The sequence below is a fragment of the Pseudoalteromonas sp. S3178 genome (genome assembly GCF_005886985.1).
GTDB lineage: Bacteria > Pseudomonadota > Gammaproteobacteria > Enterobacterales > Alteromonadaceae > Pseudoalteromonas > Pseudoalteromonas carrageenovora.
Genome location: NZ_PNCW01000060.1, coordinates 1 through 57671 on the forward strand (window position 1 = coordinate 1; position 57671 = coordinate 57671).

50 protein-coding genes and 1 pseudogene (1 of these 51 running past the window's edge) are annotated in these 57671 nt (G+C 38.6%); 36 read left to right on the forward strand and 15 right to left on the reverse strand.

Annotated features, from left to right (window positions below; translation table 11 throughout):
* Positions 1-352 precede the first annotated feature (352 nt).
* Positions 353-988 (forward strand): methyltransferase family protein, encoded by a 636-nt coding sequence (locus CWC11_RS15735; protein ID WP_138683462.1) that lies wholly within the window; start codon positions 353-355, stop codon positions 986-988.
* A 70-nt stretch (positions 989-1058) separates the two neighbouring features.
* Here the strand turns inward: CWC11_RS15735 and CWC11_RS15740 are convergent, their stop codons facing one another.
* From CWC11_RS15740 to CWC11_RS15750, 3 genes are read right to left on the reverse strand one after another with little or no spacing between them, the layout of a single operon-like run.
* Positions 1059-3074 carry an EAL domain-containing protein gene (locus CWC11_RS15740; RefSeq protein ID WP_138683463.1) on the reverse strand — a complete coding sequence of 672 codons (2016 nt, stop codon included), beginning with the start codon at positions 3072-3074 and terminating at the stop codon, positions 1059-1061.
* A 4-nt stretch (positions 3075-3078) separates the two neighbouring features.
* Positions 3079-3606 carry a YfiR family protein gene (locus tag CWC11_RS15745; RefSeq protein WP_138683464.1) on the reverse strand — a complete coding sequence of 176 codons (528 nt, stop codon included), beginning with the start codon at positions 3604-3606 and terminating at the stop codon, positions 3079-3081.
* Between the two features lie 9 nt (positions 3607-3615).
* A complete protein-coding gene (locus CWC11_RS15750) occupies positions 3616-5676 on the reverse strand; it encodes a TonB-dependent receptor plug domain-containing protein (RefSeq protein WP_138683465.1) in 2061 nt (686 codons plus the stop codon).
* A gap of 386 nt (positions 5677-6062) precedes the next feature.
* Between CWC11_RS15750 and CWC11_RS15755 the strand changes: the two genes are divergently transcribed.
* The 3 genes from CWC11_RS15755 (at position 6063) to CWC11_RS15765 (ending at position 8711) form a co-directional block, all read left to right on the forward strand.
* A complete protein-coding gene (locus CWC11_RS15755; RefSeq protein WP_138683466.1) occupies positions 6063-7079 on the forward strand; it encodes a Kelch repeat-containing protein in 1017 nt (338 codons plus the stop codon).
* A complete protein-coding gene (locus CWC11_RS15760) occupies positions 7076-7792 on the forward strand; it encodes an SIR2 family NAD-dependent protein deacylase (protein WP_138683467.1) in 717 nt (238 codons plus the stop codon). The genes CWC11_RS15755 and CWC11_RS15760 overlap by 4 nt, the downstream gene beginning before the upstream one ends.
* Before the next feature lie 121 nt (positions 7793-7913).
* Positions 7914-8711, forward strand: a complete 798-nt coding sequence (locus tag CWC11_RS15765; RefSeq protein WP_138683468.1) for a response regulator — start codon at positions 7914-7916, stop codon at positions 8709-8711.
* Positions 8712-8778: 67 nt separating this feature from the next.
* Here CWC11_RS15765 and CWC11_RS15770 read toward each other — a convergent pair whose 3' ends face one another.
* Complete coding sequence (locus CWC11_RS15770; protein WP_138683469.1) at positions 8779-9381, reverse strand: LysE/ArgO family amino acid transporter; 603 nt, start codon at positions 9379-9381, stop codon at positions 8779-8781.
* A gap of 105 nt (positions 9382-9486) precedes the next feature.
* On the opposite strand from CWC11_RS15770, the gene CWC11_RS15775 reads away from it, so the two are divergent.
* Complete coding sequence (locus CWC11_RS15775) at positions 9487-10386, forward strand: LysR family transcriptional regulator ArgP (RefSeq protein WP_138683470.1); 900 nt, start codon at positions 9487-9489, stop codon at positions 10384-10386.
* A gap of 15 nt (positions 10387-10401) precedes the next feature.
* On the opposite strand, the pseudogene CWC11_RS15780 reads toward CWC11_RS15775, so the two are convergent.
* Positions 10402-11722 (reverse strand): annotated as a pseudogene (locus tag CWC11_RS15780) (M20/M25/M40 family metallo-hydrolase).
* Between the two features lie 94 nt (positions 11723-11816).
* On the opposite strand from CWC11_RS15780, the gene CWC11_RS15785 reads away from it, so the two are divergent.
* A complete protein-coding gene (locus CWC11_RS15785) occupies positions 11817-12959 on the forward strand; it encodes a hypothetical protein (RefSeq protein ID WP_138683471.1) in 1143 nt (380 codons plus the stop codon).
* A 95-nt stretch (positions 12960-13054) separates the two neighbouring features.
* On the opposite strand, the gene CWC11_RS15790 is transcribed toward CWC11_RS15785, so the two are convergent.
* Positions 13055-13735 carry an SDR family oxidoreductase gene (locus tag CWC11_RS15790; RefSeq protein WP_138683472.1) on the reverse strand — a complete coding sequence of 227 codons (681 nt, stop codon included), beginning with the start codon at positions 13733-13735 and terminating at the stop codon, positions 13055-13057.
* A gap of 228 nt (positions 13736-13963) precedes the next feature.
* Positions 13964-14644, reverse strand: a complete 681-nt coding sequence (locus CWC11_RS15795) for an SDR family oxidoreductase (RefSeq protein ID WP_138683473.1) — start codon at positions 14642-14644, stop codon at positions 13964-13966.
* Between the two features lie 281 nt (positions 14645-14925).
* Here CWC11_RS15795 and CWC11_RS15800 point away from each other — a divergent pair, with 281 nt between their 5' ends.
* Positions 14926-15780, forward strand: a complete 855-nt coding sequence (locus tag CWC11_RS15800; RefSeq protein ID WP_138683474.1) for a mechanosensitive ion channel family protein — start codon at positions 14926-14928, stop codon at positions 15778-15780.
* Positions 15781-15860: 80 nt separating this feature from the next.
* On the opposite strand, the gene astB is transcribed toward CWC11_RS15800, so the two are convergent.
* From astB to CWC11_RS15815, 3 genes are all read right to left on the reverse strand, one after another.
* Positions 15861-17207, reverse strand: coding sequence for an N-succinylarginine dihydrolase (gene astB, locus CWC11_RS15805; RefSeq protein ID WP_138683475.1), 1347 nt, complete (start codon positions 17205-17207; stop codon positions 15861-15863).
* Positions 17208-17619: 412 nt separating this feature from the next.
* Entirely contained in the window at positions 17620-18723 is a 1104-nt protein-coding gene (locus tag CWC11_RS15810) for an L-dopachrome tautomerase-related protein (protein WP_138683476.1), read from the reverse strand.
* 2 nt (positions 18724-18725) lie between these two features.
* On the reverse strand, positions 18726-19736 hold the full coding sequence (locus tag CWC11_RS15815) for a zinc-binding alcohol dehydrogenase family protein (RefSeq protein ID WP_138683477.1): 1011 nt from the start codon (positions 19734-19736) through the stop codon (positions 18726-18728).
* 110 nt (positions 19737-19846) lie between these two features.
* Here CWC11_RS15815 and CWC11_RS15820 point away from each other — a divergent pair, with 110 nt between their 5' ends.
* Positions 19847-20746 (forward strand): LysR family transcriptional regulator, encoded by a 900-nt coding sequence (locus tag CWC11_RS15820; protein WP_249330755.1) that lies wholly within the window; start codon positions 19847-19849, stop codon positions 20744-20746.
* Between the two features lie 3 nt (positions 20747-20749).
* On the opposite strand, the gene CWC11_RS15825 is transcribed toward CWC11_RS15820, so the two are convergent.
* Positions 20750-21208, reverse strand: coding sequence for a MarR family winged helix-turn-helix transcriptional regulator (locus CWC11_RS15825; RefSeq protein ID WP_138683479.1), 459 nt, complete (start codon positions 21206-21208; stop codon positions 20750-20752).
* 136 nt (positions 21209-21344) lie between these two features.
* Here CWC11_RS15825 and CWC11_RS15830 point away from each other — a divergent pair, with 136 nt between their 5' ends.
* From CWC11_RS15830 to CWC11_RS15850, 5 genes are all read left to right on the forward strand, one after another.
* Complete coding sequence (locus CWC11_RS15830; protein WP_138683480.1) at positions 21345-21773, forward strand: organic hydroperoxide resistance protein; 429 nt, start codon at positions 21345-21347, stop codon at positions 21771-21773.
* A 174-nt stretch (positions 21774-21947) separates the two neighbouring features.
* Positions 21948-22301, forward strand: coding sequence for a metalloregulator ArsR/SmtB family transcription factor (locus CWC11_RS15835; protein ID WP_138683481.1), 354 nt, complete (start codon positions 21948-21950; stop codon positions 22299-22301).
* 38 nt (positions 22302-22339) lie between these two features.
* A complete protein-coding gene (locus CWC11_RS15840; protein ID WP_138683482.1) occupies positions 22340-23350 on the forward strand; it encodes an ArsJ-associated glyceraldehyde-3-phosphate dehydrogenase in 1011 nt (336 codons plus the stop codon).
* Positions 23351-23379: 29 nt separating this feature from the next.
* A complete protein-coding gene (gene arsJ / locus CWC11_RS15845; RefSeq protein ID WP_138683483.1) occupies positions 23380-24603 on the forward strand; it encodes an organoarsenical effux MFS transporter ArsJ in 1224 nt (407 codons plus the stop codon).
* A 97-nt stretch (positions 24604-24700) separates the two neighbouring features.
* Positions 24701-26821, forward strand: coding sequence for a methyl-accepting chemotaxis protein (locus tag CWC11_RS15850; RefSeq protein ID WP_138683484.1), 2121 nt, complete (start codon positions 24701-24703; stop codon positions 26819-26821).
* An 86-nt stretch (positions 26822-26907) separates the two neighbouring features.
* On the opposite strand, the gene CWC11_RS15855 is transcribed toward CWC11_RS15850, so the two are convergent.
* Positions 26908-27495, reverse strand: coding sequence for a TetR/AcrR family transcriptional regulator (locus CWC11_RS15855; RefSeq protein WP_138683485.1), 588 nt, complete (start codon positions 27493-27495; stop codon positions 26908-26910).
* A 311-nt stretch (positions 27496-27806) separates the two neighbouring features.
* On the opposite strand from CWC11_RS15855, the gene CWC11_RS15860 reads away from it, so the two are divergent.
* On the forward strand, positions 27807-28349 hold the full coding sequence (locus tag CWC11_RS15860) for a carboxymuconolactone decarboxylase family protein (protein ID WP_138683486.1): 543 nt from the start codon (positions 27807-27809) through the stop codon (positions 28347-28349).
* A gap of 60 nt (positions 28350-28409) precedes the next feature.
* Here CWC11_RS15860 and CWC11_RS15865 read toward each other — a convergent pair whose 3' ends face one another.
* Positions 28410-28940: a hypothetical protein gene (locus CWC11_RS15865; RefSeq protein WP_138683487.1), complete on the reverse strand. Its 531-nt coding sequence runs from the start codon at positions 28938-28940 to the stop codon at positions 28410-28412.
* Between the two features lie 53 nt (positions 28941-28993).
* Between CWC11_RS15865 and CWC11_RS15870 the strand changes: the two genes are divergently transcribed.
* Positions 28994-29371, forward strand: coding sequence for a DUF1294 domain-containing protein (locus tag CWC11_RS15870; protein ID WP_138683488.1), 378 nt, complete (start codon positions 28994-28996; stop codon positions 29369-29371).
* Positions 29372-29425: 54 nt separating this feature from the next.
* Here the strand turns inward: CWC11_RS15870 and CWC11_RS15875 are convergent, their stop codons facing one another.
* The gene (locus CWC11_RS15875) at positions 29426-29782 is read right to left on the reverse strand and encodes a PEGA domain-containing protein (RefSeq protein ID WP_058547856.1); all 357 of its coding nucleotides are present in this window, start codon (positions 29780-29782) and stop codon (positions 29426-29428) included.
* 179 nt (positions 29783-29961) lie between these two features.
* Positions 29962-31935, reverse strand: coding sequence for a serine/threonine protein kinase (locus tag CWC11_RS15880; RefSeq protein ID WP_138683489.1), 1974 nt, complete (start codon positions 31933-31935; stop codon positions 29962-29964).
* 493 nt (positions 31936-32428) lie between these two features.
* Here CWC11_RS15880 and tagH point away from each other — a divergent pair, with 493 nt between their 5' ends.
* The 21 genes from tagH to CWC11_RS15985 form a co-directional block, all read left to right on the forward strand.
* On the forward strand, positions 32429-33739 hold the full coding sequence (gene tagH / locus CWC11_RS15885) for a type VI secretion system-associated FHA domain protein TagH (RefSeq protein ID WP_138683490.1): 1311 nt from the start codon (positions 32429-32431) through the stop codon (positions 33737-33739).
* Positions 33740-33754: 15 nt separating this feature from the next.
* Complete coding sequence (tssJ, locus tag CWC11_RS15890; protein ID WP_058547853.1) at positions 33755-34219, forward strand: type VI secretion system lipoprotein TssJ; 465 nt, start codon at positions 33755-33757, stop codon at positions 34217-34219.
* 15 nt (positions 34220-34234) lie between these two features.
* The gene (gene tssK, locus CWC11_RS15895) at positions 34235-35563 is read left to right on the forward strand and encodes a type VI secretion system baseplate subunit TssK (protein WP_138683491.1); all 1329 of its coding nucleotides are present in this window, start codon (positions 34235-34237) and stop codon (positions 35561-35563) included.
* A gap of 21 nt (positions 35564-35584) precedes the next feature.
* On the forward strand, positions 35585-36865 hold the full coding sequence (gene tssL, locus CWC11_RS15900) for a type VI secretion system protein TssL, long form (protein WP_138683492.1): 1281 nt from the start codon (positions 35585-35587) through the stop codon (positions 36863-36865).
* Positions 36866-36874: 9 nt separating this feature from the next.
* Positions 36875-40387, forward strand: coding sequence for a type VI secretion system membrane subunit TssM (gene tssM, locus CWC11_RS15905; RefSeq protein WP_138683493.1), 3513 nt, complete (start codon positions 36875-36877; stop codon positions 40385-40387).
* Entirely contained in the window at positions 40369-41097 is a 729-nt protein-coding gene (gene tagF, locus CWC11_RS15910) for a type VI secretion system-associated protein TagF (protein WP_138683494.1), read from the forward strand. The genes tssM and tagF overlap by 19 nt, the downstream gene beginning before the upstream one ends.
* Complete coding sequence (locus CWC11_RS15915; RefSeq protein ID WP_138683495.1) at positions 41090-41887, forward strand: PP2C family protein-serine/threonine phosphatase; 798 nt, start codon at positions 41090-41092, stop codon at positions 41885-41887. The genes tagF and CWC11_RS15915 overlap by 8 nt, the downstream gene beginning before the upstream one ends.
* Before the next feature lie 221 nt (positions 41888-42108).
* Entirely contained in the window at positions 42109-43224 is a 1116-nt protein-coding gene (tssA, locus tag CWC11_RS15920) for a type VI secretion system protein TssA (protein WP_058547847.1), read from the forward strand.
* 16 nt (positions 43225-43240) lie between these two features.
* Positions 43241-43744, forward strand: coding sequence for a type VI secretion system contractile sheath small subunit (gene tssB, locus CWC11_RS15925; RefSeq protein WP_058547846.1), 504 nt, complete (start codon positions 43241-43243; stop codon positions 43742-43744).
* On the forward strand, positions 43741-45231 hold the full coding sequence (gene tssC / locus CWC11_RS15930; RefSeq protein WP_058547845.1) for a type VI secretion system contractile sheath large subunit: 1491 nt from the start codon (positions 43741-43743) through the stop codon (positions 45229-45231). Before tssB ends, tssC (CWC11_RS15930) begins: the two co-directional genes overlap by 4 nt.
* A gap of 36 nt (positions 45232-45267) precedes the next feature.
* On the forward strand, positions 45268-46794 hold the full coding sequence (gene tssC, locus CWC11_RS15935) for a type VI secretion system contractile sheath large subunit (protein WP_104643862.1): 1527 nt from the start codon (positions 45268-45270) through the stop codon (positions 46792-46794).
* Positions 46795-46796: 2 nt separating this feature from the next.
* Positions 46797-47564, forward strand: a complete 768-nt coding sequence (locus CWC11_RS15940) for a type VI secretion system accessory protein TagJ (RefSeq protein WP_138683496.1) — start codon at positions 46797-46799, stop codon at positions 47562-47564.
* A 17-nt stretch (positions 47565-47581) separates the two neighbouring features.
* Complete coding sequence (tssE, locus tag CWC11_RS15945; RefSeq protein WP_058547842.1) at positions 47582-48067, forward strand: type VI secretion system baseplate subunit TssE; 486 nt, start codon at positions 47582-47584, stop codon at positions 48065-48067.
* Complete coding sequence (tssF, locus tag CWC11_RS15950; RefSeq protein ID WP_138683497.1) at positions 48064-49890, forward strand: type VI secretion system baseplate subunit TssF; 1827 nt, start codon at positions 48064-48066, stop codon at positions 49888-49890. The genes tssE and tssF overlap by 4 nt, the downstream gene beginning before the upstream one ends.
* Positions 49887-50876 (forward strand): type VI secretion system baseplate subunit TssG, encoded by a 990-nt coding sequence (tssG, locus tag CWC11_RS15955; protein ID WP_138683498.1) that lies wholly within the window; start codon positions 49887-49889, stop codon positions 50874-50876. The genes tssF and tssG overlap by 4 nt, the downstream gene beginning before the upstream one ends.
* 22 nt (positions 50877-50898) lie before the next feature.
* Complete coding sequence (gene tssH, locus CWC11_RS15960) at positions 50899-53502, forward strand: type VI secretion system ATPase TssH (RefSeq protein WP_138683499.1); 2604 nt, start codon at positions 50899-50901, stop codon at positions 53500-53502.
* Positions 53503-53752: 250 nt separating this feature from the next.
* Entirely contained in the window at positions 53753-54232 is a 480-nt protein-coding gene (locus tag CWC11_RS15965; RefSeq protein WP_024594574.1) for an Hcp family type VI secretion system effector, read from the forward strand.
* A gap of 73 nt (positions 54233-54305) precedes the next feature.
* Complete coding sequence (locus CWC11_RS15970) at positions 54306-56183, forward strand: type VI secretion system Vgr family protein (RefSeq protein WP_138683500.1); 1878 nt, start codon at positions 54306-54308, stop codon at positions 56181-56183.
* Between the two features lie 7 nt (positions 56184-56190).
* A complete protein-coding gene (locus tag CWC11_RS15975; protein WP_058547837.1) occupies positions 56191-56547 on the forward strand; it encodes a hypothetical protein in 357 nt (118 codons plus the stop codon).
* 36 nt (positions 56548-56583) lie between these two features.
* Positions 56584-56874: a PAAR domain-containing protein gene (locus CWC11_RS15980; protein WP_024595244.1), complete on the forward strand. Its 291-nt coding sequence runs from the start codon at positions 56584-56586 to the stop codon at positions 56872-56874.
* A 2-nt stretch (positions 56875-56876) separates the two neighbouring features.
* On the forward strand, positions 56877-57671 hold the 5' portion of the coding sequence (locus CWC11_RS15985) for a hypothetical protein (RefSeq protein WP_138683501.1). 234 nt of this gene lie beyond the right edge of the window; the window shows 795 of its 1029 coding nt (coding positions 1-795); it begins with the start codon at positions 56877-56879; its stop codon lies beyond the right edge, outside the window.

Below are 57671 nucleotides of genomic sequence, written 5' to 3' on the forward strand. Positions count from 1 at the left end.
ATAAGAGAAACCCGTTACAGCAATGTGACGGGTTTTTTGCTGTCTGGGGTTTAGTAAATAGCAAGAGCTCATGCTGGACTCAGTAGTGGCAGTTTTTTCATGCCCTATGCCACATGGCATTTGTATCCCTATAACCAAATGAAACACCTTAAAGGCAGCTCAATGCATAGTAACAGCCTGCTACTTCATTGTGCTCTACGATATTAGCGTAAAGAAGAACCTAAAAGTGCGAGTGTAAGCAGTGTATTTAATAAATTTATCACAAACTAATTACTTCTCTTGTTTGTATGGCGTATGAATACTAATATGGCTTATAATTTTAGTATTAATTATCAATGAGAGTCCAACCTCAATGAATCAACCGCTTTTTTTAGATGACTCTGCATCACTTATCGAATTTACACGAATATACCTAGCACTTTTTTATACTTTCGTTGCAGGCTTTTATACCTTCAGAATTATTTATAAGAATCGTTCAACCCCAAAAGGGGTCATTTTTCCTGGCGAGCAATTTTGCGCTAGTTGGTGGAACCATATGGTGTTTAAGTTTTTTAGAGCGGCTATATGGTTTGTTTGTGTGCTTCGCGTGTTTATTCCTGAGGTTGATAGCTATCTAGGTTTGCTAAATGTGTTGAATGGCTGGCCTGGTGTTATGTTTGGAAATATTTTACTAACGGCTGGTTTTGTACTGACAATGTTTGTTCATTTTCATATGGCCTCGCTTTGGCGATCAGGAGTAGATCCTCGCGGCCCAAGTGAACTCAAAACAAATGGCCTGTATGAATTTTCAAGAAACCCAATGTACTTAGGTGTTGTAGCCGCACAAATCGGTTTCTTTTTAGCTTTACCAAGTGTGTTTAGCCTAATTTGCTTAGTTGTTGGCATGATTGCGGTATACAGACAAACTTTAGTTGAAGAAGCTCATCTTGAGCAGCACTTCTCTGGGGAATATAAAGAGTATAAACAATTAGTACCGCGTTGGTTGTGAGTTATTGTTTAACTAGCTAAATGTTACAAAGTAAATAACCTGAACTTAGCAATTTGAGTTCAGGTTACCTCTAACCAATACTTTTCGTGATATATTGTTCTATAAACTCTTTTTTTGTAATTGCTTTTGAAAAAATATAGCCTTGAATGTAATCGCAGCTAAGGTGTTTCAATAGTTCATATTGCCTACTTGTTTCCACCCCTTCAGCCACTACCATAACATCTAGGTTATGTGCCATTGTAATAATGGCTTTCACTAGCGCAATACTGTTGTCGTTAGATTCAATATCTTGAATAAATGAACGGTCTATTTTTAAAATATCTATATCTAGTCGTTGTAAGTAAGCAAGAGATGAGTAGCCAACACCAAAATCATCAATCGCTATATCTATGTTAATGGCACTTAAACGTTTTAGTTGGCGTTGTATTGAAGAATCGGGGTCCATTAAGGTGTTTTCTGTTACTTCAATAAGTATGGTGTTGTTAGGTAGTTGAGATTCTTTACTTGCGGTTATCCAGTCATCTACCCACTGCCCGGCACGGTCTATTTCTAAAGGTGATGTGTTTACACTGACTTGTACTGCGTTTTTACTCAGCTTGTTAAATTCGACAGTATCTTTAATCGCCTGAGATTTAACCCAGTGACCAATATGTCCTATTAAGCCGTCTTTCTCTGCTACAGGTATAAATTCATTCGGGCCAATTAAACCACGCTTTGGGTGGTTCCATCTAATCAGTGCTTCAGCTTTAGGTACTGATAAACCATCAATAGAGAATATTGGTTGATAGAATAGCTCAAATTGTTTTTTATCCAGTGCTACTCTAATTTCCTCTATAAGTAGGCGCCTTTGCGTTGCTCTTTCTTCAATTTCATAAGAGAAGAACTCATAGCGGTTACGGCCTTTATTTTTGGATAAATACATTGCTTGATCGGCTCGTTTTACAAGCTCTTCAACAGTTTGCCCATCAGCAGGGTAAAATGTTAAGCCTATACTGGCTGTGACATAAACCGTTTCATTTTTTATCTTTATACTTTCCATTAGGCTACTTTTGACTGTTTCAGCAATTTTTGATGCTTGATTAGCGTCGCTAACGCCTTCTAAAATCAAAGTAAATTCATCTCCGCCCAATCGAGCAACAGTATCTTTACTGGTTATGCAGTTTTGTAACCGGATTGCGACTTTGTGCAATAGTAAGTCACCGTAGTCATGGCCAAGGCTGTCGTTAACTTCTTTAAAACCATCTAAATCTATAAAGATAAGTGCAAAAGTCATATCTTTTACGCTTATTAAGCTTTGTATTTTTTCGTAAAAATAACGTCTATTAGGCAGATCTGTTAAGCCATCTTGATAAGCATATTGATGTAATTGAATATTAGCGCTTTCAAGTTCATTAGTTCTAAGTTTAACTTGGTTTTCTAATGCGTTTTCTCGTTGTTCGATATTGGATAGCATATCGTTAAAACAGGCCGTAAGCTGGCCTACTTCATCTTTTGATAGTTGTTTAGCACGCAAGCTATAGTCGTGTGATGTAGTAATTTTATCTGCTGTTTGTGCTAGGTAAAGTATAGGATTTAAAAAGCGACGTCTTAATAATAAAGATAAAACTAAGCTTACAGCGAAGGTAAATGCCATCAAAACAATTAAAAATTTGCTATAAAAAGAAATTTTGTTTTGAATATAGCTATCGTTAGCTCTTATTTTTAATAAACCATAGTTATTGGTTTCAAACGTAAGGGGAGTGTTTACTTCGATACTATGATCAAGCTCTTGCTTGGTTGAGAGTGCGACAGCAAGTTGAACATCGCTTTGGTTATACACCGTTATACTTACTACGTCAGAGCGCATTAGAATAGGGTTTATTAGCTCTTGTACTGCGTCTAGGTCATCAAACATAAGAGCCGTAGTTATATTTGGTGCTAGCATTTTCGAAAGGGAGTCTAAGCTTTCTATTTGTTCTTCTTTTGCACTATTTATCTCATAAGCACTAAATACAATAGTCACTGTAGCGGTAGAGGCAAGTGCGACGCTCATTAAAATAACTAATAATTTTTTACTGATTGTGTTTAGTGCGAATAAAGTTTTCATTACATTACCTTTGCACAACGCGAGCAAGGCGTAATACTTTTGAGCTCATTGTTATACCTGCATCTTTTAATTGTTTGGGTGCAATTTCAAAACGAACTTTTCCCGCAGAAAGAAAGAACCTAATGTGCCCGCCACCTTCTATAAATGAGTCGGTTTCGCCAATTACCATTATATTTTTTACAGTGGTGATGTTAGCCGTTTGCCACTTTGCAAATGTATTAGAAGTTATAAACACAATATTGCAGTCACGTATTGAGGTGTCATCAAGTGTAATGAGTTTATTATGCAGTGGTAAGTTTTTTATAGTTCTGTTTTTTAAAGCACTATTAGCTACATCGATAAAATATTTGTCGGGGCTGCACACTGTAAACTGCTTTAAGTTATCTAACGGCTGATCCCAGCTTCCAAATCGAGCAAAATTGTATAAGAAGCCTGCCTTTAGCATATATTCTTTTTCCACAGCATTAGCGCCCACACTAAAAAGAATGAGCGTTATCAATATACTATGGATTAAGCTTCTTAATTTACACATCTTATTTGCTTAAAAGGTTGCCGAAACAGTAAATGTTATACATTCATCAATGTAGTTTGGTAGCGTGTATGTTTCGCGCGTATTGTTATATTCAATATGTGAACCTGCAAATAGGTTTTTACCCGAAAGTGCTGTTGCCCACACAGGGCTGATTTGCCAATTCCAAGTAATATCTAGCGTTGTGTAACTGTCTGTATTGTATGCATTAGAGTTCTCTGCGCGCAGGGTTGCAAATACATTATGATCAGTTAAAAAAGTATAATTAGCTTTAGCAAATAGCTGCCTGTTTTTTGAGTCATACCCTATGGCAGGCTCAACTCTAGGTGGTAAGTCGTAGGTGTATTTTGTATAGCTATAACCTAACTCAGTATTTAGGTTATCAAGTGGTTGCCACGAGAGCAGCACATCAAACCCTTTTGTTGTTGTATCTGCAACTGATGCAAAGTCTAAGTCTATGCGAGTTGTTGTTAAAGCTTGAAAAACTTCTGGAATTCTTCCCGCAAGAAACAAATCAAGTATTGGCCCAAATTGCTCATCATGTGCATTCATATCAATTACAGCAACATTTTTTGCATCGGTATAATAAGTCGAAAGATCCACTGACCAGTCATTATCGCTAAATCGATAACCTAATTCGTAAGACAGGTACTTTTCTGATTTTACTTTGTCATTGCCATTTAGGTAGGTCGCAATTCGGTAATTATCTAAGGCTTGAATACCTGAGCTTATAACGGCTAGTTCTTTTATTTTTGTGCCATTAACTCTAAAGTTGTCGTTAAATTCAATTAATGTAGGGGTTCTAACACTTTGAGATACAGCACCCCACGTTAAATGGTTTTGAGTTGGTTTATATATAAACCTTGCTGAAGGTTGGTTTTCCCAACCGGTTAAATCGTTATGATCGGCTTTAGTACCAATAATAAAGTCTAACTTATCTGGGGTTACATTGTATTGCGCTTGAACAAGCACACCAAATTGCGTGAGATCATCAAAGTCTTTATCACTATCTAAAAATAAACTCTCTGCAAATGAAATAGAGTTATACCGGTAGTTTAACCCCCAATCGAGTTGTAAAGATTGATATATAAAATTCATTTGATAATCAATATCTATCGATTCAAAGTCTTCTTTTATATAGTCTTGCGAGCCATTTTGCTTTAGCCAAGATAGCTGTAACATTTGATTTGCATCTGGCGACATTCGGTTTTCGAGTCGAGCCATAATACGTGAGTCAGTGCGTTTTAAATCATCTGAAAACGCAATGTTCTCGTTAGATTCGTCTATTACACCACGGTAGTTTTGGCCAAGTGTAGAGTGAGTTACATCACCTTGTATTAAGCCTGACCATTCATCACTGGGGGTAAAATCGGCTCTAAAGCCTAGTGAATGCTGTTTAGTTGTATCGTTAGGAGGGAGTGAAATGCCTTTTTTAGACTCTTTGGCGTTTTTTAAGTGGCCGTACAAACGATAACTACCCTGATTACTAATGTCACCACCGTAGCGTAAATTTATATCAGCATTAATTTGGTTACCCGTTGTGACATTTGCAAAGCCACCTCGAGTATCAAGGCTGTTTTTGGTAATAATATTAATAACGCCATTATTTGCATCACTTCCCCAAAGCAGCCCGCCCTGACCTCGTATTACTTCAATGCGCTCAATATCATATAAAGGCACATTTAGGGTTTCCCAATATACAGCTGCAAATTTTGGCGTATATAAGCTTTGTCCGTCGATCATTACTAGTAATTTACTGGAAAAGCGAGAAGCAATACCCCTTGATGAAATAGCCCATTGGTTATTATCGAGTTGTCGTACTATTAACCCTGGCACCATTTTTAGCGCTTCAGGGACTGATGTTGCCCCTGAATTAGTGATTTGTTCTTTGCTTAATACATAAATAGATGACGCGGTATCAAAAGCCGATTGTGCTCTTTTCATAGCAGATGTTGCTTGTACATCCATTCCCATAAGGGCGTCGAGGTCTAAGTCTTCATCTTCAAAGGGGCTTGCTACAGCAACGGGGCAAATTAAAAGTAATGGCCATAAAAAGCGTTGTGATAATTTCACCAATATCTCCTGCACAATCAAAACAATCACTGTTTTATAAAATCTTTGGTATTACACAATGTTAACATGCATTAACGCTCTAAAAGTAAAAAATGCGATTAAATGGTAATAAAGCGCTTTTATTTAATTTAGCAGCTTATATTTTTTCTAGTCACGTAAATTATAAGTGAATTTTTAGTTGTTATAGGAACATATTAGTTAGTCTTATGCATAAGCTCTAAAACATAATACGTTAAAGAGGTGCGTTGCCTATGTAAGTTGTTATGCACTATTAAGATATGTATCAAATTTATAAAATGAAGTTTGTAATAGGGGCATCATTACTGGTTCATCAGCGTAAAATAAATTACCCTAAGTGCATTAGCCACCTTTAAATTAATTACCTTATGAGCCTTCTTTTTTCTGTAGTATTAGCAAGCCTTCCTGCCTTACCAGAGCCCGTTGCAAACAATGCCGTAGCTAAGGTTACAGTACAAAACCAAAGCTACTTTTTAAGTTTTATGGGGCTTGGTAAAAACAAACAACATACCGATGTACACAACAAGGTGTTTTCACTTAAATTAGGTGAGGGCGCATGGCAGCAACAAGCGAGCGTGCCTTCAAGTTTGCCTTTTAAAGGGCGCCTAGCGAGTACTGCAGTGGGCTTAGGTGAATACGCCTATATATTTGGTGGTTATACGGTAGATAGCGATCATACTGAAATTTCAAGCCCCGATGTGTACCGTTTTGATATAAAAACCAATACATACAAACACCTTGCAAGTATGCCAGTACCGGTAGATGACAGCGTAGCGATTAGTTACAAAGAGCGCTACATTTACCTCATTAGCGGCTGGCATAATGATGGAAACGTAAATTTAGTACAGGTATACGATACCCAAACCAACACATGGCAACAGGCATCACCTTTTTTAGGCGAGCCCGTATTTGGCCAAGCGGCTGCTATTAGTGGTAACACCATTGTTATATGCGATGGCGTTAAAACCCAAGCAAACCCAGATTCACGCCGCTCTTTTGCAGGTGTTGCGCAGTGTTTAAAAGGCACAATAGATGATAACAATGTGCAAAAAATAGATTGGCGCACTTTACCTCATCCTACAGGTGAATCGCATTACCGCATGGCTGCTACTAGCTACAATGGCAATATTTACATGATGGCCGGTTCTAACAACCCCTATAACTACGATGGTATTGGCTACAATAAAAAGCCAGCACCGGCAAGTAAACACGTGTGGCGTTTTAATATTGAGCAAAATACATGGCAAGTTTTATCACCTTTAGCCGAAGGCAGCATGGATCACCGCGGGCTACTTGAGCACAACGGGGCTTTATATCGTGTTGGCGGTATGAACAACCAACAACAAGTAATAAGCGATGTAACAGGTTATGAGGTAGCACAGTGAATACGCTTTATATTACAGGCGCAGGAGTAAGTGCTGCTAGTGGTATACCTACTTTTAGGGGCGAAGATGGCTTTTGGACTATAGGCAGTAAAAACTATACGCCTATGGAAATGGCCACGCGTGCTATGTATCAAAACAATCCGCGCGAGTTTTTAGCCTGGTATTACAACCGTTTTGCAACGTATCGTAACCATGGCCCTAACGACGTACACCATTGGCTTAGCGATAAAAACTTAATTACCCAAAATATAGATGGGCTTGATGGCAAAGCGGGTAATAAAAATTACATTGCTATACATGGCAGGCTCGATCAAATGACGTTATTTCATGACCAAGGCGAAGCTGTTAAACCGCTTATGACCCCGTGGGATAGCGTAGACGAAAACCGCCTGCATGACTCTCTTTTTGAGCTATTTAATATTCAAAACCAAATGCCTGAGCTAAATCATTCATTTAAGCCTTTTGTTTTATTATTTGACGAATACTACACCGAGCTTTACAGAATATCCGACGCACAGCAGCGTATGCTCAATGCCGATAAAATTGTATTTATGGGCACTTCATTTAGTGTCAATATCACTCAAATGGCAATTGAAATAGCCCGAAATTACGACATTCCTGTTGAAGTGGTTGACCCAGAGCCTGCACATATTTTGCACGCTAACGTCACGTATAAAAAAATGAATGCACTAGATTACATTCAATCTAATTAATAAGTGCTATATTTCAAAGAGATTGATAATGTTTTCTTAAATATTACAATCTCTTTATATAATATTAACGAGTCAAAAATGTTACTATTATCCTGATTATAACAATACTAAAGAGATCTGAATGAGCGACTTAACTGCAATAGCAAACTTGTCAATTTTACTTGTAGAGCCTTCAGAGGTTCAGCAAAAAATAATAATAAAATCGCTTTTAGAAAGTGGTGTAAAACAAGTTGAAACTGCATCTACACAAACACAAGCGCTTAGCTTATTAGCAAGTTATCACCCTGACTTAGTAATAAGCTCTATGTATTTATCTGACGGCACTGCCGATTCACTGTTGCAAGAAATAAGATCAAACCCTACCACTGAGCATCAACCTTTTATGCTTATATCGAGCGAGCGTAATAAAAAATACCTTGAGCAATTACGCCAATCGGGTGTGTTGGCTATATTACCTAAGCCTTTTAGCGCAAAAGCCATCACCCGCGCACTAAAAGCAACGCTCGATATTATAAGTGAAGAAGAAGTAGAGCTTGATCATTTTGATGTAACGCTACTGCGTGTGCTAGTGGTAGACGACAGCCGCTTTGCGCGTAAACACATAATACGCGTACTTGCTGGCATGGGGATTCCTGCGCCTGTAGAGGCCGAAAACGGTAAAGAAGCGATAGAGCAACTTAACGAGCAGTCGTTCGACTTAATTGTTACCGATTACAACATGCCAGAAATGGATGGCCGCGAGCTAACCGAAACAGTACGTGGCTCAAATGCTTACTCACATATTCCTATTTTAATGGTGAGCTCAGAGGCAAACGACACCCACCTAGCTAATATTGCGCAAGCAGGGGTTGATGCCATTTGTGATAAACCGTTTGAACCGGCCACAGTGCGAGAGCTTCTATATAAAATAATGTCTTAGTCAATAAACATGGCTAGCTTAAAAAATAAACAGCGGTAGTTAAACATGTAACTGCCGCTTTTTTAACTTATTGGCTAGGCACGTTATACAACTGAAACGCTACAAAACATAAAATAGCGGCTACGCAGCTATCAAATATGCGCCATCTAAAAGGGGAGCTTAAAACCTTTTTTAATTTTGGCGCAAACAATACTAAGCTACTAAACCAAATAACAGAGGCAACACAAGCGCCAATAGCAAAGTGCATAGGCTCTGGTTGTAGTGCGCCAATACTGCCAAGCAGTAATACGGTATCTAAATAAACATGTGGATTTAGTAAACTTATTGCAAAGGCCGCAAGGGCGGTTTGCCACCAGCTCACTTTTATTACTTGAGTTACTTTTAACCCCGATGTGCCTTTAATTGCGCTGCGCGCAGAGCCAAATGCTAAATAAAGTAACATAGCTATACCGCCCCACGTTAACCACGGTAATAACCCCGGCAGCCATAGCTTTAACTCATTAGCTGCAAATACACCTACAATAATTAAAGTGGCGTCACAAATTATACAAACCGCGGCTAAAACAAAACGGTTAGCGCCCGCCATACATTGGCTTAAAATCCAAATGTTTTGCGCCCCAATGGCAATAATTAAACTCAGCCCCAGCATCACACCCGACAAAAACGACATACTTTAAATCCAAATAAATAAAACCTGCTATTCAATGCCTTGCAGGGTAGGGAGTATTCTGTTACAAATCCAATGAATATATTTATTGTTATATGCGTAAAACTCATGATTGATTATCAATTACTCAATGCGCTTAGCGCCGTTATAAGTGAAGGCGGATTTGAAAAGGCATCTAAAAAGTTATTTATTACGCAATCGGCGGTTAGCCGACGTATTCATCAGCTAGAAGCTAAACTAGGTGAACCCGTATTAATAAGAACCCAGCCACCATCTCCAACAGCACTAGGCAAGCGCTTACTTAATCATTTACAGCAAGTATTACAGCTAGAAGTAGCCCTTAATGTGGGGGCGCTTAACGAGCATACTGATTTAAATACACCACTTAGCGTAAAGCTTGCTGCTAATGCGGATTCGCTTGCAACCTGGCTGCCCGAAGCACTCGCCGTGCTCGATACCGAACTAACCTGCAAGCTCAGGTTTGAAGTAATTTGTGAAGATCAATCAGTCGCACATAAAAGAATGAAAGACGGCGAAGTAATGGTGTGTATTAGCTCATCACCCGAGCCTGTAAATGGCGGACTTGTTAGCCCACTTGGCGCTATACGCTATAAAGCCATTGCGAGTCCTGAATTTATAAAGCAGCATAAAATCAACGACCTTTCGCAGTTAGCGCACTTACCGTGTTTAGTGTACAGCGACCTTGATAAATTACAGCATCAGTTTTTAAACGACATTAACGGCTCAACTCCATTGTTTACCCATATATACCCTTCGTCAGAGGGATTTAAACAAGCCATGATCGCAGGCTTAGGTTACGGGTTATTACCTACATTACAGCTAGGAGATTCGTTAACAAAAGGAGAGTTAGTCGATTTATTCCCAGAATATTATATTGATACGCCTTTGTACTGGCACTATTGGCAAACCGAAAGCCCGCAGCTTAAAACGCTACGCAAATTTGCATTGCAAGTTGCGAGCAAACGGTTAGAGCGTATTAACCCATAAGGACTCAGCTTGTGTTTATAGCTGCCCTAATCTGTATATAAGCAGCGCTGTTTTAGTGGTGTTTTTATTTAGGCTGGTTAAATCGGCGGTTTCGTTTTTAGTGTGCGCGCCACTGCCCATTAGACCTAGCCCATCAAGCGCCATATCAACATGGTTTGCAGCAAACGAAATATCAGCAGCCCCGGCATTACGAGGGTTTGCAGCCACCACTTTGTTATAGCCTAGGTCTTGGCTTGCTTGGCTATACAGTGCAAGCAGCTTTTTATTACCTTCGGTGAGTCCCATTGGTGGGTAGCCGTCTTCAAAAATAAGCTCAGCTTGGCTGCCATTTAAGCTTTTAGCCACTATTTGCTGCATCACTTTTTTAGCGCCTTCTACCTGCTTTGGCGAAAGCGCTCGTAAATCACCCGCTACATGCTACATGCACGGTTTGTGCAATTACGTTACTTTTACCAAATGCCGTGGCTGACGAGTTAGCACTGTTGTACTGTGCATCAGTACCACCCACAATAAGCCCCGGGTTAAAGGTTAAATTAGGTTGCGTGGCAAGTTGCTCTCTAAAGTCATTTAAAATACGCGAGGCCTCGTAAATAGCGCCATAGCCCACACTATCACTAAATATTTGCGATGAATGTGCAGCATTGGCCGTTACATTTAATGTCCAGCCAGTATAACCACGGCGCGCTGCCATCGCGGTTTTAATATTGTTATCGCCATTTTCATAGCCAAGCGCTACATCAGCCCAAATTGCGCCATCAACAATGGCTTGTTTAGATAAGCTAAGTGGGCGACCGCTGCTTTCTTCATCGCCTGTAAGCAGTACTTTAATGCTTACGTTTTCAAGTAAATTAAGGGCTTGCAGGCTTTTAAGTGCGGTAATTATTATAGTGTTACCGCCTTTCATATCGGCTACTCCCGGGCCGCTCGCGGTGTGTTCATCAATTTGTTTGTAGGTAGTAAAGTTATCGTGTTTGGCAAATACGGTATCAAGATGGCCGATCATCAGTATTTTTATTGCATCGGGGTTTTTACTCTCATGAGTTGCTAATACATGCCCTGCACGGTTAAACGCACTGCCATCTAGCCACTCAACCTTAAAACCAATCGCTTTTAGTTGCTCGCTTGCAAGCGCACCCACCTTCTTTACGCCTTCAATATTAAGCGAGCCGCTATTAATATTTACCGCTTGTTCTATTTCTTTAAGCGCTTGCGGCATGTTGTGCTCAACTTGTTTTACTATTTCACGCTCGTTTTTATTAAGCGCCGCGTGGCTTGTAAACGGTAGGGTACTCGCAAGGATAAATATAAGTGCTTGGCTAAATTTTAAAAGTGACATAACAGCCTCATAATTGAAGAAAAGAGTATTTAATATGAAGTAGTATTAGCTTATATTCAATATGAAATATTGCTGAGAGGCTGATTTAAGATTTATGGATAGAAAAAAATTAGATGCTTGGCAAAAAGCCCCTGTAAAAATAGTTAGTGAGGCAATATATCATGCAGCAAAGCAGAATGAAGAAGATAATCTAATAGCATTCCTATTACTGGATGTTGGTGCTGAGATGTTATTTAAAACTTATCTAGGGTTGCCAAAACATATTACAGGCTCAACTACCCCTGAAGATGAACGATATAATATTCTTCGTAAAGGTTTTCATCATGTTATTGAGGGGGTGAAAAATAGCAGGCAAGGTATTAATGTCAAAGAGCTTGCTAGGGTTGAGTTTTTCCACGGGTTGAGGAATAAACTTTATCATCAAGGGAATGGTCTTACTATAAATCGTAGCCACCTAGATGAGTATGTACTTCTTGTTAAATCACTTTTTAAACAGCTGTTGAAGGTTGATATTGAAGAGCAATTATCAACTAATAGCCTGACAAAGGATGAAGTGGATCAAATAGCTAAGTTGAAGGAAGAATTTAATAGTTTATTAGAGTTATCTAAAACTAAAAATAATACTCTGAAATTATTGTGCAGTTTAATTGTCGAAAAAATTGCTCCACAACTACTTTTACCCTCATTTGTCAGAGAGTTTGAAACGTTGAGAGACAGAGCTTTTAGCGAGGAAGGCTTTAGCATAAATCAGGGTGAGATAACTTCTTATAAGACATTACCTAATGATAATAATTTGAGAATGGATATTTTAGGTTGGTTTGAAGAGCTGGTTCTACCCATAATCAAATCATCTCCTTATTTTGATAGCTTACATAAAAAGGTTGAGGTTGGTAATAAGCTCCATATAGATTCACTCTCCAGTCACCTAGGTGTGAAAAATGTTGAAGTGGTTAGGCATGAAGTACCTGCTATATTAAGCATTATTTTTGATGATTTTTTTAGCTTAGATAAATTTTATTTTAATATTGCTGAAATTGTTGTATTTAAAGAAATTGACTTTCAATGGCAGTTGAACTTTATGTGTTTTACTCTAAAAGATTTTTATCCAATGCAGCATAATGAGACCGAATTGGAGTATTGGGTATCTACATTGGATACATGCAATTCACAAAATAGAAAGTTAGATGGCTTTATTAAGCAGGGTAACTATTGGTTGGAGAACAGTTATAGGCTTTGAATATACAAAAAATTTAGCTTCAAATTAAAAATCCGAACTATCAGGTCTAACGCCATTGGCATTAAACCTGATAGCTCAAACTCAACCAATCAACGTTAGTTAGTTGGCATTAAATAAATCTCGCGTACGCTGTTGCGCTGGTTTGCTTCTATTGCAAACAATACCGCGTCGGCTACATCTTGTGGGTCGAGTTTATCGGGTTTAGCTTCATCAAAAAATGGGGTGTTTACCATGCCTGGAGCTATGGTTGTGCAGCGGCCATTCCACTCGCTCATTTCCTCAGCTAAGTTTTGCCCAAACCCGTAAGCAAACCATTTAGTTGCACCGTAAATAGAGCCTTTAATAGGCTTACGGCCAGCAGCTGAGCTGGTTAATATAAAGTGGCCTTTGTTTTGGCGTAAATGGGGCAGGGTTGCTTTTGCCGTCCACAGCAGAGCTTTAATGTTTATGTCTATCATGGCTGACCATTCATCAGGGTCGCCTTTTTCGGTGCCTGCGGTTGAAACGCCCATACCTGCATTGGCAAATGCGGCATCTAGTCGGCCAAACTTTTCAACGCCTTTGGTAACTACGTTTTCAAGCTCGGTAAAGTCGGTGGCATCTGCGGGTACATTCAGTGCGTTATCTTCACCTAATAATTGTACTAATTTAGTTAATTTGTCTTCGCTTCTGGCTGTAAGTACTACTTTGTGGCCGTTATTAACCAGTGTTTTGGCAGTTGCTTCACCTATGCCACTTGAAGCACCTGTAATGAGGACTATTTTTTCTTTCGCCATGATTATTTCTCCTATGTTTACATATTCAAAATGATAAGAACGGTTTAACTAATATGTGCTGTTTACTGTAACAGTACTGGGTTAACAGGGCTTGAATGGAGAAGCCTGTTTATCTTTTGAGGTTGAGTTTGCAGCATTGTGTTTGGTATTTGGACAAGGGGCATAAACACATAACGATTAGACCTTTCTTGGATAGAACCAATTTTAATCCTGAAAGGTCAGGCCCTATTAATTGGTTGGCCTTAGGTGTATTTCTCTGATGTTATTGCGCTGGTTTGCTTCAAGTGCAAAGAGTACGGCGTCGGCCACATCTTGTGGGTATAATTTGTCGGGCCTTGCTTCATCGGTAAATGGGGTATTTACAGCACCTGGGGTTATAGTGGTACAGCGCCCGCCCCATTCACTCATTTCTGCTGCTAGGTTTTGGCCAAAGCCATAAGTAAACCACTTACTTGCACCATATATTGAGCCTTTAACAGCTCTGCGGCCAGTGGCTGAGCTGGTTATAATAAAATGGCCTTTGGTTTTACGTAAATGGGGGAGGGTAAGTTTAGCGCTCCACAGCAGGGCGTTTATGTTTATATCAAGCATAGTTGCCCATTCGTCGGGGTCGCCTTTTTCTATTCCTAATGTGTTTAGCCCTTTACCTGCGTTTGCAAAAGTAGCGTCTAAGCGGCCAAATTTGTTAAGCCCTTTTGTTACTACGTTTTTAAGCTCGTTAAAGTTGGTTGCATCTGCCGGTACGCTGAGTGCGCTATCCTCGCCTAATTCTTTAACTAATTTTGTTAATTTGTCTTCGCTTCTGGCTGTAAGTATGACTTTGTGGCCATGGTTAACCAGCGTTTTGGCGGTTGCTTTGCCAATACCGCTAGAGGCACCTGTAATGAGGATTACTTTTTTGTTCGCCATGGTTATTTCTCCTATGTGAGCCTATTCAAAATGAGGAAAGTATTTACGGTAACTTTGTACTAACACTAACAGTGTGTGGTTAACCTAAATTGAATAGTAACGTTAGAGGAACATAGCTTTTATTTAATGTTTTAATTTAATACAAAAACAATAGGTATAACTAATTTATAGCTATATACTCGCGCGGTTTTTTAGCCATTAGGGTTAAATTGTGGGTTTAGCGCATTTAGCTTTGCTCATTTTTAAATTGTGCTGAGTGTCAGCCGTTTTTTGGAATATGTATGAAAGATAAACTTATTGTGTTTTGGCAAAGCCATTCAGAAACAATCATCACTTTAGGTTACAAAGTGGTGTTAGCTTTGGCTATTTTAGTTGCGAGTGCGCTTATTGCGCGCTCGGTTAAAAAAGCGATTAAAAACTCTAAGTCGCCATTAAAAAAAGTAGACGAAACGCTACTGCCGCTTCTATCGAGCATTGCGGGGTATTTAGTTTACATAATTGCAGGGCTGTTTATATTAGATATTTTTGGCGTTAATACGGCAAGCTTAATAGCGCTAATGGGCGCGGCGGGTTTAGCGATTGGTTTGGCGCTTAAAAACACCTTAAGTAATATTGCCGCTGGCATTATGCTATTAATACTTAGGCCATTTAAAATAGGCGATTTTGTAGATGCGAGCGGTACGCTTGGCACAGTGAACGAAATAAACTTATTTACTACCATTTTTAAAACCACCGACGGCCTTTATATCGCATCGCCTAACGGTAAAGTGTGGGGCGGCAACATTAAAAACTTTACCCGTAACGGCAAAAGGCGCATGGATATAGTGGTGGGGATTTCGTACGCCGACTCTATTGATGTAGGCTTAAATGTACTTAAAGAACTCGCCGAATCAGAAAGCCGGCTACTTGCCGAGCCGGCACCTAAAGTAATGGTTACCTCAATAGGCGAAAGCGCAGTAAATATTCAATTACGTGCTTGGGCTGTAAATGGCGATTACTGGCAAACCGTGTGGGATTTAAATAAACGCGTTAAAGAAGCCATAGAAGGTGCGGGGCTGAGCATTCCGTTTCCGCAGCGAACGCTGCATATATCTGAGTCGATGGCATCGGCAGTAACGGTAAATAAAAACCTATAAACTTTATTAGCATAAGCACAAATAAAAATAGCGAGCCTGGGCTCGCTATTTTTGTATTAGCCTTTGTGTTGGCTGAGGTATTAACCTTCTAATTGAAAGTCGTACACTGAGCCTAAGTTAAGCAGTTGGGTTAGTTCATCCAGTGCTTGGTAGCTTTCAGTAAGTAGGGCTGAATCGGCAAAGTCGCTTGCGCCTAATTTATCGCGGTAGTTACGCTTTGCCCAATCACAAAGCTGAGTGTATTTAGTATCGTTTAAAATAACCTCTGGGTTTACTGCGCTTAGCTCTCGTTGGTTAAGAGCTACACGTAAACGTAGGCAGGCAGGTCCGCCGCCATTTTGCATACTTTGGCGCAGGTCAAAAAACTGCACTTGGTTTACTGGGTTATCGGCTAAAATCATTTCTTCAATGTAGGCGTTTACTGCGCTATTACGTTGGCACTCTTGTGGTGCTACTAATAGCATTGAGCCATCATCTAGGCTTACTAATTGGCTATTAAATAAGTAACTGCTTACTGCATCGCTAATGCTTACTTTATCGGTAGGTACTTCAATTATGTATAGCTGTTTGCTGCCGGTGTAGGCATCACGAATTTCTTGCAGGGCATCTTGTTGGTTTAAAAATGCTTGCTGGTGGCAAAGCAATACGTTTGCGTTACCTACTGCAATTACATCGTTATGAAACACGCCTTGGTCTATAACATCAGGGTTTTGCTGCAGTAAAATTTGGCTCGATTCTTTTAAATTATGTAATCGGCAAATGGCTTCTGAGGCTTCTAGTGTTTGCCTTGCAGGAAACTTAGCCGGTTTTGGTAGTTGGCTGTTAAAGGCACTTGCACCAAATACAAACATTTCTAGGCCTTGCTCGCCGTGGCTGTCGCAAAGTCGGGTATGGTTAGCCGCGCCTTCGTCGCCAAAAAAGCCCTGATCGGGTAAATGAGTGTGGTGTGCAAAATAACTATCGTTATTAAACATGGCTTTTAGTAAGCGGGTAGTTGTAGCAGGCTCTAGCGAGCGATGAAACTTATTGTTTAAATTAGCTGAGGTAAAATGCACTTTGCCATCGAGGGTATCTGGCGAAGGTGAAACAGTAGCGGCATTGGCGGTCCACATTGCAGAGGCCGAATAACACGCGCGCAATAATATAGGGTCTGCTTTAAATGCTTTATGAATAACTTGCGAATCGTTGCCGGTAAATCCTAAGCGACGTAGCACGTTTAAATCGGGGCGTGCGTGGGGCGCAAACACACCTTGTGTTAGGCCTTTGTCGTGCATGGCTTTCATTTTTTCAAGGCCCTGTAACACAGCTTCTTGAGGGTTTGAAAAACTTGCCGCATTATTTAACGAGGCAACGTTACCATACGATAAACCCGCATAGTTGTGAGTAGGGCCAACTAAGCCATCAAAATTTACTTCTAAGGCGTGCATACACGTTCCAATCATATTGTTTTTAGTAACTTAACAATACAACGCAATGGCCGCGCTTGCAAAGCCTATAAATACGAAATTTATCGGCTGTAAACTCGCTCTTTGTCGCACGTGGTATGGGTATTACTCGGATCGTTTACCTGCCATACGCTAATGTCTAAACGCCAAATTAGGTAAAGGGTGTGGTATAAGTTAGCCATGGTATTTTCCTTGAAAGTTTCACTGAACACATCTGTACTGTGGAAGAATTATGCCAACTGTTAATTGAATATTTTATGAATATAAATCAGTAATTTATTAAAACACTAAAAATAACTTTTGAGCGTTTAGCACCACTTTGGGGCTCAAGGGCTTAAAAATTGCACCAAAAAGCCACGCAGCAGGTGCGTGGCTTATGTTTTATACGTGGTAATTAGCGGCCTACTTTACCCTTTACTAGCGGGTCGAACGACAGCACACTAAATTTCCCTTGGCTGGCATTTTTACCGTCATTTAATACTGGCGAGCGGTGTAGCTCATCTACGGTAAAATATATTTTATGATCGGCGCCATAACTAAAGCCATCTGGCCAGCTTAAGCGCTCGTCTTTAAATAATACATGGTATTTACCACTTGGTTTTACTACGCCAATTGCGCCGTTGGTTATGTCGGTAACATACACATTGCCGCCGCCATCAACAATAATGCCATCTGAAATGGGTTTAGTGCCGTAACGCGTTACTTTACTCTCAAGGGCGCTTGCGCTCAGGCTTTTATTGTTAATATCGCTTGTGGCAATACGGTAAATCGACGTGCCCGACATAGCGCCAAAGTAAAGCCACTGTTCGCTTGGGTCGAGTGTGATTGGGTTTACGCCTAAACGGGCTGGTTGGCCGCCTAGTTTCATGGTGCGCCCTTCAATGACCATGTCGATGTTTTCGGCTGTGGTGTATGGGCTATTTTGTAATACTCTGCGCGCCTCACCTGTTTTTAAATTTACGGTAATAATAGCGGCTTGGCTGCCTTGTGCGGTATCGGCAATGTATACAACACCGTGTTTATTATCGATGACTAAATCATTTAAAAAAGAGGTGTCGGTAATGGTGGGTTTAGCTAAATAAATTATTTTATGCAGCTGCTCTTTATTGGTATCCCAACCGACTAAACGCCCAGCATGATCAGGGCCTGATGTATCAAGCATCCATAACACGCCATCGGCTGATACATTTATGCCAAGTACATCGTAAAAGCCTTTGCCGTTTTTATACGCGTATGCCCATTTTTCATTAGGGTAGGGCTTGGTGGTGCCATCGCTTAATAGCTCCATAATTTTTTGTTTTTGGCCGTAAAAACCATGTACCGATAAAAACTTACGACCTGATGGCGTAATAGCAATATTCCCTGGTGGGTGCTGGGCGTCGAATGTGGCGACTGTGTTTAAATTGGTGTTAGTATTTTGGGTATTCGCAAACACACTGCTGGTTAAAAACGCGGTGCTACAGGCTGCTGCTAAAAGTATTTTTTTAATCTGATTCATGTTTAAAAGCCTTCTAAAACAAGTTTACCGCGTGAGGTGTGCGATTCTAAAATTTGGTGCGCTTTATATAAATTAGGGGCGTTTATTGGGCCTAAATTTTGCCCAAGCGTGGTTTTAAGTGTACCTGAGTCTATCAGTTCACTAATTTCATTAAGTAAGGTGTGCTGCGCTGTTATATCGGCTGTAGTAAATAGTGAGCGGGTAAACATAAACTCCCAATGCACCGATATACACTTACGCTTAAATTTTAAAATATCGAACGATGCAGGGTCGTCTATTAGCGCAAATTTACCTTGAGGTTTAATACACTCTACTATTTGATCTTGGTATTGGTCGGTATGGGTTAAGCCAATAACGTAGTCAAACTCAGCTAAACCCAGTTCTTTGCGCTGCTCGTTTAAGTTTTTAGAGTGATCGAGCACATGATTGGCGCCTAACTCTTTAAGCCAGGTTACGCTTTGCTCGCGTGATGCAGTACCTACCACGTTTAGCCCAGTAAGCTGCTTGGCAAGCTGTACTAAAATAGAGCCAACGCCACCAGCGGCGCCAATAACTAAAATAGATTGCTGAGTATTTTGCTTATTTTTAGGCACTTGTAGGCGATCAAACAGCATTTCGTAGGCGGTAATACTGGTTAGTGGCAGCGCTGCGGCTTGTGCGTCGGTTAATGTTTTAGGCGCACGCCCTACAATACGTTCATCAACTAATTGAAATTGCGCATTACTGCCTTGGCGCGACAAATCGCCGGCGTAAAATACACGATCCCCCACATTAAATAACGAAACCGACTCGCCAACGGCTTTTACAACGCCTACACCGTCCCAGCCTAATACTTTGTAGCCTTGCTCTGGCGCTACATTTGCACGTATTTTTGTATCTACAGGGTTTACCGAAATAGCATTTACTTCAATAAGTAGGTCGTGCCCGGTAGCGGTTGGGGTATCAAGTTCAATAGCTTGTATAGAGGTTGCTGTAAGCGTTTTAGAGTTTTTGGTGTAGCCAAATGCTTTCATGTGCGTTCCTGATGATTTGAAGTACTTTTTAATATGTAAACACTATAGCTCAGTTGAAAAATAGAAAAAGACATGAAAAACTAAAGCACTTTCAAATTTTAATTGAAAATATGCGATCATTTAACGATATTCAAACTTTTATAGATGTAGCTAGTTGCGCCAGTATTTCTGAAGCTGCACGGCAAAACGCGCAAACCCCAGCGGCGGTAAGTGCAGCTATTAAGCGCCTAGAAAAAGATTTAGGAAACGTGCTGTTTATTCGCTCTACCCGCAGCTTACGCTTAAGTGTGGCAGGGGAGCAGTTTTTAAGTTACGCCAAAGATTCACTTTCGCTTATTCAACAAGGTGTAGCCGCAGTGCAAACTGTAGTAGGCGAAGTAACAGGAACGCTACAGGTATCGGCCCCGTGCGATTTAGGGCGTAATAAACTAAGTGAATGGCTTAATGAGTTTTTAGCGCAATACCCGCATGTAAAACTTAAACTGCACTTAAGTGACGAAGTAAGCGACATTTACAGCCAATCAATTGATATTGCACTGCGCTTTGGTGTACCAAAAGATTCGCAGTTAATTGCAGCGCCACTTTTTTTAAATAATGCGCGTATTTTAGTGGCCTCTGCTGAGTATGTAGCAAAAAATGGATTGCTTACACATCCCCTTAACTTAACGCAGCACACCACTATTACGTTTATGCGCTTTGGTGAGGTGTTTAAAGAGTGGCGATTTTATAAAAATGGCGCGGTGCAAAAAGTGCAGCTAAATTGCCAACACATAGTAAACGATGGCGAAATGGTTAGGCGCTGGGCGCTAGAGGGCAAAGGCATTGCGTATAAGTCGTACTTGGATGTAATTGATAATTTAGCAAGCGGGGAGCTCGTTCATTTATGCCCACAGTGGCAAAGTGATCCGCTACCGCTTTATATGATGTACGCCGACCGGCGCCAAATGACCCCGGTGATCACCGCATTTAGGGCGTTTATTCAACACAAAATAACCGCGTTAGTGGGGTAGTTTTTAATCTTTATTTTCTGCGCAGCTGTGGCTAGTTAAATCGTTTACCACTAAATCAAGCAGCTGCATAAGCTGTTTAGCTTGCGTAGGGTCTACACTTTCAAACTTACATAATATATTTTTTGGAATATTAGCGGCTTCGTTTTTAAGGGCTTGTCCACTTTGGGTAAGCTGAATTAGGCGTTTACGCTTATCGTTTTCGTCTTTAATAACAGCCAGCAGAGACTTTTCGGCCATTTTTTTGAGTATTTGGGTCATAGCGCCGCCATCAATAGCGGTTTTATCTATTAGCTGCGCTATGGTGATTTCGTCTTGCTCCCACAGCGCCATCATCACTACATACTGCGGATACGTTAAGTTAAGTGCAGCCAAAGGCTCACGGTAAGCGCGAGCAATACTATTTGATGCCATATATAGCCTATGACACAGCTGATTTTTTAATTTTAATTGCTCAAACGACATGCCCAACTCCCAACGCGTTAATACTTTAAACTCAAAAAACATTTTAATTTGCATGCAAAGTATTTGCAATTACTATTTATCTGCACTATTATTTTGTATGCAAAATAAATTAAATTGATAAACTTTGGAGTTCACTATGAATGTATTACAAAACGTTGCCTACACAGCAAAAGCAACTGCAACCGGTGGCCGTGAAGGTGTAGCTAAATCTGACGATGGCCGTTTAGATGTAAAACTATCAACCCCAAAAGGGCTAGGTGGCGACGACGGACAAGGCACTAACCCAGAGCAGTTATTTGCAGCAGGTTATGCAGCGTGTTTTATTGGCGCACTAAAATTTGTAGCCGGTAGCGAAAAAATTGCCCTGCCAAGTGATACACACGTTAATTCTGAAGTATCTATTGGCGCGATTGAAGGCGGTTTTGGCATTGCAGTTAAACTAGCTGTATCACTAGGTGATATGGATAAAGCGGCAGCGCAAGAACTTGTAAATAAAGCACACCAAGTATGCCCATACTCAAACGCTACACGCGGTAACATTGAAGTAGAGCTTTCGGTTATTTAATTAACTAATTAGATAATTTTAAAAGCCCAGTGGTTTTGCCACTGGGCTTTTTTGTGCGCTGCAATTTAGCAGAGTTTCTACGCTTACAAATAAATATACGAAAAATCGTATATTCACTATTCCATATATCCTAGTTTTGTTTTATTGTATGCACACTAACTAAACGAGGATGCTATGGAACAACTCAACCCACTTCAATTTTACAAATGCTTAGCCGACGATACGCGCTTAAAAGCCATGTTATTAATTAGCCATGAGCAAGAGCTATGTGTGTGTGAGCTTGTTGCAGCGCTTGAACTTAGCCAACCTAAAGTGTCGCGCCACTTAGCACAGCTTAGACAATGTGGCTTATTGAGCGACCGTAAGCAAAATCAATGGGTGTACTACAGCATTAATAAAGCCCTGCCACAGTGGGCTCTTAGTGTACTAACACAAACACAAAACGAAAATTCTGCGTTTTATAACGACGATTTAAATCGACTCAATGCAATGGGTAATCGCCCAGAGCGTGCAGCAAGCTGCTGTTAATTAAGCAAATTTATATAACTTTACTAAAGGTATTTATTATGACAATTAAAGTAGGTATTAACGGCTTTGGCCGTATGGGACGTTTAACACTGCGCGCGGCATTAGAGTGGCCAGAAGTAGAATTTATTAAAGTAAACGATGTTGCAGGCGATGCTAAAACACATGCCCATTTATTAGAGTTTGACTCAGTGCACGGGCGTTTAGCGCACAGCGTTACAGCAAACGAAAATAGCTTTAGTGTGGGTAAACACACTATTGCCGTTACCAATAACAAAACCATTAACGACACCGATTGGTCTGATTGCGATGTAGTAATAGAAGCCAGCGGTAAAATGAAAACCACTGAGCTGTTAAATCAATATTTAGCACAAGGTGTTAAGCGCGTTGTTGTAACCGCACCAGTAAAAGAAGACGGCATTTTAAATGTGGTTATGGGTGTTAACGATGATTTATATAACCCAGATGAGCACAAAATTGTTACAGCGGCTTCGTGTACTACTAACTGTTTAGCGCCAATTGTAAAAGTACTACAAGAAAAAGTAGGCATTAAGCACGGCTCAATGACCACGATTCACGATATTACCAATACCCAAACTATTATTGATGCGCCACATAAAGACTTACGTCGTGCTCGTTCGTGCGGTACGAGTTTAATACCCACCACAACAGGTAGTGCAACAGCCATTACGCATATATTCCCTGAGCTTAAAGGTAAGTTAAATGGCCATGCCGTGCGCGTACCTTTAACTAACGCATCAATTACCGACTGTGTATTTGAGCTTGAGCGTGGTGTAACTGCAACTGAGGTGAATGAATGGTTTGCTGACGCGTCTAAAAACGAGCTTGCAGGTGTATTAGGTTACGAAGAAAAACCGCTGGTATCGATTGATTACAAAACCGATCCGCGTAGTAGCATTATTGATGCGCTCTCTACCATGGTTATTAATAATACCCAGCTTAAATTATATGCTTGGTACGATAACGAATGGGGCTACGCTAATCGTACCGCCGAGCTTATGCTTAAAGTTGCTAAAAGCGACTTGGTTTAACCATTTATAAGGTTTAAAGGGCTTTAACCATGTTTGAGCAACTTGCTAATTTACCTACAGCAATAAAACAGTATTTAATTATTACCGGTAATTACTGGGCATTTACCTTAACCGATGGCGCACTGCGTATGCTGGTGGTGCTGCATTTTCATCAGTTAGGGTATGGTGCGTTGGCTATTGCCATGCTGTTTTTGTTTTACGAAATTTTTGGTGTGATCACCAATTTAGTGGGCGGTTGGCTTGGGGCTCATTTAGGCCTTAATAAAACCATGAACTTTGGCTTGGCGCTGCAAATAATGGCGCTTGCCATGTTATGCGCGCCAAGTGAATGGCTTACAGTTGCTTATGTTATGGCGGCGCAAGCACTTAGTGGTATAGCAAAAGATTTAAACAAAATGAGTGCCAAAAGCGCCATTAAACATTTAGTGCCCGAGAGAGAAAGCGGCCAAGGCCAGCTTTACAAATGGGTGGCTATTTTAACGGGCTCTAAAAACGCGTTAAAAGGGGTCGGTTTCTTTTTAGGCGGGTTACTACTTACGGTACTGGGATTTGTTGGGGCTTTAAAAGCACTTATTATACTACTTACTATTGCGTGGATGATTAGCGTTGTATTTTTAAAAGGCGACATGGGTAAAGCTAAAAATAAGCCCAAGTTTAAAGAGCTTTTCTCTAAATCTCGTGCAATAAATTTATTAAGTGCAGCACGACTATGTTTGTTTGCCGCGCGTGATGTGTGGTTTGTAGTGGCTTTACCTATTTATTTAGCCCAGCAGTTTGATTGGAACTTTTGGTGGGTTAGTGGCTTTATGGCACTTTGGGTGATTGGCTATGGCGGCGTGCAATCGCAAGCGCCACGTATTACAGGCACCAATAATTCAAATGTTGATACCGTTAAACATGCGTATTTATGGGTATTGCTGTTAAGTGGTGTAACAGCATTTTTAGCACTACTTATGCAATTAGATGTTGCTGTGCATGCTACGCTAATTATAGGTTTACTTATATTTGGTGGTGTATTTGCAGTTAACTCATCAGTACATAGTTATTTAATTGTCAGCTTTGCTAAAAGCGATGGTGTATCGCTTGATGTTGGCTTTTATTATATGGCCAATGCCATGGGGCGTTTACTGGGCACCGTGCTTTCGGGGTGGGTGTTTCAGGTTTATGGTTTTGTAGCGTGTTTATGGGTGAGCGTAATTTTGCTTATTTTGGCCTCTATAGCCACTGCTTTTTTAGCCAAAAATAAAAGCTAAACGTTTGTATTAGATTTAATTTTCTTAGCGATATTCATAGCTTCATTTCTCAGATCTACTAAACTGTAGCCGTAGTTTAAATTAAAGGGTGAAATGAATGCGGGAATTATCACTAGCAAAAAAATTACTGTGGCTTACAGTCTCAAGTATATTATTAACAGTAATAGTATTGTCGGTTACGTTGTGGTGGCAATTATCGACAAGTAACAAAGATTTAGCTGTTAAATCAGAAGGGTACATTGTTGCCGAGGTTGAGCATAAACTTAATTCAAATGCAGCCGCTTATGGTGAAAAAATAGCAGGCTTTATTAATGAAGCCTATCGCGTACCTTATTCATTAGCCGCTTTATTAGGCGACGCTGCACAAAGTCAAAATTTAGGTCGCGATACGGTTGTGAGCATTAACCGTTCGATGTTAGAGCAAAATACGTTGCTTTCGTCTATATACTCGCAATTTGAGCCAAATGCTTTTGATGGGCAAGATTCGAGCTTTAAGCAAGGGTATAAACACTCAGTAAATGGCGATGGCACCTTAGAGGTATATATTACTCGCGATCAAAATGGCAACATTGAGCAGCAAAAAGTAGCCAACGCTGCCGATAAATATATAACCTCATTAAACGAGTTTGGTATTCGCGAAGCGCATTGGTACTTATGTGCAAAAGACACGTTAAAGCCGTGTATTATGGAACCTTACTTATACGAAATCCCATCGGGTGATTCAGTAATGTTGACCTCGTTAACTGTGCCTATATTAAAATCGGGCCAGTTTATAGGTTTAGCTGGTGCTGATTTAACGCTACCTACCTTTCAAGCAATGACCGAGCAATTGTCTAGCGAGTTATATAACGGGCAAGCAAAAGTAACGCTTTTAAGCGACATAGGTTTAGTGGTGGGCAGTAGCCATTATAAATCTAAATTAGGGCGCCCATTTAAAGAGGCTGTTAGTGCCGCTACTTTTAAAGAAGCCGAAAGATTCAAAGGTCAAAAAGGCATTTTTAAAATGTCGTCAGAGTATTTAGTTAATTACCCTATAAACATTAAACTTGCGAATACTCAGTGGTCTTTACTTATTGAAGTACCTACTAATTTAGCGCTTGAAGGACCTGATGCTTTAGCTAAAGGAATGGATGATACAGCAAGCTACTTAGGTGTGATGATCTTAATTACAGGTGCTGTAATAGCGCTAATCGCATTTATAATTATGAAAATTGTGGTGGGCAGCGTGGTTGCTCCTCTTGAGCAAATTCAACAGCGTGTAGATAACCTAGCCAGCTCTGAGGGCGACTTAACACACACACTCCACGTTGATACTCATGCTGAACTTATTGCTCTTGCTGGTGGATTTAATGCCTTTTTAACTAAATTACGAGGCTTAATTGCAGAACTAAAAGATGTTTCATCGCAAACTAAGCATCAAGGCGAAATAGCGCAGCATATTGCTATTGATACCAAGCACAACGTGCAATCACAATTTCAAGAAATTGAAAGCGTGGTAACCGCCATGAATGAAATGAGCGCTACTGCACTTGAAGTAGCAAGAGCCTCTGAGCAATCAGCTCAACAAGCGGATGAAATAAATGGTTTAGTGGTAAGTAGTGAGTCGAGCTTGTCATCGGCTATGAGCCAAGTTAAAACCATGTCTGAAGAAATAAAAGAAGCTAACCAAGCCGTTGAAAAAGTGGCGTCGCGTAGTAAAGATATTACACAAATTTTAGATGTAATCAGAACGATTTCAGAGCAAACAAACTTACTTGCACTGAATGCAGCCATTGAAGCAGCACGTGCTGGCGAGCATGGCCGAGGTTTTGCGGTTGTTGCCGATGAAGTACGAGCACTTGCTTCTAAAACCCGTTCATCTACCGATGATATTAGTCAACTTATTGATAGCTTATTGTTAGAAGTAGGTAATGCATCTACCGTAATTGAAAAAGGCGTAGTACGCGCTGAAAGCGCAGTAGACGAAACCTCAGTTGCCTTTGATGCTCTGCATAGCGTGGTAGTAAAAGTAGATGAAATTACTAATCAAATTACGCACATTGCCACCGCAGCTGAAGAGCAAAGCTTAGTAACCGAAGAGATAAACCGTAACCTAACGCTTATCTCTGATGCGGCATCGCAGCTTGCTGATTTATCTACCCAAGCGGGCGATAGCAGCGAAGCGCTTAATGCATTGGTAGCGCAACAAGATAGCGAGCTTAATAAGCTTAAAACGTAAAAAAGTAAGATATAAAAAAGCGGCGAATTCAGTGTGAATTAGCCGCTTTTTTGTTGAGACTTTTTAGTTGCGAGTAACTCGAAAAGTTATAGCTTTTTGATCAAGGCAAACATTTGATTGATCATCGGCTGCGCTAATTGCTCAACCCCTGGGCGGTTAAAGTAGCCACGTAGCCCAGTAAATTGCACCTGAAAAAACTGCGCATATTCAAGTGCCGTAAGATTACTACTCAGCTCATTATTTTTAATAGCTTGAGCAAACAAGGTTGTTAGGTAAGCTTCAAACTTTGCCGATAAGTCTAAACTCAGTTCATATAAAGAGGCATCTTTTTCTGCAAATTCACTGTTTGCTTTTACCAACATACAAATAGCACTTGGGCTACAGTCTTTGGTTTTAATTATTACGTTTTCTACAAACGCACGCAAACCACCAACAACAGTGTCAGAACTTGCTAAAAAGCCATCAATTTGGCTTTTCATTTGTACGGTGTAGTCTTTTAAAGACTCACTATATAAGCCTTCTTTAGAGCCAAACGCCGCATAAATACTGCCTGGGCGCATATTAATTGCTTCTTGTAAATCGCGGGTTGAGGTTGCTGTAAACCCCTTTTCCCAAAACAATTGGCTTGCAACGCGAATTACATTCTCGCGTTCAAATTTAACTTTGTTAGCCATTTTAATCTCAACTATTTTGAACGTATGCTCAATTTTAACTTGAACAGTCGCTCAAAATCAAATAGTATGTGTCTCGAAGTTATTTAACCTGAATTCTGGTTAAGAGATTTACTAACATATTTCTTTATGATGATATTAAAGGTTATTTTCTCTAGCCAGAGGTTTTTAGTGAAAACAAGGCGAATTTACGCGTCAATAGCTAGCCTATTGCAAGTAAATTCAACGCAGTTATCGCTGAAAATAGCTGTTAGAGATAGATTTATTATCCAGAGTTCAGGTTACTCAAACACATTAATTTATTGGAGCAGAACATGGCAGAATTTACGTTATATACTCAAGACAACGCACCTGAAGAATCAAAATCGCTTATGGCTGATTCAGTAGCAGCATTTGGCATGGTGCCTAACCTTCACGCGGTAATGGCTGAAGCGCCTACGCTACTTAAAGGCTACCAAGTACTGCACGACTTATTTCAAAAAACATCGTTTAACGCAGAAGAGCTAACAGTTGTATGGCAGTCAATTAACGTTGAGCACGAGTGTCATTACTGTGTACCAGCGCACAGCGCAATTGCCGCTTCAATGAAAGTTGACCAAGATATTGTTGATGCACTAGTAAACAAAACACCACTTGCAGACGCAAAACTTGAAACACTACGTGAAACAACGCTTGCAATGACACGCGATCGCGGCGTAATTAGCGATGAGCAAATTGAGAAGTTTTTTGCAGCAGGTTACGGTAAACAGCAACTACTAGAAATTATTGTTGGTTTATCGCAAAAAGTAATGAGCAATTACACAAACCACCTTGCTGATACACCAGTTGACGAACCATTTAAAAAGTTTGCTAAATAATAGCGGTTTTAAAACACAAAAAGGCAGCCTAGGCTGCCTTTTTGTGTTTTAAATGCAAAGTTATTTAAATTTAACGGTTTTTGTACTGCGAGTATAAATACGCTGCTCGGGCTTAGTCCATTCACCCTTTTTTAAATAAGAGGTTGAGACTACAAATTTATCGTCTTTTAACTCGCTCATCGACTTAACCTTAGTAATCCCATCTTGACTACCTGTCACATCTTCATAGGCTACAAATTGAGTAGGGCTGAGCACTTTCATGGTGCCTTTTGTGTAAAACCCTGCGGTAGTGAAATAGTAAAACACTAATGACTCTTTTTTACTGTCGTAAAAAATCATCGATTCACCACCATATTCGCCTTCATTAATAGAGTGCATGGTATGTATAGCTTTACCATTTAATGCGCGCTCCCATCGGCCAACATCTTGTACTGGTTTGGCACCTTCAGGCACTTTAAAGTCGGCCTGCCAAGTGCCTAAATAAGGCTTAAATACGGCAAGTTCTTTATCAAGGTTGCTGGGCGTATCGGATGCATAGCTGCTAATTGTGTATAAGCATAATACTAAGAATAGCGCTTTAAAATATGTCATAATTTGGCTCTTATTATTTTGGTTTAACAGCTTTTAGTATAGGCGAACATTAATTGATAAAGAAAACATTAATCACGTTCTCACTGCTTTATTTAGCAATAATTTGGCTTGCGTATTTATCTCAGTACTTGCCTATTTACATACCTATTTATATACCAGGTTATATAAGCTCACTGAGCCTAATCACTTTTATAATGTACGCATGGGATAAGCGACAAGCTAAACAATCAACGCATAAAAAAGTTAACCGCACGAGCGAGCGAACACTGCAGTTATTATCATTATTTGGCGGCTGGCCCGGTGCGCTCATTGCACAGCAATGGCTTAGACATAAATCGCAAAAACGGCGTTTTATAGGTGTGTTGTGGTTGTGTATTATTTTAAATATAAGTGGGGCAGGTGGTGTATTGTATTTTTTGATAGGTAGCTAAAATTATGCCTTTAAAACGAGGTTTAAAGGCATAATTCAAAATTCTATTTAGTGTTTAGTTAGCCGCTTCAGTTGCTGCTACTTCATCTAAATTTACAGTTAAAATAGTCTTTTTATCTACAGCAACCCACTTGCGGTAAGTTAGGTAGCCAGGTTTGCTTACTTCAACGTCGTATTCACCTTCTTTAAGCTCAATAGCGTCTTCGTATACAGGCTTTATGTTCATTATGCGTACGCGTGCATCACTAGGGTTAGTGATTACAGTTAATGAAATAGGTGCTACAGCTTCAACAATTTCTTCTTGTACTTGAACTGCTTCTTCTTTTGCCGTTTGCTGCGTTTCGTCTACTGACGATGTAGTAGAACAACCACTTAGTATTAATAGTGCTGCTAGTGCGCTTATCTTTTTCATAGGTACTCCATAAACTCATTTAAATAGTAATAATTACGAAAAATCTTGGAGGAGTTTATGCAAAATGATCGCTCAACTCGTCGTCCTTGACCTTCGTTTGTTAAAACAAAACGTGTGTTAGTTTAGTATATATCGTTATTTTTAGTTATTTGGTGATACTCACCAAATAAAACAGTTGTTTAAAGCATTACATTATCAAGAGACTGAGTAATAGCTTCGCTTCTTTCAACTAGTTGTTCTGCTGTGCGGTACATCTTTCTTTTCATTAATGTATTTGCCATAGTGATGTAGCGTCTAGATAATTCTTGTTTTAAAGAAACCAATAAAGAAAAGTCCTTAGGTAACGCTGCAGACTCAGTATTGATTAACTCTTCAAAGTCTAATAAATCTTTATACTCTTCAATTGTCTCTAGTTTTTGTGTGTATCTGTCAAATCTAGGGCCGTAAAATACAACGGCATCTTCAGTTGGAAAATCAGCTTGCTCACCTAGGTTAATTTTCTTTTGGTAGAGCGTTAAAGCATCTATCGCCGACTCTCTTTTAAGAAGGTTTGCGAAACCAAGTTCATTTTTTTGATTATTAGTGAAAATAGCTTTACCAACATTAAGTAAAGATTTTTGCGTGATCACATCATCTTCTTCAATAGCTTTATCTAAGGCAAGTTTGTAATTATCAAAATGTATTTCAGACGGGCGATAAACGTAGGTACTATCAACTACGCTTAAGTCATTGATTAATTGTGGAATACTATTATTGTCCAGTTCACTATAGCGAGATTGATCAAGTAACAAATCAATACGAGAAGTAATATCTGAAATTATTGATTGGCGTTCTCTTAGAATGCTTTCGAGTTGTACAGATAGCTTTTCTGAATCAGGGTAATACTCTAATGCTTTGCTATAAACATTAATGGTTTCATCAAAATCTTTAAACTTGTTAGTACTTGTATTGATTTGGTTAGCTCTGTAATCAAAACTCTGCAAGATATTAGCTTGATTTGATCTTAATAAACCTTGTTTTAATACCTCGTATTGCGGGGGGATTTCTGCAAGTTTATTTAAAATCTCAGGTCCATTCCAAGACATCCATGTTTCTACTTGTTGGTTTATTGCTTTTGCATTATCTAACTTAGCTTCAAGCTGCTTTATATTGTTTGTATTTGTTAGGTAGTACTGGCCAGCTAAAAGAGCTAACACGACAGTACTGGCAACAAGCGCTATTGCTGGTTTAAAGTTGCTTTGAAGCTTAGCTAAAACGGGCTTTAACGAATCAGTTCTTTTTGCTGCATCTAAAGAAACTGCTTTATTAAGCGTGCCCCACAGCCATAAAGGGCAGTTACTAGGGCGTTTTGCCGATGTATCTTTAGGGAGTGTATCTGCTGCAACACGATTATATGGATGTTTGCTACTTAATAATTCTAGTGCAATACACGCATAAGAAAAAACGTCATCTTTAACAGATGCTGCAGCACCTTTAAGTTGTTCAGGGCTTGCATAGGTTGGTGTATAGCCCCCTACAGTACCTAAGCTTGATTCGCTTTTAACTGCATAGGCATCTTCAATGGTTTTATGTTTTGCAATACCAAAGTCGAGTACCTTAAGGCTACCATTAGAATCGAAAATTATATTTGATGGTTTTAAATCGTTATGAATAACGCCACGAGAGTGAGCATAAATTAATGCATCAGCAAGTTGGTTAAGAATTACATTCGCTTTTTTGAAAGCCATTCCAGAGGGTTTATTGCGCTTGATTATTTGCTCAAGCGTTTCGCCTTCTACTAATTCCATGGTTACATAATGTAAATCGTTATCAGATCCTGCAGAATATACTTTTACAATATTAGGGTGAGAGAGCTGTTGTGTTTTAGTTGTTTCATCTTTAAGAAGTGAAATAGCTTCTTCAGAATGAGAAAACTCTTCTAACAATACTTTAATCGCTACAAAAACTTCAGGACGACTCGCACTTTCTAAAAATAAATCTCTGGCTCGATAAATGTAACACATACCACCTTGGCCAATAAGTTCTTCAACTAAGTAGCGGTCTGATATTTTTTTACCTACAAGGTTTAATTTATTTATTGCTTTTGGCGTGCGAAGATTTGAGTCAAGCGAAGCTATCTGCGTTTTATCATTAGAACTGTTGACACCGCTCATTATAAATCCTTTTATTGTGTATATTAAAATAATCGCAAAGGTGAGTTTTTTATTTTTATCAATTCTCCCTTTGATAAGCGCTGTATTTTTACAAAAATTAGCCAACTTAGCAATGTTTCTATAGCAGAACTTTCGTACAAAACTTTAAAAAATTTAGAGCTTTTATATTAATTATTGAAATATCGTTTAATTGCTATTTGTTTTTATAAACAGCGTAAGTCTACAGGCATTGTTTTGTAACACTTTAAGGTATTTAAAATGAATAATGTGTTGTGAAAATTAATAAATAGTAATTTTTTAAATCGGAACATACAAAATATGTTTTTTAAGCTTTGAAAGGGCTTTTTTAAAGCGGTTTTGATTAATTTAAATTATTTGGATTTATGCTTTTAAAAGGCTGAGTATATTTTTATATATTAATTTCAATGTTGACAATAGTTTCTCTTCTACTTTATCCTAATAAAAATGTAGATTTATGGGACTAACTTATCAAATGGAACTGATACTAAACATCACTAGTTATCATAGACTCTCTCCAGAAATTGAAGCCACTAAAAAAGTAAAAGACTCTCTAATATTTGGCCGTTCAGAAGCATGTGATTGGCACTTTCCTGATCCCGAAAAAATCATTTCTAGTAAGCACGGGCGCATAGTTAAAGAGGGTGATTCTTTTTATGTTTACGATACATCTACAAATGGTACTTTTGTAAATTTTGGCGTAGCTCCATTAGGCCAAGGTAATAAACAACGCTTGTCTGATAGTGACACAATTACTGTGGGTGATTTTCAAGTAGAAGTGAAATTAGCTACCAACGAAAAAGCTCCTGAGACCGATTATGGTAATTTAAGTGCAGCTGCTAGTTTGAGCAAAGAGCCAGAAAGCGCTTATCAGCACCCTACTGAGCGTTTTTCAGAGGCAGAGCAGTATTTTAATGAATCAATAATGGATGAATCTATGCCTGCAGTTTCTATGACTCAGGCCAGTGAAGATAATTCAGCAAACCAAATACCGGAGAACTGGGATGAGCTTGCTCACTTAATGAACCCGGAGGCGGTAACTCAACAAGCACCCGTTGTAAGTAAGCCACAACCAAAACAGCCTGTTAAACAACAAGTTTCAGTTGAGGCCCCCGTACTTGATACACCTGTAAGCAAACCTCAAGCTGTAAAGCCTGTTCATAAGCCAGCTGTGCAAAAGAATCCAATATCACCGAGTGAAGATACTGCGTTAACCGATGCTTTTTTGAACGGGTTAGGGATTAAAGCTGAGTTACAAAATTCGTTAAACTCGCAAGAACTTTGGTTTGAAATGGGCCAAGGGTTAAATTTATTACTCACAGAGTTGATGGAGTCTCTTCGTCAAAGAGCACTTGTGAAAAACCAATTGCGTTTAAACCAAACAATGTTTCAAACCCAACAAAATAACCCAATTAAATTTTCGGCAGATATTGATGATGTTATTCAGAATTTATTCATCAGAAATAGTGCAAGCTTCCTGTCGTCTCGAGAATCAATCAAAGAAAGCTTTGTTGACACTCGAAGACATGAACATGCTTTATTAGCAGGAGCTGATGGCGTATTAAAAGGGATGTTAGAGCAAGTTTCTCCCCAACACATAAATCAACAAATAAATGATAATTCTAACGTATTAAAAATCATCCCTGGTCAAACAGAGGCTAAGTGCTGGAAGCTATACCAAAATTTATATGATGAGTTATCTCATGATGTAAATAGTAAGGGAGCTATGGCATTGTCAGATGATTTCTTAAAAGCATATAACGATAGAATTAAAGAATCGTTCTAGAAAGGAAAGTAGATAATGAACAAGTTTAAGCTCTTTTTAATGAGTTTCAGTTTACTGTTTTTAGCCATGGGTTGTTCAACTGTTAATAAGTTTGTACCTCCTTCTACAGATCTAAAAATCAATGTGTCTAAAAATGTTAATCCGGACACTTCGGATAGGCCTTCGCCGGTAGTAATGAAAATTTTTGAGCTCAGCTCAAGAACAATTTTTGATACGCAGGATTTTTTTAGCCTATACGAAACACCTGAAAAACTATTAGGTCCAGACTTATTAAAAAAAGATGAATTAGAATTACAGCCAAACTCTGTTCAAGAATACAAAATGAGCTTAAACCGCAATACGCGATATGTTGGAGTTGTTGTTGCGTACAGAGATATCGACCAAGCACGATGGAGAGCTGTAATTGAAGTTGACCCTACAGGCTATGACGATATAGATGTAAATGTTGAAGCAATTGCTACATACATGAGAGAGCAATAAAAAAGGATTTGTACAATGAGTGATAACACTCGTGTTGCCTGGACCGAAGGAATGTTCTTAAGGCCGCAACACTTTCAGCAGTCAGATAAGCATTTTTCGCATTTAATAAAGCAAATTTGCAATGGGAATTTAGCAGATCCTTGGGGCATACTTGATATAAGTATTGACACTCAGCTATTAAGCTCAGGCCAATTTGCAATTGAGTCGTTATCAGCTATTACTCCTGATTTGCTACCCATCGATATGCCTCAATCAACCTCTTTACCTGAGCCTTTAGTGGTTGGTAAAGATGTGTATGATGAAATAGTTTATTTAGCAGTTCCTGCACTAAAAGCCAGTGGTATTAATATTTCATCTTTAGATGAAGATATTGTTACGCGTTATAAACTCAATGACTTATCAGTAAGCGATGACTCTTTAGGTGCGCAAGCTCAAGAAATTATTCAAGTAGCTAAGGTATTTAGTAAGCTAGTATTGTCATCAGACGATCACGCTGGCTATATATTATTGCCATTAGCACGCATTGTTGAAGTAAGTAGTGAAGGGCAAATTAAGCTCGATTCAAAGTATATTCCAGCTTCTTTAAAAGTAGGTCAATGTAAGCCATTACTTGGTCTAGTGAGAGAAATTGGCTCAATGATAAAGCAGCGTTCAGAGAGTATCGCTGTTAGATTGTGCCAAGGCTATGCGGGAAGCACATCTGTAGCCGATTTTATTATGCTGCAAACGTTAAATAAGTATGACGCTGTTTTTGAAAACTTATTATCAGTTAATAACCTTCATCCAAATATTCTTTATACACGTTTAATAGAGCTTGCTGGTGAACTTTCTACTTTTAGTACAGTAAACAAAAGAGTACCTAAATTACCTAAGTACGATCATAAAAATTTAGGCCCTGTATTTAGCGAAGTAGTAAACTTTTTATATCAATCTTTAAGTCATGTAATCGAGCAAACTGCGACAGAAATAAAGCTAGAGCAAAGCAAGTTTGGTATTTCTTTTGGTGCACTCAAAGACAAATCGGTACTTAGCTCGGGTCAATTTGTATTGGCTATTAAGGCGAGTGTCCCCCACGAAGAGCTTCGTAAGATACTACCTTCTCAAATTAAAATAGGTAGTGTTGAGACAATCCGAGATTTAGTAAACAATCAAATCCCAGGTATTACAATCAGTAACTTACCAACGGCACCGCGTCAAATTCCTTACCATGCAGGTTTTCATTATTTTGAATTAAATAAACATGGCGAGCATTGGGCAAAACTTCATTCAAGTGGTGGTATTGCTATTCACTTGTCTGGAAATTACCCCGAGTTACAACTAAGCCTGTGGGCAATAAGAACTTAACTTTTAAAAGGAAGAGTTTCAATGGACGAAACCATTATAAAACCACGTCCTGGTCGATTAGGGCGTGATGCCTCAAATAATACTCAAGTAGATAACGATCCAGACAAAACAGTTATGTCTGTTGAGCCTGTTGCAAGCAGTATTCCTAGTAATGCAAAGGTATCTATATTTAAAAACCCGTTAATGGAAGCGGCAACAGACTGTTTTTCATTGGTTATTTCAATCAGAAAATCAGTTGAGATGACAAACTTGGCTGCGTTAAAGCATCGATGTGTTGAGGCTATCAAACGCTTCGAAGTCGAAGTTCGTAATCAAAATCTATCAAAAGATGTAATCAAAAACTCCCGTTATTGCTTATGTGCAATTTTAGATGAGTCTGTTTTAAATTCTAAATGGAGCTCTATGGAATGGGCTGACGAAAGTTTACTTTCAACATTTCATAAAGAGACCTTTGGCGGTGAGTACTTTTATACTTTGCTAGATAATGCATTGTCTCAGCCAGAGCAACACAAAGCCTTTTTAGAGCTTCAGTACCACTGTTTAAACTTAGGTTTTAAAGGTAAGTACAGGTTAGATACTGTAGGTGATAATAAAGTTGAAGAATACCGCTCACAAATGTACCACCTATTAAATCAATTAGATGGGCCAATCAATAATAAGCTTTCTCCTAATTGGAAACAAAGAGTAGCCGCTGGCGTTGAATTAAGAAATCAGGTGCCGCTGTGGGTTATTTTTTCTGTTCTGGGCCTACTTTTACTTACCGTTTATTTATTTATAAATATGAAGCTAAATGATGATGTTACCGCTGTAAATGACAAGCTGGCCATCATTCACCCTCTAGCTGAAGACCAAGCAATAGACAAAAAGGATCAGCAGCTACTTGTATTAGAGCAACTATTACAAACCGAGATTCAAATGGGGATTGTAACGATAAAGAAAAATATCGATAGGATCAGAATCTCAATTAATAGTGAGAGCCTTTTTAATCAAGGTGACTCTAAATTACTACCTTCATTTCAACCTATTTTAGAAAAGCTAGCATTAAGCCTTGAAGGAACCAAAGGGCGTATTTTAATAACCGGCCACACAGATGACACACCAATTAGAACTGATAAATACCCTTCAAATTGGCACCTTTCTTTAGCGCGCGCAACGCAAGTTGCAAACTCTATGGCTAAAAGTACAAACCTCAGTGGACGTTTATGGCCCGAAGGTAAGGGCGCAGCAGAGCCTATTGCCAGTAATTCAGATTCAGCTTCTCGGTCACTTAACCGACGAATTGAAATCGACTTATTATTTTAAGAGGCTGAAATGAGTTTTTCACAAAAAATAAAAAAAGTGACCTACGCACTTACATCTCGTACGGCAATGCTAATTATTGGCTTTTTAGCTTTATCATTACTAATTTGGTTTGGCGGCCCGCTAATCGCAATAGCTGACTATGTACCACTACAAAGTATTGCAGCAAGATTGTTTACTATTATATTGGTTTTATTAGTTTTTTCTGTGTCTAAAATTTATCGTCTTATGCAACAAAGCAAACGAGACGAAAAAATGGCTGATGAGTTAATTGATAGTAATAGCGATACAAATAGCTCCGAAGTAAATGAAGAAATTACTACGCTTAAAACGCGAATGAATGAAGCTATCGATCTTTTAAAAGATGTAAAGCTGTTCAAAGGTAAAAATATTTACCAGCTGCCTTGGTACATAATGATAGGACCGCCAGGGGCTGGCAAAACTACCGTTATTCATAACTCAGGGCTTGATTACCCACTAAAAGATAAGCTGGGTGTTGATTTAGTTCATGGTGTTGGCGGTACTCGTAATTGTGATTGGTGGTTTACCAATAAAGCTGTTTTAATTGACACTGCAGGGCGCTATACAACGCAAAGCAGCCACGCAAAGCATGATTCACGTGCATGGGAAGGCTTTTTAGGATTACTGCGTAAGTACCGTCCTCTTAGGCCGATTAATGGTGTAATGATCAGTATGGGTATTTCTGAGCTTATGAGCCAGACCAAAACTGAGAGAAACCTACATGCTCGTGCTATTAAACAGCGATTACAAGAGTTACAAAGCCAATTAGGCATGACTTTTCCTGTTTACGTTATTTTTTCTAAAGTTGATTTAATCGAAGGCTTTAGAGAGTTTTTTGGCGAATTAACAGAAGAAGAATGTGAGCAGGTTTGGGGCGTAACCTTTGAACTTGATTTAGATAAAGACACGCAAGTAGATGCATTTAATAAAGAATTTCACACATTAATTTCTAAATTAACCGAGATGTTAAATCGTAGATTAATTAATGAAAGAAACGAAGAAATTCGCGCTAAAATATTCGAATTCCCGAGGCAGCTTCGTGTGCTACAAGGTGTAGGAGATGCTTTTTTAAAGGAAATATTCACTCCAAATGCATATGAAGAACTACCAATGTTTCGTGGTGTTTATCTTACAAGTGCAACGCAAGAAGGTACGCCATCAAGCTTTTTAAACGAAGCAAACGCAGGCGAATCTGGATACATTAACCAATCTAAAAGCTTTTTTATAAAGAATGTATTAGAAGGTGTCATTTTTCCAGAGCAAAACTTAGCAAGCACTAACAAACATCATGACAAACAAAATAAATGGCTTCGTGTTGGTAGCATATCGCTTGCATGTATAGCTTTATTTGGCTTTTCAACATCGTGGTACTTTAGTTTTGCTTGGAATAGTAACTTAATTTCAGAGACTGAGGATGCGATTGCAACGTACCAAGAGCTTGATACAGCTTCATTTGATCGTAATAACTTACTAGTACTAAACGACAGATTAAAAGCTCTTAGAAATTTACCTGCAAGCAACCCTGAACTTGTTAATACACAAGAGTCTAAATCAATTGGGTTTAACAAACTAAATGAAATAAAAATGGCTTCCACACAAGCCTACGACCGTTCATTGCAAACGTATTTAGAACCGTTTATTGCAAGTACCTTAATTAAAGAAATGGAAGCTCATCCTGAGCACTTAAGTTATTTATACGAAACACTGAAGTGTTACCTCATGTTGTTTCAGCCTGAATACTTTGAAAGTGAAGATATAACAGTATGGTTTAACGCGTATTTAGAACGTAATTTACCAGGCGATAAAAATATGCAAACCAGAGTAGAGCTGATGGAGCATGTTGCTACATTACTTGAAAACGGTGTTAGCCAAATTGAAATTGATAATCAAGCCGTGCGTGTTGCACGAGCTGAGCTAACTAAGCTACCAATTGCTGAGCGAGCATACCAACGACTTCAAGCCGACTTCTTAGATAGCAGTATCCCGCCATTTAGGCTTACAGACATTATTAGTTTCGAAAGTGCGCAAAAATTTACTTTTAGAAATGACGGTGAGCTTACGCGAAGTATCCCGGGCTTATATACATTTAATGGTTTCCACGGCATTTTTAATGTTGAGAAAAGTAAAATGCTTGGTAATTTAATGGCAAGTAGCTGGGTGTATGGTGAAGAGGCCACGGGTACCTACGATATTTCTAAAGATGAGATTGAGAAGAAACTAGAGCAGCGATATTTTCAAGATTATATCTATTATTGGCAATCATTTATTGATGATTTGAGCCTGAATCAATATAGCTCTCCTGCTGAGGGGGTTAATATTACTGATGCTCTAGCGGGCTCTGAAGCACCTATTAAAAATATTATCACTGCAGTTCAAAAAAATGTGCAGCTAACTAAATTACCCGTATCGGATAATCAAAAGGCTGCAGGTAAAGTTGCAGCAAATGCTGCTGAAATTGCTATGCAAACAAAGGCTAATCGCATCAAACGATTTTTACCTGACGAAGCCCCTAAATTTGACATTAAATTACCGGGTCATCAAGTTGAAGAAGCCTTTGAAGATGTAATAAATATTGATGCTCAACAATTAGATAATATTCAGAAAAATCTAAGAGAGCTAAACGTTTACTTAACCAAACTTGACAGAGGCGATCAGTTAAAGTCGTCAATTAAAGATCAAATTAGCGGTAAAAGTAAGCCAAGCTTTATTCGTCAACTTGAGTTCCAAAGCCGAGACTTACCTTATCCGTTTAATAGTTGGTTGTTAGATATCAGTCGTGATACTAGCAATATTACTAAAAATAGTGCCAACAGACATTTAAACGAGATGTGGAAAAGTAAGGTGTTACGCGAATATAACGCTGCAATTGTTGGCCGTTATCCGTTCTCTCCATACGCAAATAAAGAAGTGAATATGAAAGACTTCACTCGATTCTTCGGCCCTGGTGGCACGATTGATAGCTTTTTCACTAACTATATTGCGCCTAGTGTAGATATGAGCTCAACGCCATGGAAATTTGAAAAAGATATAGGCATTAGCCGAGATACATTAGCGATGTTTGAACTTGCTAATCAAATTCAAACCGTCTTTTTTGATGGCGGTAGTGCAACACCAAGAATTGAGTTTGGTTTAAGGACTGTAGAATTAGATCAATCAGTATCAAAGTTCAGGGTCGAAATTGATGGGCAATCTATGTCATATCGTCATGGGCCAATCAAAATAACTAACTTTGTATGGCCAGGATCATCAGGGCAAAGTAATACTCGGATTGAATTTACTCCTCCAAGTGGTGGTCGTCCCATTAATACAACTTACCAAGGTGAATGGTCGCTATACCGTATGTTAGACGAGTTAAGTGCTAAAAGAGCAAAAACACGTGAAGACTTAGAGTTACATTTTTCACTCATGGGGAACAATGCAAAAGTCGAATTATTGCCTAAATCAATCAGGCATCCATTTTGGAATAAAAGTGTAGAGAAGTTTTCATGTCCGACCCGATTATAAATATTGGTTATCTTGGCAAAGTGCCTAGTTTAGGTGACTTTGTACAAGATAACGTATCGAAAGAGTTTTCAGAGCATTGGGAGCAATGGCTGCAAGCAGCCATTGCAGTGAGTAAAGAGCAGCTAGGTGAGGTATGGCAAGATAATTACTTAACCGGACCAGTATGGCACTTTGCATTATCGCCAAATATTGTTGGTGACAAAGGGGTTATGGGCACGTTGTTTCCGAGTATGGATGCCGTGGGACGACATTATCCTTTTACAGTTGCAAGCACATTAGAGCAAGCACCGATTGATGTTTTAAACTCAGGAGTGTTCTCTTTAGAGTATGAAGATACTGTATTAAAAGTTTTAGATAGTTCTGTCGATTTATTTTCATGGCGTAAAGAAGTTGCTAAATCTTTAAGTGCTATAGCTGGAGTTAAAAAGCAGGTTAGCTTTTCAAACTCTGCAGATAAAAATAAAAGTGCGGAAGCATTTGAGTTTTCAGGTGATGAGTTATCGGGTGAAGTTCTTCAAGATGCTATGCATGCTCTTTTATTAAAAAAACATGGCGATTACAGTGTTTGGTGGACGCATGGCTCTTGCAATATAAAACCAATGGTACTTATAACCCCTGGCTTGCCTGCGGTAAATCAAGTTGCGGCAATGTTAGATGGAAGGTGGAAACACTGGGAATGGAATTTTACACAGGTAAAAAATAGTGATTAGCAAGTTTAGTACAAGTTATGCAATTACCCATCGTGGTGCTGTTAGGCAGCTTAACGAGGATGCGCATGTAGAAATAAACAGCCATAACTTATGGGTTGTCGCAGATGGGATGGGTGGTCACGAGGCTGGTGAAGTTGCCAGCCAACTTGTTGTAGATGTAATAAGAGCAAAGGTTGAAGAGCTTCCACTTGAAAAACTTGAAGTGTCACACATAGTTGAAGCTATTGAAGATGCTAATAGGCAATTAAACGAATACAGTGCCCAATATCTAGGTAGTAAAACCGCGGGAAGTACAGTTACTGCATTATTTTTAAAAAATAATAAGTACTATGTTTTGTGGGTTGGCGATAGCAGAGCTTACATGCTTCGAGATGGTCAACTTAAGCAAATATCAAGAGATCACAGCCAAGTAAATGATTTAATCGATGAAGGGGTTATTTCAATAGAAGAAGCTAAAACGCACCCATTATCAAATGTAATCACAAGAGCTGTGGGTGTAACTGAAGAAGTGAAAGTAGACGTTATTCAAAATGAAGTGAAAACAGGCGATATATTTTTACTTTGTTCAGATGGTCTCACTGGTGAGTTGTCTGATGAGGACATATGTTTGTCATTAGAGCCTAGTAGTATTATTGATTCTGGTATGGCGCTAATGCATTCATCTTTAGTTAGAGGTGCACGAGATAATGTGACCTGTATTTTAATAAAATACGATAAAGGATACATTGGTCATAATTCAGAAACATTCAATATTCAAGATGAAGCTACAATACCTCTTTTTTCTAAATAACTATTTTAAAAAATAAATAGTGTTTTTATTTTTATATTTGAGTTTTTACTTTAATTACATCTATTAATTTATAAGTATATTAAATTTTCAATTGTTTATATAAAGGCAATAATCAAGGTTTAAACTCAATTGTAACTAGGCTTGTAATTTATTATAAAGAATGTAATATGAAATCCGCTCCGCTTTATTGGAGTTTTATGGATAATTATTAGGACGACGGAATGTTTTTATTTGAAGAGTATATTTCCCCTATTTCAGACACCGAAGTTGCAGGTATTGATCCTCGCTCAGATGTGTCTCCTACGTCGACTTATTACGCCTTAAAAGATTTAAGAAACCAGCTTCGAGCAGCAGAAAGAAATGCGTTAGTTGATGAAGAAGGTATTTCCTCACTAGCAAGAGATTGGCTTCCTTTATTAGAGCAATGTAGCAAAGCAATAAAAACACAAAGCAAAGATATTGAATATTTAGCTTGGTTTATCGAAGCCCTTTGTCGAATTCATAGTTTTAAAGGTTTGGCTTTTGGCTTTAAAGTTGCACATAACTTGCTCGATAATTATTTTGACGAACTCTATCCGTCTCTCGATGACGATGATGAAGTGTCAGATAAAGTATCTGCCTTGGTTGGCCTTAATGGTTCAGCAGGGGAAGGTACATTAATAATCCCAATTAAAAGTATCTATCTGACCGACAGTGCCAGTATGGAGTCATATTCTTTTTGGGAGTATCAGCAGGGCTATGATATTTCTCGTTTAACGGATGAGAAAAGAGAAAAAAAGCTTAATTTAGGTGCTGTTGATTATGAGCTTATTGAAAGAAGCGCTGCAGAAACCAGTACTGAATTTTTTGTTACTTTAAAACAAGACATTGAAAACGCGATTGAGCAATTTGCTTTATTAAGCGAAGTAATGGATAGAGTAACGGGTCAGCCCCAGCCAACTTCAAATATAAAACAAGCATTAGAAGTAAGCCTTGCTGCTGTTGAGCATGTTGCAGCAGATAAGCTTGAAGCTGCTGAAAAAGCAAAAGCGGCATTAAATGAAGTGCAAGAAGTGGTTCAAAGTGAGGACGACGAAGGTCAAGGTGTTGCATTACAAGCTGTGAAAGTTAATAACGAAATTAACTCAAGAGAAAGCGCGATTAATAAACTCAAAGAAATCGCTACTTTTTTTAGAAAGACAGAGCCGCACTCACCTATGTCGTACACCATAGAACAAGTAATTCGATGGAGCGAATTGTCGCTGCCTGAATTATTAAATGAATTAATTACAGATAGTGATGCTAGGACGGGGTACTTTAAGTTGTCTGGCATTAAAATCAGCGAAACTGAAACATAAGTAAAAGGAGTTCTCTATGAGTATCCATGATAAATTAAAACGAGTTCGTAAGCCTCGCGTACACATCACTTATGATGTGGAAACTGAAGGCACTGCAGTAAAAAAAGAATTACCATTTGTTGTTGGTGTTATGGGCGACTTCTCTGGTGATAATACTGAAGCATTAAAACCACTTAAAGACAGACGATTTGTGCAAATAGATCGTGAAAACTTTAACGATGTTTTAAAGCGTATGAGCCCTTCATTGAAATTATTAGTTGATAATACGCTTAATGATGATGGTTCTGAATTTGAAGTAAAACTTAACTTTAAATCGATTGACGATTTTGAGCCAGCAGCTGTTGTGAACCAAGTTGAGCCATTACGTAAATTAATGGAAACACGCAACAAGTTACGCGATTTGATGACTAAGATTGACCGTTCAGAAGAATTAGAAAATGTACTTGAAGAAGTGCTAAGCAACACCTCAAGCTTAGATACGATCGCAAAAGAACTTAAAATTGAGGAGACTGAAAAATGAGTACAGAGCAACTAAGTACTGAATTAGAGTCTACCTCAGAAGCAACGTCTTCATTATTAGAGCAAGCAATTGGCGCTACTAAGCAAACAGATGCAAGCCGTGCAGAAGAGCTACTTAAAACACTGACAGAAGAAGCCTTAAAAGGGACTGTTCAGTGGAACAAAAACATGACAGTGACGTTTAATGAAGCAATTCAATTAATCGATCAAAAAATCTCAAAACAGCTAAGTGTAGTAATGCACAGCGAAGAGTTTCAAAAGTTAGAAGGCTCTTGGCGTGGATTGCACCATTTAGTAATGAACTCTGAGACAAGCTCTACACTTAAAATCCGTATGCTAAATATGAAGAAAAAAGAACTTCATAAAGATTTAAGTAAAGCTGTTGAGTTTGACCAAAGCCAAACATTCAAGAAAATTTATGAGTCTGAGTTTGGTACGCCAGGTGGCGAGCCTTACGGTACTATCGTAGGTGACTTTGAGTTTACTAACCATCCTGAAGATGTTGAAACATTAAGCCTAATGTCTAATGTTGCAGCCGCTGGTTTCTGTCCGTTTATTGCCGCTTCATCGCCATCATTATTTGGCTTTGATAACTGGGAAGAGCTAACTAAGCCTCGCGATTTAGAAAAAGTATTCGAATCTTTAGAATACACTAAGTGGCGCTCATTTAGAGACAGTGATGATTCACGTTTTGTATCATTAACTATGCCTCGTTTCTTATCTCGCCTACCTTATGGTGCCGCTTCTAAACCTGTTGAAGAATTCAACTATGAAGAGTTTGAAGTTGAACCAAAAGATGGTCGCTCTGTAAGTACTGATAACAGTGATTACTGTTGGAGTAATGCAGCTTATGCAATGGCAACTAATATGACCAAAGCATTTGCTCAATACGGTTTCTGTACTGCAATACGTGGTGCTGAAGGTGGCGGTAAAGTAGAAGGTCTTCCTACGCATATTTTCACTAGCGATGATGGCGATCCAGATCTTAAATGTCCGACTGAAATTGGCATTACAGACCGTCGCGAAGCTGAATTAAGTAAGTTAGGTTTCTTGCCTCTTTGTCATTATAAAAATACAGATTATGCCGTATTTTTTGGTGGCCAAAGCTGTCAAAAACCACAAATTTATTCTACTCCAGATGCAACTGCTAATGCGGCTATATCTGCACGTCTACCTTACCTTATGGCAACGTCTCGTTTTGCTCATTACTTAAAAGTAATGGCGCGTGATAAAATTGGTAGCTTTATGGAAGCTGAAGACGTTGAGTCTTGGTTAAACCGTTGGATCCTTTCGTATGTAAATGCGACTGAGGGTGGTGGTCAAGATATCAGAGCACGTTATCCTCTAGCTGATGCAAAAGTATCGGTTAAGGAAATTCCAGGTCAACCAGGTGCATACAATGCAGTTGCATGGTTACGACCTTGGCTACAAATGGAAGAGCTTACTTCTTCTTTACGCCTTGTAGCTAAAATTCCAGAGATCGGTTAATAAACTGATCTTTAGCGTTAAGGATAATGCAGTAGAATGAATCACGAAGAGTTTTCATTTATAAATCAAGACTTCGCTTTTGTACAAAAAGCACAGTCTAGAATAAGTGATAATGAGGCTTTACTCGATAGGTTTTTAAACGAAAAAAACCTAGATAAAGCCCTCTTATTATGGCTTGAAGGCTCTTCAGATTCACCTATCTCATGGACTAAAGAATCATTGGGTCCTTATTTACAGCGCGTAATTGTTGAGCTCGATCAGCTCATTTCAGAACAATTAAACCTGATAATTCATAATGATAGATTTCAAAAGTTAGAAGCCAGTTGGCGTAATCTTTGGTGGCTAATACTTCAAAGCGAACAATACGACAAAGAAAATAAAGTAAAAATAAAAGTATTGAACTGCGATTGGGCAACACTTTCTAAAGATGTAAACAAAGCCATTGATTTTGACCAAAGTTTATTTTTTCAGCTGCTTTATCAAAGTGAATTTGATAGCGCAGGTGGCGAGCCATTTGGTGTTGTTATAGGTGATTACGAAATTAGTAACATGTGCTCAGCGGGCACAATTTATAATGACATAGACACAATAAAAGAAATATCTAGAACCGCTGCAGCGGCTTTTTCCCCATTTATTTGCTCCGCTTCTCCTAACTTATTTGGTGCAGATAACTTTTCTGATTTAGGCTATTACGCCGATTTGTTTAATCAGTTTGAACAGCCTGAATACGCTAAATGGCAAAGCTTTAGAGCGATGGAAGAATCTCGTTTTATTGGGCTTACGCTTCCTCATGTATTAGTTAGACCGCCATATAGCAATGATGGTAAACGTCATCAAGATTTTTACTTTAAAGAACAAATTAAAGACCCTGAAAGCGATATGCTTTGGGGCAATGCAGCATATCAATTCGTATCTACCATAATAAGAGCATATTGCGACAGTGGCTGGTTTGGACACATTCGCGGTATTGAGCCTGGTAAAATTTCAAAGGGATTGGTAACTGGGTTGGCTAGAGATAGTTTTGCAAACGACACTTATCAAAAAGAAGCAAAGCCACCACTAAACTTGTTAGTAACAAGCAAATTTGAAAAGCAATTTTCTGAGCTTGGCTTTATCCCAACATCGTCAGTAACCAATACAGAACACATTGTTTTTTATAGTAATGCATCGGTTCAAAAAACTAAAAACTATGAATCAAGCGCCGCTAATATAAATGCGCGCTTATCTTCAATGCTGCAATACATTTTATGTGTATCTCGCTTTGCTCACTATTTAAAGTTATTAGCTCGCGACCGTGTTGGGTCTTACAACACAGCACAAGCTTGTGAGCGAGACTTACAAGCATGGATAAATAATTATACCACTGCTTCAGACTCTGCCTCAGAGCATATAAGAAGTAAGTACCCTTTAAGTAATGCCAGAATAAAAGTCAGTGAAAATAAAGCTAATCCAGGGCATTACTTTTCTGTTTTACAATTACAGCCACATTTTCAATTAGATCAGATGATCTCCAGTATTAAATTAATTACTGAGCTCAGTCCTCATCATAAAATAAAGGAATAGTCATGAAAAAAATACATAGCTTAATTCGCGAGGGGAAACTTACTGATGCATTATCTTGTTGTGCTACAGAGCTTCAAGATGAGCCACTAAATTTTGATATCAGAAGTATTTACGCCGAACTACTTTGCATTAATGGTGAGCTTGAAAAAGCTGATAAACAACTAGATTTTATGGTGCAAAAAAATCCAGAGTTTGCAGTAGGTGCAGTAAATTTAAGACACCTAATTCGTGCTCAGCAATCTCGTGTAGATTTTTATCAAGGTAAAGGCATTCCTAAGTTATTCCATGATGCAAATGAATTAGACACATTATTTTTGAAAATGCATGTGGCTCTGTTAGAAGGTTCAACCGACGAAGCAGCTCAGTTAGCTCAGGAAATGGAATCGATAAGAGTTAGTATAGACGAGGCATCAGCAAGAGATCTCGATGATTGCTTGAACCCATACCTAGAAGTTTTAGGAACTAATGGTGAATTTTATTTAGCTAACTTTAACGAAATTGAATCGTTAAAAATGGAGCCAGTAGAGTCTTTATTAGAAAGCATCTGGTTACGTGTTGAAATTACGATTAAAGATGGCCCATCAGGTACAGCTCATTTGCCACTTGTTTATATTAACTCTGAATCTGAGCTTGAAAAGCTAGGTCAAGTGTCTGACTGGGTAGAGCTAAAAGATGAATTTATTATAGGCAAGGGAATGAAAATGCTGTTTGTTGATGATGAAGCGATCACCATTCCAAATTTAAAAATCAACTCACTTGAAACAGCTTAATTTAAGTTTTAGCAACCATGATAGAGCATAAGCAACAGCTTCAAGCATCCATTATAGATAAGCTCATTGATGATGAGCCAGATTTTCAGGATGCGCCATCACGTACCGAAGGGATCACTATTAGTGAGCTTAGAAAAAACGTGCGCAGAGATATTGAAGCTTTGTTAAATGCCCGAATTCAGTGGCATACGTGGCCAACTCAATATACTGAGCTGGCTACTTCGTGTTTATCTTATGGTTTACCTGACTTTTCGAGTATGTCTGTAAGCTCTCATGAAGGTCGCGCATTACTGTGTGAAACCGTCAGAAAAACAATTTTAAAATTTGAGCCACGGTTTCTTGAAGTGGAAGTGTTCACTGACGAAGAAGTACCTTTAAATAGAGTATTAAATTTAAGAATAAATGCACTTTTATACGCCGATCCTGAGCCAGAGTTTATTAGTTTTGATTCAGAAGTAGAGCCCGTTAACTTGGGTATGAAGATTATTGAGGCATCATTATGAACGATGAGTTATTAAAGTATTACAATCGTGAATTAGCATTTGTGCGTCATTTAGGTAAAGACTTTGCTGAAAAATACCCAAAAGTTGCAGGGCGTTTAAAGTTAAGTGAAGATCATATTGAAGACCCTCATGTATCAAGACTAATTGAGTCTTTTGCATTTTTAACCGCCAATATAAGACAAAAACTCGACGATAGCTTTCCGGAGTTAACGGATGCTTTGCTAGGGCAAATGTTGCCAGATTACCAAGCACCAATTCCATCAATGTCGGTTGTTAAACTTGAAGCCGAAAACTTATCAACGGCGGGCGTAGTAATCCCCAAAGCCAGTGAAGTAGAAACAAACGTTGACTCAATGAAGCAATGTAAATTTCAAACATGTTATGAAACTTACCTTTGGCCCGTTGAAATTACAAATGTGCAATTTGATAATAGCCCATTTGTAGCGCCTAAGCCCCGCTGGCAGGAAAAAGCAAAATCTATTTTTAAAATAGAGTTAACTGGTGAGTATAAAGGGGTCTCGCTTGCAGAAACTGGCCTTGAAAAACTTCGTATTTTTATAAATGGTCAGTGGCATCATACACTTAAAGTGTACGAGCTTCTGTTTAAGCATAGTATTGGTATTGCTATAGATAATGGCGATGAAGGTATTAGGTACCTGTCAAAAAACCAATTAAAAGCCGTAGGTTTTGATTCTAACGAAGCTGTAGTCCCTTATTCGCAGCGCTCATCTGCCGGGTACCGTTTGCTCGTTGAGAATTTTACTTTTCCTGAGAAGTTTAGATTTTTTGAGCTTGAAGGCATTCTCTCATCACTGCCTAAGCAATCGAATAAATGTAGTATTTACATATACCTAGATACTGAATCTGCTGAGCTTGAAAAGCAAGTAGATAAAGATATGTTCTTATTAGGCTGTACCCCAATAATAAACTTATTTGAACAAGAGCTTGAGCCAATAAGACCTGAGATCAGTGAATATGAGTACCAGTTAACACCGCGTTATATGGACTCGGAAATATCAGAAGTAGTTGGTATATCAGAAGTTATTGCATTTGATCATAAAGGCAACAAGCAAATTGTTTCGCCTTTTTATGGTCAAACACATCCTAAATATCATGGGCATGATGATTTGTTTTGGCATATTCGTCGAGAAACTGCTTCGTGGGCTGGCGGTTATGTAGAGTCAGGAACCGAAACATTTTTATCGTTAGTTGATGCTACTTTTGAAAATAGTGCGATGGAGTATGGTGACGGAAACTCTGTACTTACTGTGCGCGCAAATTGTAGTAACCGAAACCTACCGGCAAGTATGCCCTTTGGTGATGACGAACTTGGTTTATTAATGCCTGAGCGCGGCGATGTAATAAAAAAAATTAGATGTTTAACGCCTTTTACTCATGCAGTAAGACCAATATTAGCTGATGCAACACGGTGGCAGTTAGTTAATCATTTAACGCTTGATACGTTTAGTGGTGAAGATGCATGTAATAAGCTTAAAGAAGTTTTACGTTTATACGATTTTAGAGCATCGCCACAAACTAAGGGCATGATAGATAACATTTATAGAGTGATAATCGAGCCCTCAACAGCCCGTGTTATTCAAAAAGGAAAAGTAAGCTTTGCAACAGGCAGCGAAATAGAAATTACATTTGCTAACGATGACTTTTCTGGTAGCGGCATGTTTTTCTTTGCATCAATTCTTGATCACTTTTTTGCTCAATTTGCAGCAATAAATAGTTACACGCGTTTAAGTTTAAGGCTTAAAGAGCAAGAACAAATATATTATCAATGGCCTGCAAGAGTGGGTGATAGTCCATTATTATGATTAAGAAAATAATCTTACAAGCTTCTCAAATTGACTTTTATAAAGCTGTTTTCATAATTGAAAATCAGCTCAAAAAGCATGGCTTAGATTATCGACACGTCGGTTACGACAGTAATCCAAAGCAAGAGTTGATTAAATTTACCGCTACCCAAAAGTTTGGCTATCCAGGTAATGCGATTACTAAACTAGAAGAAACAGGTTTTGAAGACGGTATGCATAAAGTAAGTATGCAGGTTTCTTTTATGGGGTTAACGGGTTGTTCAGGCGCTTTACCCCAGTTTTATAGTGAACTTGTGATGCAGCGTTTACGCTATAAAGATACAACTATGCGTGACTTTTACGACATGTTTAACCATCGCTTGATCTCACTGTATTACCGCGCTTGGAAAAAATATAAGCCTTCGCTTAATCACGTTAACAAAGAAAAAAACAAAGACCCATACACACAAATACTCGGTTTATTAAGTGGTGGCTATAACGAGCACCAACTGCATTTTTCGGGTTTATACAGCCGTAAAATCAGAAATGCCTTTGATTTAAAAAATGTACTTTCGTCATACTTAGGTTGTGATGTATCAATTAAACAAATGGTTGGCCAATGGCACGAACTAAAAGCGCAAGAACAAACCCGTTTAGCCAGCCAAGCATTATATGAAGGCCAGCATGCCCGATTAGGTGTTGATACCATGATTGGAAATAAAGTATGGGATGTCTCTTCTAATATCGAAATCCACATAAAATCAGATGATCCAGATAAAGCAAAACAACTTTTGCCTAAAGGTCCGCTTTTCGAAATCGCGAATAAAATAACAAAAGACTATGTTGGCAATGCCATTAACTTTCGCTTAGTCATTGAATCAAATTTTCAAAATTTAGGCGCCGCTAAACTTTCAAAAAATGAGTGTCAGTTAGGTGCCAATAGCTTCTTATCTGTACAAGATAACAAATTAAAATCTAACCCTACTAAGTTATCGTTTAAGGGATAATTAAAATTAAAAGGAACAAAGTATGTCTTCGATGACACTGAATAAACTAGTTGAAAAACTGAGTCCCGATTGCAGAAAAAGCCTAGAAGGTGCTGTTGCTATATGTAATAGCCGCAGTCATTTTACGGTTGAACTTGAACATTGGCTACTAGCTATGATTGAGCAGCAATTAGATGACGTTAGACTAATTTTTAGCTCGTTCGATATAGATATTGATAAAGTTCAGCAGGATTTAAATCAATCACTAGAGTCGTTTAAAACGGGTAGTGAGTCATCACCTAGTTTGTCAGTGCATGTAACGAGTCTGCTTAAGCAGTCTTGGTTAAGTACCAGCATTGAGTTTACAGATAATCAAATTCGTAGTGCATACGTTATTTATACCCTTACTAAAGACGATACTTTATCAAGTTTAGTTACACGTTGTAGTAAGTTATTTAATAAAATAGAACCAGGTCAATTGCTTCATGCATGGCCTGAAATAGTAGCGCAATCTCAAGAGCGTAACCATTCAGTACAAAACGCATCAACTCAGGCAAATGCTGGCTCTAAAACCCCAAGCTTAGATCAATTCACTGTTGATTTAACAGCCCAAGCACTCGCTGGAAAAATAGACCCTATTCTTGGTCGTGATTTCGAAATACGTCAAATGGTAGATATTTTAACAAGGCGTCGTCAAAACAACCCAATTTTAACGGGGGAAGCCGGTGTAGGTAAAACAGCAGTCGTTGAAGGGCTTGCGTTAAGAATCTCTCAAAAAGACGTACCGGCTGTATTACAAAATGTAAAAATTCACAGCTTAGATTTAGCTCTACTACAAGCTGGTGCGGGTATGAAAGGTGAGTTTGAAAATCGTCTTAAATCACTTATCAATGAAGTAAAGAATGCGGTAAATCCGGTAGTTTTATTTATTGATGAAGCACATACCATGATTGGTAGCGGTGGTGCTGCTGGTCAAAATGACGCGGCCAACCTATTAAAGCCCGCTTTAGCGCGTGGTGAATTACGTACAATAGCGGCAACTACTTGGGCTGAATACAAAAAGTTTTTTGAAAAAGACGCTGCATTAACACGCCGATTCCAAGTTGTAAAAGTTGAAGAGCCAACCCCTGAAAAAGCGGTAGCAATGTTACGCGGCTTAGTGCCGGTAATGGAAAAGCACCACAAGGTATTTATATCTGAACAAGCACTTGAAGGCGCGGTGCATTTATCACATCGTTACATTACTGCAAGGCAGCTACCAGACAAAGCCGTAGCATTACTAGATACAGCGTGTGCACGTGTAGCAATGAGCCAAGCATCAACTCCAAATACTATTGAGCAGCTTGTAAATCGCTTAAGCGAAATAGAAACACAAGTAAAAATGCTTAACAGAGAGCAAAAAACGGGTTTAGATCATTCACAACAACTAGACACATTAAAAGCAGAGCTAATTACAATTGAAGAGCAATTAGCCCCTTTAAATGAACAATTTAGTACTGAAAAAGAAATTGTAACCGAGCTTAATCAAGCTCTAGAGCTTATTAATTCTCAAGACGATGAGTCATCACAAGAGATACTCGATAAGCTAAGACTTAGCAAAGAGAAACTAGCCTCTTTTGAACATAATATGGTTCATTGGCAGGTTAACGAAGAGCTTATAGCGCAAGTTATTTCAGATTGGACAGGCATACCTGTTGGTAAAATGCACGAAGATGAAATTCATGGCATTTTAAATTTAGCACAACAAATGAAGCAACGAGTTGTAGGACAAGACCATGCTCTTGATTTAATAGCGAAAGTTGTTCAAACATCTCGCGCTCAACTAGCTGATGAAAGCCGCCCTAACGGTATATTTATGTTAGCAGGGCCAAGCGGTGTGGGTAAAACAGAAACAGCACTTTCTTTAGCCCAAGAAGTATATGGTAGTGAAGAAAACGTCACTGTAATTAATATGTCTGAATTTAAAGAAGAGCATAAAGTATCTTTACTTCTTGGCTCACCTCCAGGGTATGTAGGTTACGGCGAGGGAGGCATACTAACTGAAGCAGTAAGAAGAAAGCCATACAGTGTTGTACTTTTAGATGAGATGGAAAAAGCACATCCTGGCGTGCAAGATATTTTTTATCAAGTGTTTGATAAAGGTACAATAAAAGACGGTGAAGGCCGCGATATCGACTTTAAAAACACCATTATAATTATGACCTCAAACGTGGGCACAGACACCACAATGAGCTTATTTGAAGACGAAGAAAGTAAACCAAGTATCAAAGGTTTATTAAAGGCACTACAAGATGATTTACTTGCTTCATTTAAACCCGCATTTTTAGGTCGTATTAATGTAATACCTTACATCCCACTAAGTGACGATATTCTTACAGAAATTGCCGCTATTCAAATAAATAAAATAATTAAACGTGTTAAAAAACATTACAATGCCGAGTTAATTTATAATAAAGATGTAATTGAATATATTATTGCTAATTGCCAGAACGCAGGCTCAGGTGCACGTAATATTCACACTATACTGCAAAACAAAGTGCTGCCATTGTTGTCTGAAGTTTTACTTTCTAGCATGATTGACGACAAAGAAATTAATAGTATATCGCTATTAATAAAAGATAATGAATTTGAACTAGAGCTGAATTAAAGGTTAATTAAAGTTAATTTGAAATAACTTGTTATTAAGGTTGTTTCTTTAGTTTGAGGGCATTATAATTTTGGTGCCTGATATCACTACATGGAATTTTTGAGACATTGTCTTCATCTAAGGAAAGGAATCAGAAGGCCTTTTCATTGCTGTATTAAAGATAATGGTTTCAAAGGAATTTTGGTATATACCAAAGTAAAGAATCCAGTATTAATGGATAACATTGTTTAATAAAAAGGAGCATTATCAAATGCAAGCAAATACATATTTAAAATACGGTTCAATCAAAGGCGAAACTACTGCTGAGTCTTTCAAAGATTTAATTACAGTTTTATCTCTTGATTGGAATGTAAGTCGTGAAATTAGCTCAGCTACTGGTACAGCGATGGACCGTGAGTCAAGCTCTACTCGCCTTGGCGACGTAACAATCACTAAACTTCAAGATAAAGCATCTCCGGATCTTTTCAAAGAAGCGACAATCGGTAAAGGTTTACCAGCTGTTTTCCATATCACTAAACAAGGTGATAAGGTTGAAGAAATCATGAAAATCGAACTTACAGATGCAATGATTTCTAGCTACTCAGTATCAGTACAAAACGATCGTCCAATCGAAACAATCACTATCAGCTACACAGAAATGATGATGACTGTTACTCCAACAGACGACAAAAATAACATTACTGCTCCTCTTGTATACGGTTACAGCGGTGTTAAAGGTCAACAAATGTAATATTTGTTACCTTATAATGGCTCTGGGCATTGCTCAGAGCTTTTTTTGATCTTTAGGACGGGAAAAGCAAGGAATGCAAAAAGCAACACAAGATAAAAACGTAATTCAAATTAGCACCCCTGCTGGTAAAGATGCCCTCTATTTAACTCGTTTTGTTGCCCAAGAGGCAATGTCTGATTTGTTTGTTATGTCTGCCAATATGTACACGATTGGAAAACAAATCGCGCACGAAGACTTAGTGGGTAAACCTGTATCTATTAAAGTAAAAAATGCAGATGGCGGTGGTGAGCGTTACTACCACGGCATAGTTAGTCATTTGGTTTCAAATGGCAGTCGAACGGCAGATGTTGACGAGCAAAAAAATTATATAGATTATCAAGCGACGATAGTTCCATTCGCAGCTTCAATGCGCAATCGTAAAAATAGCCGCATTTTTCAAAAGAAAACAATTAAAGAAATATTTGCTGATTTATTTGGCCAACACAATGTTGCCTTTAGCGATAAAACCAGTAAAACCTACCCTAAGTACGAGTATTGTGTTCAGTATCAAGAGTCTGATTTTGATTTTATTCAGCGCTTATTTCAACAAGAAGGTATATTTTACTTTTTTGAACACTCAAACAGTAACCATACGCTTGTTTTAGCTGATGATATTACAGCTTATGAAGTATGTGGCGAAGGCAAAGTTGTATTTTCAACTGGTCATTTAAGTGAATCACACGTATCGCGCTGGCAAGGCGGTTTAAGCATTGCCCCTGGTAGTTTTAAACGTGTTGGTTACGACTTTAAACAGCCATCTCGATACCCTGATGGCGAGCAAGCAAACCCTGAGCTTCCTACTCAATCGGTCTCTGAAATTTTTGAATACACGGGCGAGCAAGAGTGTCACCCGCGCGCAGCTAATTTAGCATCTGTACAGTTAGAGTCATTACAAAGAGATATGAAGCTTTCTAGTGGGCGAAGTGATTGTCGCTCATTTACTGTAGGTAAGTTATTTAGCTTTAAAAAGCATGAAGACCCACGCCTTGAAGGTAAAACATTTGTTATTACCTCTATGATGACCTCAATTACAGTGCCAAACCAATCAGGTTCACAGCAGTCATCGGTAGAGGAAGTTTATTCAAACCACTTTGAATGTGTCCCAAAAGAAATCCCTTACAGAGCACAAATAAATAAGAAGAAGCCTGTAATAAATGGGGTTCAAACGGCAATTGTAACTGGCGACAGCGCTGATGAAATTATGATTGACCAATTTGGCCGTGTAAAAGTGCAGTTTGACTGGGATAGAGAAGGCAAAAAAGATTCTAAAAGTTCGTGTTGGATCCGTGTTGCGCAAAACTGGGCGGGTAAAAAGTGGGGGGCGTTTTTCTTCCCTCGTGTAGGCCAAGAAGTTCTTGTGGACTTTATAAATGGCGACCCAGATCAACCCATAATAAGTGGGGCAGTGTATAACGCTGACTTAATGCCTCCGTACGCATTGCCTGCTGAAAAAACACAAAGCGGTATAAAAACACGTTCTACAAAAGAAGGCGGGGCTGATAACTTTAACGAGCTTAGATTTGAAGATAAAAAAGGCAGTGAGCTGGTTTATCTTCAAGCAGAAAAAGACAAGCAACTTTATGTTAAAAACGATCAAAACGATAAAACAGATCACGACCATAATATTGAAATTGGCAACGATAGAAAAACAGATATTGCTAATAACGACAGCCTTAAAGTTGCTAAAAACCGTATTGCCGAAATGGGCGAAAACGATACTTTAAAAGTAGGAAAAACATTAAATATAGAAGCGGGTGATGAAATAGTTATTAAAACAGGCTCTGCGCAAATTAAAATGAGCAGTAGTGGTAATATAACTATTGAAGGCACTAATATAAATATTAAAGGCAGTAATGTTAAAGTTGATGGCAGTGCTATTACTTTATCTGCCGGAATGATTAAATTAAATTAGTGCATATATGGAAATAATAAATAGCTTTCATTCAGGACTTAGAAACGGCATTAATAATAACGGCTATGTTGTATATTGCCGTTATGGGCTTGCCCATTTAATATGTTTACCAATTAATAGGCCTGATGATCCATTGCTAAATCCTGCATTAACTCACTTAAAAGCAATGAATGGTTATTACGCTAGCCAGTTTTTAAATAATTTACACCCAGTATTAAATAGTGAAGATATTGTGTCGGGATTATACCAATATGCTATGCAAAGCCCTGTTGCACTTTCAGATTACTCTCAAAGTGAGTTAATAGAGTCTTTATCTCTTTTAGTGGCGCACAGTAAGTTATTAATTATCCCTTTATTTGATTAATTTTATTTAAAAAATATAAACAGACAAGGAGTCTTTATGGGTAAGCCCGCAGCTACAATTGGTCACATGCATGTGTGCCCTAAAACAACCGGCACAGTGCCGCATGTAGGTGGCCCTGTAGTTATTGGCTCAACTAATGTGTTAATTGGTGGTATGCCCGCTGCGCGTAAAGGCGACATGATGGTGTGTATTGGCCCGCCAGATAGCATTAAATCGGGTTCTGGCTCAGTTAAAATTAACGGAAAGCCTGCCGCTAGAATGGGTGATGACAGCTCCCATGGTGGTAAAATTGTTGTTGGCAACCCTACAGTATTAATAGGTGGCTAACCTTGCTATCTACATACCTAAGTAATCATAAAGCGCAACTGCTAACAATTAGTGAAGCACAATATTGCCCTTTTACATGCGTAGGTTTTATAAAAACGCTTAAAACAAAGCTATTAGAAGCTTGTTGGTTAACGGCTAAAAAAAATAACGTAACACAAAGATTCAGCCAACCAGATATAGTGCAATTAATCACTTTTTTACAAAGTGACACCAACATTGATACCACAGCACAAGCATGTATTGAGGTTATGGCTAATTTGCCCCAAAACATTAACCTAGCGTTTATTAATGCTTTAATGAATGAGCCCGCCTTACATAACCTAACTAAATTAATTATTTATAAAGTGTTATTACAACAACATAGCTTTAATTTAATCGCTTATATTGATTTAAAAACGCTGGGCTTTGCATTAACCACTAATCAAGAGTCGCTTGAGCATTTACAGCCTGTGTTGGATAAAAATTTTTTAGTCAGCAGCCAAGCAAAAAATACCGATGTAATAAATACGTTTAAACACCTGTGTAATGCTGGGCTTATTAATTCTCCGTTAATGTCGCTTTTTCTACTATCACTAAGTTGGGAACAGGTAAATGTAGTTGGCAACTATGCAAGTAACTCTTTAACGGTTGATCAAACTATGCAGGTTTTACTGCAAAGTAACTTTGCAAAACTTATTCCTTTAGCTAGTACCTCTTTAAATAAAGTTGAAGACCCTAGTGCCATTATTGCTTTAATAAGGCGTTTGCTTGGCGATAAGCTTGATTTATTGGTGAGCTTTGAAACGCAGTTACAAGCG

Excerpts from the sequence above, each read along its gene's own strand:
- CWC11_RS15735 (WP_138683462.1), top strand. The coding sequence starts at position 353 with ATGAATCAACCGCTTTTTTTAGATGACTCTGCATCACTTATCGAATTT.
- CWC11_RS15740 (WP_138683463.1), bottom strand. The coding sequence starts at position 3,074 with ATGAAAACTTTATTCGCACTAAACACAATCAGTAAAAAATTATTAGTT.
- CWC11_RS15745 (WP_138683464.1), bottom strand. The coding sequence starts at position 3,606 with ATGTGTAAATTAAGAAGCTTAATCCATAGTATATTGATAACGCTCATT.
- CWC11_RS15755 (WP_138683466.1), top strand. The coding sequence starts at position 6,063 with ATGAGCCTTCTTTTTTCTGTAGTATTAGCAAGCCTTCCTGCCTTACCA.
- CWC11_RS15765 (WP_138683468.1), top strand. The coding sequence starts at position 7,914 with ATGAGCGACTTAACTGCAATAGCAAACTTGTCAATTTTACTTGTAGAG.
- CWC11_RS15770 (WP_138683469.1), bottom strand. The coding sequence starts at position 9,381 with ATGTCGTTTTTGTCGGGTGTGATGCTGGGGCTGAGTTTAATTATTGCC.
- CWC11_RS15775 (WP_138683470.1), top strand. The coding sequence starts at position 9,487 with ATGATTGATTATCAATTACTCAATGCGCTTAGCGCCGTTATAAGTGAA.
- CWC11_RS15785 (WP_138683471.1), top strand. The coding sequence starts at position 11,817 with ATGGATAGAAAAAAATTAGATGCTTGGCAAAAAGCCCCTGTAAAAATA.
- CWC11_RS15790 (WP_138683472.1), bottom strand. The coding sequence starts at position 13,735 with ATGGCGAAAGAAAAAATAGTCCTCATTACAGGTGCTTCAAGTGGCATA.
- CWC11_RS15795 (WP_138683473.1), bottom strand. The coding sequence starts at position 14,644 with ATGGCGAACAAAAAAGTAATCCTCATTACAGGTGCCTCTAGCGGTATT.
- CWC11_RS15800 (WP_138683474.1), top strand. The coding sequence starts at position 14,926 with ATGAAAGATAAACTTATTGTGTTTTGGCAAAGCCATTCAGAAACAATC.
- astB (WP_138683475.1), bottom strand. The coding sequence starts at position 17,207 with ATGCACGCCTTAGAAGTAAATTTTGATGGCTTAGTTGGCCCTACTCAC.
- CWC11_RS15810 (WP_138683476.1), bottom strand. The coding sequence starts at position 18,723 with ATGAATCAGATTAAAAAAATACTTTTAGCAGCAGCCTGTAGCACCGCG.
- CWC11_RS15815 (WP_138683477.1), bottom strand. The coding sequence starts at position 19,736 with ATGAAAGCATTTGGCTACACCAAAAACTCTAAAACGCTTACAGCAACC.
- CWC11_RS15820 (WP_249330755.1), top strand. The coding sequence starts at position 19,847 with ATGCGATCATTTAACGATATTCAAACTTTTATAGATGTAGCTAGTTGC.
- CWC11_RS15825 (WP_138683479.1), bottom strand. The coding sequence starts at position 21,208 with ATGTCGTTTGAGCAATTAAAATTAAAAAATCAGCTGTGTCATAGGCTA.
- CWC11_RS15830 (WP_138683480.1), top strand. The coding sequence starts at position 21,345 with ATGAATGTATTACAAAACGTTGCCTACACAGCAAAAGCAACTGCAACC.
- CWC11_RS15835 (WP_138683481.1), top strand. The coding sequence starts at position 21,948 with ATGGAACAACTCAACCCACTTCAATTTTACAAATGCTTAGCCGACGAT.
- CWC11_RS15840 (WP_138683482.1), top strand. The coding sequence starts at position 22,340 with ATGACAATTAAAGTAGGTATTAACGGCTTTGGCCGTATGGGACGTTTA.
- arsJ (WP_138683483.1), top strand. The coding sequence starts at position 23,380 with ATGTTTGAGCAACTTGCTAATTTACCTACAGCAATAAAACAGTATTTA.
- CWC11_RS15850 (WP_138683484.1), top strand. The coding sequence starts at position 24,701 with ATGCGGGAATTATCACTAGCAAAAAAATTACTGTGGCTTACAGTCTCA.
- CWC11_RS15855 (WP_138683485.1), bottom strand. The coding sequence starts at position 27,495 with ATGGCTAACAAAGTTAAATTTGAACGCGAGAATGTAATTCGCGTTGCA.
- CWC11_RS15860 (WP_138683486.1), top strand. The coding sequence starts at position 27,807 with ATGGCAGAATTTACGTTATATACTCAAGACAACGCACCTGAAGAATCA.
- CWC11_RS15865 (WP_138683487.1), bottom strand. The coding sequence starts at position 28,940 with ATGACATATTTTAAAGCGCTATTCTTAGTATTATGCTTATACACAATT.
- CWC11_RS15875 (WP_058547856.1), bottom strand. The coding sequence starts at position 29,782 with ATGAAAAAGATAAGCGCACTAGCAGCACTATTAATACTAAGTGGTTGT.
- CWC11_RS15880 (WP_138683489.1), bottom strand. The coding sequence starts at position 31,935 with ATGAGCGGTGTCAACAGTTCTAATGATAAAACGCAGATAGCTTCGCTT.
- tagH (WP_138683490.1), top strand. The coding sequence starts at position 32,429 with ATGGAACTGATACTAAACATCACTAGTTATCATAGACTCTCTCCAGAA.
- tssJ (WP_058547853.1), top strand. The coding sequence starts at position 33,755 with ATGAACAAGTTTAAGCTCTTTTTAATGAGTTTCAGTTTACTGTTTTTA.
- tssK (WP_138683491.1), top strand. The coding sequence starts at position 34,235 with ATGAGTGATAACACTCGTGTTGCCTGGACCGAAGGAATGTTCTTAAGG.
- tssL (WP_138683492.1), top strand. The coding sequence starts at position 35,585 with ATGGACGAAACCATTATAAAACCACGTCCTGGTCGATTAGGGCGTGAT.
- tssM (WP_138683493.1), top strand. The coding sequence starts at position 36,875 with ATGAGTTTTTCACAAAAAATAAAAAAAGTGACCTACGCACTTACATCT.
- tagF (WP_138683494.1), top strand. The coding sequence starts at position 40,369 with ATGTCCGACCCGATTATAAATATTGGTTATCTTGGCAAAGTGCCTAGT.
- tssA (WP_058547847.1), top strand. The coding sequence starts at position 42,109 with ATGTTTTTATTTGAAGAGTATATTTCCCCTATTTCAGACACCGAAGTT.
- tssB (WP_058547846.1), top strand. The coding sequence starts at position 43,241 with ATGAGTATCCATGATAAATTAAAACGAGTTCGTAAGCCTCGCGTACAC.
- tssC (WP_058547845.1), top strand. The coding sequence starts at position 43,741 with ATGAGTACAGAGCAACTAAGTACTGAATTAGAGTCTACCTCAGAAGCA.
- tssC (WP_104643862.1), top strand. The coding sequence starts at position 45,268 with ATGAATCACGAAGAGTTTTCATTTATAAATCAAGACTTCGCTTTTGTA.
- CWC11_RS15940 (WP_138683496.1), top strand. The coding sequence starts at position 46,797 with ATGAAAAAAATACATAGCTTAATTCGCGAGGGGAAACTTACTGATGCA.
- tssE (WP_058547842.1), top strand. The coding sequence starts at position 47,582 with ATGATAGAGCATAAGCAACAGCTTCAAGCATCCATTATAGATAAGCTC.
- tssF (WP_138683497.1), top strand. The coding sequence starts at position 48,064 with ATGAACGATGAGTTATTAAAGTATTACAATCGTGAATTAGCATTTGTG.
- tssG (WP_138683498.1), top strand. The coding sequence starts at position 49,887 with ATGATTAAGAAAATAATCTTACAAGCTTCTCAAATTGACTTTTATAAA.
- tssH (WP_138683499.1), top strand. The coding sequence starts at position 50,899 with ATGTCTTCGATGACACTGAATAAACTAGTTGAAAAACTGAGTCCCGAT.
- CWC11_RS15965 (WP_024594574.1), top strand. The coding sequence starts at position 53,753 with ATGCAAGCAAATACATATTTAAAATACGGTTCAATCAAAGGCGAAACT.
- CWC11_RS15970 (WP_138683500.1), top strand. The coding sequence starts at position 54,306 with ATGCAAAAAGCAACACAAGATAAAAACGTAATTCAAATTAGCACCCCT.
- CWC11_RS15975 (WP_058547837.1), top strand. The coding sequence starts at position 56,191 with ATGGAAATAATAAATAGCTTTCATTCAGGACTTAGAAACGGCATTAAT.
- CWC11_RS15980 (WP_024595244.1), top strand. The coding sequence starts at position 56,584 with ATGGGTAAGCCCGCAGCTACAATTGGTCACATGCATGTGTGCCCTAAA.